We start from the raw sequence: 57671 nt of genomic DNA, 5'->3' as shown, positions 1-57671 counted from the left end.
GGCCGGTGTCGATCAGATCTTCGACGAGCAGCACATGTTTGCCGCGGATATCGGTATCGATATCCTTCTTGATCGTGATCACTCCGGAGGAAGTGGAGCTTGCCCCGTAACTGGAAACTGACATGTAATCAATGCCGACCGGAAGGGTGATTTCGCGCATCAGGTCGGACATGAATACAGCGCCGCCCTTAAGAATACCGATTAGTACAAGCTCTTTGCCTTCATAGTCACGCGATATTTCAGCGCCCAGTTCCTGAACTCTTTGCTGCAGCTGGTCCTTGCTGACCAGAACTTTGGTAATTTGTGTCATGGTTGACGCTCCTTATGGATTAGGATGTGATCAGGAGGATGATCTGTCCTTTTCCTTAAGCATAACATCATGTGCGCCTCCTTCAAAGATCGTTGTGGAGGAAACCAATGTAATCTTCGCCTGCTTCTGCAGTGCCGGAATGGTCAGCGAGCCGCAGTTGCACATGGTTGATTTGATTTTGCTGATACTGAGATCCAGATTATCCTTAAGCCGGCCGGCATAGGGAATGAAGGAATCCACGCCTTCCTCGAACTCCAGCTTGCTCTCTTTGTCGGCATTGCCGAAGTCATAACGCTGCCAGTTGCGGGCGCGGCTCGACCCCTCACCCCAATATTCCTTGACGAAGTTCCCGCCGACCAGCAGCTTGCGTCCGGGGCTTTCATCGAATCTGGCAAAATAGCGGCCCAGCATCACGAAGTCAGCACCCATCGCCAGCGCTAGCACAATATGGTAATCATGGACAATCCCGCCATCGGAACAGATCGGGACATAGATGCCGGTCTGCTCGTAATATTCCTGGCGGGCGGCCGCGACTTCAATGACGGAGGAGGCCTGGCCGCGTCCGATTCCTTTTTGCTCCCGGGTAATACAGATGGAGCCGCCGCCGATGCCGACTTTGATGAAATCCGCCCCGGCTTCCACGAGGTACAGGAAACCTTCCTTGTCGACGACATTGCCCGCCCCAACCTTCACTTTCTCCCCGAAAGTATCCTTAATATAATGGATGGTTTCGGCCTGCCATTCGGAATAACCGTCAGAGGAATCAATGCACAGGACATCCGCCCCGGCTTCCACCAGCGCCGGTACGCGCTCCTTGTAATCCCGGGAGTTGATGCCCGCGCCGACAATAAGCTGTTTGTTGTCATCATGCAGCTCCAGCGGATACTCCTGATGACTGTCATAATCTTTGCGGAACACAAGGTGGACGAGATGGCCGCTGGCATTAACAATCGGCAGGCAGTTCAGCTTATGATCCCAGATCATATCATTGGCTTCGGTTAGGGTGATGCCTTCTTCGGCATAGATCAGTGAAGATAACGGCGTCATAAATTCAGTAATCGGGCACTCCGGCGGCAGACGGTTCTCGCGGTAATCGCGGCTTGTGACAATGCCCATCAGCTTGCCTGTCGGTTCCCCGTTGTCCGTAATGGCAATGGTGGAGTGGCCGCTGCGCGCTTTCAGCGCCAGTACATCCTGCAGTGTATCCTCCGGCTTCAGATTGGAGTCGCTGAGGACGAAGCCGGCTTTGAACTTCTTGACCCGGCGGACCATCTCGACCTGCTGCTCGATCGACTGTGAGCCATAGATGAAGGAGATGCCGCCGCTTTTGGCCAGGGCAATCGCCATGTTATGGTCGGATACGGCCTGCATGACCGCTGAGGTAACAGGCAGATTCATGGTCAGCGCCGGAGTCTCGCCCTTGCGGAATTTGGTTACTGGCGTCCGGAGATCGACATTCCCCGGGATGCACTCTTTGGTGGTCAGACTGGGCACCAGCAGGAACTCACTGAAGGTTCTTGAAGGCTGCTCATAATAATAAGCCATGGCTTGTCACTCCCCTGCTAAAGTTTCATCAATTCTGCGGTTGTTGATTTATACACTTCATACCTTGGATAGAAACCTTACCGGCACCCCGATGTCCGTTTCCAACTGCTTGTAGTGTTCCCCTTTGGCCAGAATTGCCTGCACACCCACAAGCTCAATGCCCATAACGGACATTTGCTCAGCGATGCAGCGGATGGTGGCGCCTGAACTGATCACATCATCCAGCAGCAGCACCCGGTCACCGGCGGAGAATCCGTCAAAATAAATATAATTCTCATTATACGCCGTCTCGCGTTTGATGCTGACCTCGTAATTCTCATACAGCTCCGTGCTGAGGCGCAGGATATTCATCGGCTTCATCAGCTTGTAGGCCGCAAGCATGCCCCAGGTATGCCCGCCCGGTTCAGGCGATACGATGTAATCGAACTCCGGGAATTGTTCCGTAACGGCCTCTGCCAGACTGTCGGTAATCTCGCTGATCAGCTCAGGGGCAATGTAAGTTCCGCGTTCTCCGAAAGGGTACAGCTTAAAGTCATAGGCGGTATCTTTATTCTTGTAGATCCTCACATTCTTGGCTTGGCTGATCGATTCACTTAACCGTGCGTAGGATGCACTCATTGCCCTCACTCCTTCTATTATAGATGCCAAAAACCCCAGGACCAAGAGGCGCAGGACAAGACTGGTACGTCAGGAGGAGAAGCCGGGCATAGCCGTGTTCCCTTCACTGGTTGCTCCAGTGTCTTGTCTGGCCTCTTGTAGCCTGGGGCAATTTACGGTTGCCTGTAGATACGCTCATTCCAAATTAACGAGCTTATACAAGAGATATTTAATTAGATAATATGACATATTAATGACTCGAATGGTTTATGAATGATTGTTTTCGACTAATGTGTTATATAATATTACGCATTTCATTTGTTATATGCTATCATCCGCAATAATGTGTGTCAATATCTTGTTTTAATGTTATGTAAGTTGACGTTCGTGTGATCGAAATGATTTTTAAGCCGGTTTATTTGTGCCGGACCCTCACCGGATTATATTTAATACAGATAACCTGCGGATTCATAAAAAAACTCTAAATAACCCATTCTAAAGCATGGTGCTTTGGCGGATTTTTATTTATAATAATTATTATCTGCAATTCATAAATAGTTCAAAGGTTTTGTAAAAAGCCGTATTTTGATGTGATATACTTAACACAGCGATTTGAGATCTTGTGAAATTGATACTAATACATGCTAACAAGCAGTAACAGTGCCTACACCAATGAATAGAGATTAGGATGGTGAACAAGCGATGCATATTGTCGTCGTTGGCCTGAATTACCGTACGGCTCCCGTAGAGGTGAGAGAACAGTTCGCTTTTGCCGAGAAGGATCTGCCTGCTGCGCTTCATCAGCTGATGCAGACGAAGAGCGTTCTGGAAGGGGTCGTAGTTGCCACCTGTAACCGGACGGAAATTTATGTGGTCGTGGACCGCCTTCATATGTGCGGATATTTCATCCGCAGCTACATGGAGCAGTGGTTCGGTGTAAAAAGTGATGTATTTGCGCAGCATATGTATATATATGAAGACGAGCAGGCGATTGCCCACCTGCTGCGTGTAACCTGTGGCCTGGATTCCATGGTGATCGGCGAGACGCAGATCCTGGGACAGGTACGCAGTGCTTTTTTGACTGCCCAGGCGGAGGGCGTAACCGGGACGTGGTTCAACCGGCTGTTCAAGCAGGCCGTGACACTCGGCAAACGTGCACATAGCGAAACATCTATCGGCGAAAGTGCGGTTTCGGTCAGTTATGCAGCGGTGGAGCTGGGCAAGCGGATCTTCGGGATGTTTACCGGCAAAAGAGTGCTCATTCTCGGCGCCGGCAAAATGAGCGAGCTGACGGTGAAGCATCTGTACAGCAGCGGCGCGGCTGAGGTTATCGTCGCCAACCGGACGTTGTCCCGGGCGGTGGAGCTGGCCGAGAAGTTCTCGGGCAAGCCGAGTACGATTGAGGAAGCGCTGAAGCGTCTGGATGAAGTGGATATTGTGATCAGCTCCACGGGAGCGGACGGTTATGTGCTGACGGCTGCCCAAGTGGCTGAAGGAATGAAGCGCCGGCCGTCACGGCCGCTGTTCATGATCGACATCGCCGTGCCCCGTGATATTGACCCGGCTGCGGCAAGTGTGCCGGATGTCTTCCTCTATGATATCGATGATCTGGAAGGCATTGTGGAGAGCAATCTGGAAATGCGCCGCAGTGAAGCGGCCAAGATTGAAGTGATGATCAGTGAGGCAATGGATGAATTCCAGCTGTGGCTGAAGACGCTCGGTGTCAGACCTGTGATCCGTGCGCTGCAGGACAAGTCGAACGGGATTTATGAAGAAACGATGGACAGTCTGTTCAACAAGCTGCCTGAACTGGATGAGCATCAGCGCAAGGTCATCCGCCGCCTGACCAAAAGTATTGTGAACCAGATGATGCATGATCCGATTAATGTCATCAAGGAGTTGTCCGGCGGGAAGCAGGGGAATGAAGCTCTGGAGTACTTCACCCAGATTTTTGCACTGCAGGAGCAGCTGGACCCGGGTCCGGATGACCGTAGTGCTGTACCGGTTGAGGAGGCGCCTGCTGAAGTATCCTCCGGCGGAAAGTTCGCGGTGCCGGGGGCGGTGTTTGCTCCGGCCGGCCTGCTGGGCGGGTGAGCGACATGCAACTGCTGAACGGAATATATGATGCCGCTCTGCTGCTATATGCCCTGAGCCTGCTGTTTGTTTTCTCGGATTGCCTTCGGCGCAATCCGGGCGGAAAGCGGCTGGGCACAGGGCTTCTTGCTGTTGTGGGCCTGCTGCAGCTTGCGGGGCTGGCGATCCGCTTCTCCCAGGAGGGCGGTCTGCCGATCTTCACACCGTACGACTTCCTGTTCTGGTTCTCCTTCAGTATGGTGGTGATCTCACTTGCCGTTGCGTACACGCGGGGCGGCGAGTTTACGATTCTGCTGCTCAGCATGGCAGGGTTCAGCGTGTTTCTGCTGAACCGGGTATGGCTGACCGCAGAGGATCATGCCTTGCAGAGCTGGAGTGCGGTGCACGGCTGGCTGGCGATGCATGTGATTTTGGCCAATTTGAGCTTTGCCGCACTGACACTGGGGACCGTATTTGCGATAATGTATTTGTTTCTGCATACCAAGCTTAAGAATAAGAAGTGGGATGACCGTGTCCGCAGGCTCCCAAGCCTGGAGACAATGGACAAATATTCGTATACTGCTATCCTTGCCGGTGTGCCGCTGCTGCTGGCCTCGCTCATTCTGGCAGGCTTGTCGATTATTGCGGAAGGGCGGACGCCGCTGTTCCAGGATCTGAAGGTGCTGACTACGCTTATCGGCCTCGGAGTCTACATACTCTATATAGTATTGAAGGTTTCCGGCCGCAGAAGCGGCACTGCGATGGCACGCTGGGCGATCACCGGCTATGGTTTTATCATCCTTAATTTCCTGCTGAATTCATGGTCTGAGTTCCATGGCTGGGGCGGGTAGTAGATCTGGTAAGCCAGGTGCTGGAATGCAGGCGGCTAGTGTGCTGAAGTGTGGAGGCAGCAAGTGTGCTGAAGTGCGGAGGCGACTGGTGTGCTGGAGTACGGAGGCGGTAGTGTGCTGAAGTGCAGAGGCGGCTGGTGTGTTGAAGTGCGGAGGCGGCTGGTGCTGAAGTGCGGAGGCAGCTAGTGTGCTGAAGTGCGGAGGCGGCTGGTGCTGAAGTACGGAGGCGGTAGTGTGCTGAAGTGCAGAGATGGATAGTGTGCTGAAGTGCAGAGGCGGCTGGTGTGCTGAAGTGCAGTGGTGGCTGGTGTGCTGAAGTGCAGAGGCGGTAGTGTGCTGAAGTGCAGAGGCGGCTGGTCTGCTGAAGTGCGGGGGCGGTAGTGTGCTGAAGTGCGGAGGCGACTGAATTGTGCTCGAGAGCACAGGTGTATAAGAAGTAAGGGGTTATGCTGGAATGTACAGGCAAGAAACGGGAAGTTATACGGGCAGGTTGTGGCGGCTAAGGAGCGCAGGCGATTGCCTGAAGTACTATAGTGGCTCATGGAGCGAGTGATTGAACTGAAATGTAATGGTGGCTAATGAAGCGAGTTATTGTACTGAAGTGCTATAGTGGCTATGGAGCGAGTTATTGTACTGAAGTGCTATGGGCCTAATGAGAAAGCTTTTCTAGTGCGCTGTCCTGCTGTCCTGCTGTCCTGCTGTAGTGGCAACCGGGGACTGATTTCTTAGTTGAGCAAGCTGGGGTATTGTGGTGTGGAGTATAGTTAATTTTCGGATGCTGGAGTGAGGCGGGATGAGCAAATATTTGCCCATTATGCTGGATGTTCAGGGCAGACTGGTGGTAATGATCGGCGGCGGAGCTGTGGCTGAACGTAAAGCGGCTCCGCTGCTGGAGGCAGGAGCGGAGCTGGTGATTGTCAGTCCTGCGCTTAGCGGGACGTTGTCCGCAGCGGCTGCGGAGGGGCGGCTGAAATGGGTCAGCCGCCCCTATGCTCCCGGAGATCTCCAGGGAGCTGTCTTGGTCTATGCCGCCAGCAGCGACAGGGCGGTGAATGAAGCGGTGGCCGGGGAGGCCCGGATGCTGGGCCTGCCGGTCAATGTGGCCAGCCACGCCGAGGCGGGCAGCTTCATCACGCCCGGTATCCTCCGGCGGGGGCGGTTGACGGTTGCGGTCTCGACCTCCGGGGCGGGACCGTCCGCTGCTGCGCAGATCACGGCGCAGATCGCCGGGCTGCTGGGCGAGGAATACGAGCCTTATCTGGATTTCCTGTATGAGCTGCGTACCGAAATCAAGCGGCTGGAGCCATCGCCCGAGGTTCGCGCACGGCTGCTCCGGAAGCTGGGGAAGCTGGATGTGTTGAATAAGATGAGACAGGGCACCTTTTTACCATGGACATCAGAGGTTATCGAATCATGGATTGCGTGTAACCGTGAGGAGTAGGCGGAATGATCGGGTGGAGTCGGCCCATCGGGAGGCGTAGATCGAATGAGTGGGTGGAGCAGGTCATCGGGAGGCGTAGATCGATTGATCGGGTGCAGCAGGTCATCAGGAGACGTAGATCGAACAAGCGGATAGAGCAAGCATCAAGTACAACTGCTGCGATTGCGGAGTAAGTTTGCATCTGCTCTGGCTGCTTCAAAACTAATTCATCAATCATTAAGACTGCTTCAAAACTAAGTCTGCAAAGACTTAAGCGGCTGCAGAAATTGACTCAAGCTGCCGACAGGATCGTGCAGCTGAATCTGTTCCAAACAAAGGCGGGTTGATGCTTGATGTCCACATATTGAATAGACGATTAAATGGACGAACGGCCGAACGCCGAATGATTAGAGAAATGGACGAATAAGTAGAATAAGTGGATGTGTTTATGACGTTGAACTGGGCGGATTCGCGGGTATGTGGCTGGAATGACCAAAGCTGACTGTTGTGCGGTAAAATAGAGGGATAAATCCCTTTGATTTGGGCTAAATCCGCCGAAATGAGCGAATTAGAGGGATAAATCCCTCTAATTCGGGCAAAATCGCCCGAAATGAACAAATTAGTGGTATAAATCCCCTTAATTCCAGTAAAAGTAGCTCAGATGAGCAAATGAAGGGTAAAAGTGCCCTTGATTCCGGCGAAATTGGCGCGAATGAGCAAATGAAGGGCAAAAGTGCCCTTAATTCCAGCAATAGTGGAGCGAAGGAGCGAATCAAGGGCAAAAGTGCCCTTGATTCCAGCAATAATAGTGACACAATTGAGCGAATGAGAGGTATCGTGCAGGAAACAGGGCGGGTGCAGGTAACTTGAACAGGGGGAATGGTTCATGCGGAAGATTATTGTGGGCAGCAGACAGAGTGCGCTGGCGCTGACGCAGACAGGGCATGTGATTGCCGATCTGGAGCGGCTTAGCGGGGAGCATGGGTTTGATTTTACTTTTGAGGTGCATAAGATTGTTACCAAAGGCGACCGGATTCTTGATGTCACACTGTCCAAGGTGGGCGGTAAGGGTCTTTTTGTGAAGGAAATTGAGCAGGCCATGCTGGCCAAAGAAATCGATATGGCAGTACATAGTATGAAGGATATGCCTTCCGAATTGCCGGAAGGCTTGATTAATGGTGCAGTACCGAAGCGGGTAGATCCGCGGGATTGCCTGATCTCAAGCAGCGGAGCAGGCCTTGAGGATCTGCCGCAGGGCGCGCGCGTAGGCACAAGCAGCCTGCGGCGCTCCAGCCAGCTGGCCGCGCTCCGGCCGGATCTGGTAATTGAGCCGGTACGCGGCAATATTGACTCGCGGCTGAAGAAGCTGGAGAGCGGCGAATACGACGCGATTCTGCTGGCAGCGGCAGGCTTGTCGCGGATGGGCTGGCAGGACCGGGTAACGGCTTATCTGCCGCCGGAAATCTGCCTGCCCGCTGTAGGCCAGGGAGCTCTCGGCATCGAATGCCGTGAGGACGATGAGGAGCTGCGTAAGCTGCTCGCGCTCTACAATGATGAGCGCACCGCTCTTACGGTGACGGCGGAGCGCACATTCCTCGGCGCGCTGAACGGCGGCTGTCAGGTGCCGATCGGCGCCTACGCTGTGCTGGACACGGAGGAAGCCGTGACAACGGGAACAACCGGGACTATTCATTCCGGCGGGACTTCTGGAGAAGGCGGCCTGTCAATCACTTTAACCGGAATGGTGGGAACACCGGACGGATCGGTAATCCTTAAAGAAACCTGTACGGGGAAGGATCCGGTGCAGCTCGGTGCGGAGGTTGCCCGCAAGCTGATTGCCAGGGGCGCAGAGAAGATTTTGGCGGATGTAAAGGGACAGGATATTTAGGGATAAGGTGATAGGGGGATGACGGAGATGGCGGGGAAGGTTTATCTTGTAGGTGCAGGTCCGGGGGATGCCAAGCTGATTACGGTTAAAGGTCTGGAGTGTATCCAGAAGGCAGATGTGCTGGTCTATGACCGTCTGGCGAGTCCAAGGCTGTTGAAGTGGATGAAGCCGGGCGGGGAGAAAATATACGTAGGCAAGCTGCCGGACCGCCATACGATGAAGCAGGAGGACATTAATCAGCTGCTTGTCGATCTCGCTCTGGAGGGCAAAACGGTAGTGCGTCTGAAGGGCGGAGACCCGGTGATTTTTGGCCGGGTGGGAGAAGAAGCGGAGCTGCTGCGGCGGCATGGCATCTACTACGAGATTGTGCCGGGTATTACCTCGGCTATCAGCGTCCCGGCGTACGCCGGTATTCCGGTAACCCACCGGGAGGCTGCGTCTTCCCTGTCGATCATTACCGGACATGAGAGCCCGGATAAGCTGGATCATTCCATTCATTGGGATAAGGTGACGAATGCCACGGGAACCCTGGTGTTCCTGATGGGCGTCGCCAAAATCGGATATATCAGCGCCCAGCTGATGAAGCACGGGCGTCCGCCGGAAACGCCGGTGGCGCTGGTGCGCTGGGGGACACGTGCCGATCAGGAGACACTGACCGGCACGCTTGCCGACATTGAGGAGAAGGTCAAGGCGGCGGATTTCCAGCCGCCGGCCGTTATCGTTGTCGGCGATGTAGTGCTCCAGCGGGAGCACCTCATGTGGGTTGAGGCGATGCCGCTGTTCGGCAAGCGGATTGTGGTGACGCGGGCCCGCAGCCAGGCCAGCGAACTGGTAGACCGGATCGAGGAGCTTGGAGGCGAACCGTATGAGTTCCCGGTCATTGAGACGGTTATGCAGCGTGATGCGGACAAGCAGGCAGAGATTGCTTCAGCGCTTGGCCGGCTTCCAGAGTACGACTGGGTGTTCTTCACCAGTCCGAACGGCGTGGACTTCTTCATGCGCCATCTGGCGCAGTTGAAGACCGATCTGCGCGGTCTGCACCACGCGCGGATATGCGCGGTGGGACCCGGTACAGCTGCGGCACTTGCCGGGCGCGGGCTGATTGCCGAAGAGCTGCCTGGACGGTTCCAGGCAGAAGGGCTGATTGAAGCCTTCGGCGATCAGCTGCAGCCGGGGCAGAAGGTGCTGCTGCCGCGCGGCGATCTGGCGCGCGAGTGGCTGCCCGGCAAGCTGAAGGAGCTGGAGCTGGAAGTGACTGAAGTGGATACGTATGAGACTGTGGTTACTGGTGAAGATGATATTGAACTGGTGAAGCTGCTCGAAGAGAAACGGATTCATGCGGTCACCTTCACCAGCTCTTCCACGGTGCGCAACTTCATCTCTATCCTGAAACGGATGGGCCTGGAAGATCCGCTGACGCTGCTGGCGGGGGTCAAAATCGCCTGCATAGGTCCGGTAACCGAACAGACTGCTGTGGAGGCCGGGTTGACTCCGGGCTTGCTCCCGGACGAAGCGACGATCGAAGGGCTGGTGCAGGAGCTCTGCCGCTGGAATGAAACAACGAGGCTCAGATAACCTGCGGCCTGGTTTCCGCTATTCCGCTATGCAGTCTGGGCCCTGCAATTTTGAACAATGCATTTCAACTTTGCATTTTGTGTTTTCATATTCGAATAAGGCTTGAGACAGATAGATGTGTTTAAATACTTACTGTACAGGAGGAAACAGCAATGAGCTTTCCAATAACTAGACACCGCCGCTTGCGCGGTACAGCCGGAATCCGCGGAATGGTGCGGGAGACTGTCCTGAACGTGCTGGACTTTATCCAGCCGATATTTGTAACCTACGGTACCGGTGTGAAGAATGAGATTGGCTCCATGCCCGGCGTGTATCACTTCTCGCTGGATACCCTGAAGGCGGAAGTGGATGAGATTGCCTCCCTGGGAATTCCGGCCGTACTGCTGTTCGGCATTCCCGAAACGAAGGACGCCATCGGCTCCTCCGGATTCGCTGAGGACGGCATTGTGCAGGAGGCTACCCGGCTGATTAAGCAGTGGTATCCCGAGCTGCTGGTTGTCGCCGACACCTGTCTGTGTGAATTCACCGACCACGGTCATTGCGGCATGGTACATACCCATACGGTAGACGGCGTAGTTCACGGTGATGTTATCAACGATGCTTCGCTGGAGCTGCTGACCCGCACGGCGGTATCCCAGGCCCGGGCCGGTGCGGATATTATCGCGCCTTCCAATATGATGGACGGGTTCGTGCAGGCGATCCGCAGCGGCCTTGACGAGAATGGTTTTGAGCATGTGCCGATTATGTCCTATTCGGTAAAATACGCATCCGCCTTCTACGGCCCCTTCCGTGAAGCAGCAGATTCTGCACCGCAATTCGGCAACCGCAAGACGTACCAGATGGACCCGGCCAATCTGCGGGAAGCGATCCGCGAAGCCGATTCTGATGTACTGGAAGGCGCTGATATGCTGATGGTTAAGCCCGCGCTGGCTTATCTGGATGTCATCCGGACGATCCGCGACCAGTTCGATCTGCCACTGGTGGCTTACAACGTGAGCGGTGAATATTCAATGGTAAAAGCGGCCGCACAGCAGGGCTGGATCGATGAGCAGGCAGTTGTCCTGGAAATGCTGACCGGCATGAAGCGTGCCGGAGCAGATATTATTATTACGTATTTCGCCAAGGATGCAGCCCGCTGGCTGCGCGGCTAGACTATATTCAGCTGTATAATTCAGCAGAGCAGGAGTGAAGAAGCATGGGCAATGTGCCGCTTACACGCAGGGAAGAGGCTTCCCGCACAGCTTTTGAAGAAGCAAAACAGTATATTCCGGGAGGAGTGAACAGCCCGGTCCGGGCATTCAAATCCGTAGGATTAACCCCGCTTTATGTAGACAGAGGTGAAGGCTCGCGCATCTACGATATCGACGGCAACAGCTTCATCGACTACGTCTGCTCGTGGGGACCGCTGATTATGGGCCATGCCCATCCGGAGGTGGTGAAGGCGCTGCAGGAGACTGCGGTTAAAGGGACAAGCTTCGGCGCACCCACACTGCTGGAGACGGAAATGGCCAAGACCGTGGTGGAACGTGTAGCATCGGTGGACATTGTGCGTATGGTGAACTCGGGAACGGAAGCTACGATGAGCGCCATTCGACTGGCCCGCGGATATACAGGACGCAGCAAAATCCTCAAGTTCGAAGGCTCTTACCACGGCCACGCCGACAGCCTGCTGATCAAAGCCGGTTCCGGGGTTGCCACTTTGGGTCTGCCGGATAGCCCCGGTGTGCCGGAAGGTGTAGCCATCAACACCATAACAGTACCTTACAATGACCTGGAAGGGGTCAAAATCGCGTTCGAACGTTACGGCAATGAGATTGCCGCTGTGATTGTTGAGCCGATTGCCGGGAATATGGGCGTAGTGCCTCCGCTTCCGGGCTTCCTGGAGGGTCTGCGCAAGGTGACGACGGGGTATGGCGCGTTATTGATTTTTGATGAAGTGATGACCGGCTTCCGGGTGGACCGCGGCTGTGCGCAAGGGCTGTTCGGGCTGGACCCTGATCTGACCTGCTTCGGCAAGGTTATCGGCGGCGGTCTCCCGGTAGGTGCTTATGGCGGCAAAAGAGAGATTATGGAGCAGATCGCTCCCTCTGGTCCAATCTACCAGGCAGGTACGCTCAGCGGGAATCCGCTGGCCATGGCGGCTGGTTACAGCACGCTGAAGCTGCTGACACCTGAAGTATATACCCGTCTGGAGGTGCTGGGTGCACGTCTGGAAGAGGGCCTTAAGCGTAACGCGCAGGAAACTGGCATCCCTCTCACGATTAACCGTGTGGGCTCTATGGTCTGCCCGTTCTTCACTGAAGGACCGGTTGTCAACTTCGAGACGGCCAAGACCAGCAACCTGGATCTGTTCAAGCGTTATTTCGGCAAAATGCTTGATCAGGGCATCAGCGTTCCCCCATCCCAGTTTGAAGGCATGTTCGTATCCGCTGTGCACAGCGAGCAGGATATTGATGATACAATTGAGGGCCATTATAATGCCCTGAGGTCGCTATGACAGGCGGGCCGGAGGAGTTGTCCGGCACAAGTATCCCTGGTGGAGCGGATGCAGACGCAGGGAATACTGGCGCGGTTATCAGGAACATCACCGGCGGCGGCAAATCGATCCGGCGCGGAGAGTGGCTTCAGGTCATGCCGGGCCGGGTGATTACGGCTGCGGCCGACAGGCAGGCCGCCATTGACGCCTGGCTGCTCGGCACGGCCGGGATGCCGGAGAAGCTGCACGCGCGGCTGCGCCGCGAAGGCGGCATCCAGTGGAAAGGCGACCGGCTGATGCTGGCCCTGTTCCCTTACCGGGAAGCGGGTATTGAGCCGGTATGGCAGGAGCTTGAAGTACTGTACGAGGATGACTTCTGCCTCGTGGTCCATAAACCGGCCGGCATGGCGGTTCATCCGGATGGCAGCGGAGCAGGCGTAACGCTGGATCATATCGTCGCAGCGCATTACGCCGCTTCCGGCGGAGGAGTAGCCGTCCGCCATATTCACCGGCTGGATAAGGATACAACAGGACCTGTGCTCTATGCGAAGAACGAATACGCCCAGCTTGTGCTGGACGAGGATATGCGCGACAAAACCGTATCCCGCCTCTACGCGGCGATTGTGGAAGGCATTGTGCCGCCTGAACTTACCGTGATCGATGCCCCGATCGGCCGTGACCGCCATCATGCGGCGCGCCGGCGGGTCTCGCCGGGAGGACAGGCGGCGGTCACGCGAATCATAGGGCGGGAAGCGCTGCCTGGCGGAACTGTGCTGAAGGTGCAGCTGGAGACGGGGCGCACGCACCAGATCCGTGTCCACCTCAGTCATGCGGGTCATCCGCTGTACGGGGATGACCTCTACGGCGGACCCGGCTGGCATACGGCCAGTGTCCGTGCGGGCGGCAGCAAGAACGACAAGCTGCCGCTGCGTACGGAGCCGGGTAAGGTGAAGTCGGCGATTACAGCCTGGTTTGAAGAGCAGGAGAAGGCGGGCATTACACCGGGACTTCAGGAGCCAGGCAAGCTGGCTGGTCCGGGCCGGCCGGAGGTTAAGCTTAAGGCCAAGGCAAAGCCGGCAGGTGCAGACCGGCAGGCGCTGCATGGCGAGAAGCTTATTTTTGCCCACCCCTGGACCCGAAGCAGGGTTGAAGTATCCGATCCATGGCCGGAGGATATGCGGAAGCTTCGCGTGCAATTAGGCGGGGAGCCGCTGAATTAGTATAACGGCTAGGAGTATGCGGCATGCTTAATTGCACTTTGTACAACTAAATCGGCTGATTAGTAACCGGTTATCCGTTTAGTTGTATTTCGTGCAATTAAACTGCCGGTTATAGAAGATTTTCACCGATTCGTGCGGATTTAGTTGTACAGAATACAGTTATAAGCGGCAAGCAGCTCTTTTCGCTGTTTTTAGTTGTACATAATACAACTATCACCAAGTTTCCATTTGAAATGGAATTTCATATAGCAGCTGATCGTCATCCGCGAAGCTATGTAAATTAACCAAGCAGCGATTCTCCCATAGGAGGTTGCTGCTTTTTTTGCTTTCTGCAGAAGAGTCTGATAGAAGTGACAGAGATTGGCAGAACGAGGCCAACGCCGCTATTTCTTCTCCAGCTCTTGCTGGTCTGTTACCCAAGCCTATCCGGCTGTAAATATTCCGGCGGAGCGCAGGGTCCCGCTGATACATTTCCGCGTTGCTGTTCGTCTTACTGTAAAGGAGATGAGTCTATGAGACGCAATCGCAGAGTAATCCTGGCAACAGCACTGGGTGCAGCGGTTATTGCCACCGGACTGATACTGGCCGCACAGTTGAACAGCAAATACGGCATTTTGAGTATGGCTGCCCAGTTCCAGGGCTTCAAGGTGACAGTAAACAATGAGTCAGACTTTGATCTGAGCATCCTTGAGACTGGTGTGGTTACGAACGCAGCTGCCGGTGCCTCCACAGATGAACTAGGGAAAACGCTCAGCAGCGGAAAAACAATCAAAATCAGACCCCGTCTTAGCTTAAGCGGCGAAGGGGGCATTTATCTGAAATATACAGATCCAAGGGCGCCGGAGGTAGCTCAAACTGTTGGAATATGCTCCTACACCGAATCTTTATCCGGATATTCCAAGGTTACGATAACGAATAATAAAGTGACTGTGAAAGAGAATTGCAGCTGAAATTGTTGCTGATTTTATGGGGGCGATCTGCTTTTTAGCGCGTTTCACCTCCAGTTATCCCTTCATTTCCCTGTTAAAATTACATATCCCAATTATTTGCAGTTTACTAGTAACATTTGTAACAGACGGATATCCAATATATTGATAAATATAGTATGTAAGCGTATCTCATAACATTAACTGGGGGAATCTTTGTGAAAAAAGTAACAAAACTAATGCTCGTAGCTGGTATCTCGTTGGCACTTGTAGGGGTAGGCAACAGCGGCGCCCTGAACAGTGTAACATCTGCAGCGAGCGCACCACTTAAGGTAGGCCGGGTGGAAGCGGCTGCCCATGGTACCAAATGCTTCACAGTAGCTGTTGCTGTAGTACAGAACGGTGTAATCGTTGCAGCTTCGCTGGATGATTATCAATTCCTGGGTACAGATGTAGCAACTGGCGTTCCTAACTCCGACAAAGACTTTGGCCTGAACGGCTACAAAGACCCTAACGTAGTTCTGGCTTCCAAGAAAGCTAACGCTAAATACTACAGCGAGCATATGGCTGAAGCAGCAGGCTCCACAGTTTCTTATGACAAGAACATTGCTGCCGTTGAGAAATTCGCTACAGGTAAAACAATCAAATCCCTTGAAATGACGCTTAGCAAGAAATCCGCAGAGCAAGTAGTTGATGCTGTAAGCGGTGCTACTCTGGTGGATACCTCCAACTATCTGAAAGCAATTTTGGACGCTGCTAAAGCTGCCAAATAATTGCCCTTTTAATATTTGCTTACGGGACTCCTTCACGGCTGCGGCTGTGCGGGAGTCTTTTTTATGTCCGCTTTACGGGGAGAGGCGAGTGGGACCCCTGCGTTTATGGGTATAACAGTATTAAGATGAAATACATCCTGTAAACCGGAATTCATAACTGGGGGTTGGGCCATGAAATGGCAGGGCAGAAGAGGCAGTTCGAATGTAGAAGACCGCAGAGGAAGCCGAGGCGGAGGCGGCAAGCTGATTGGCGGCGGAATTAGCGGGATTATTATTGTGGTGATCGTTACGCTGCTGAGCGGCGGGAATATCGGTGACATTATGGGCAATCTGACTTCCACAGGCTCCAGCACCAGCTCTAACGCACCATATGAGCAGACAGCGCAGGAGAAGGAATTGTCGGAATTTGTGTCTGTCGTACTCGCAGATACCGAGGATGTCTGGTCCGAGGTCTTCCAGGAGCAGGGGAAAACGTACCAGGATCCTACGCTGGTACTCTATAACGGCAGCGTGGACTCTGCCTGCGGAACCGCCAGTTCGGCAGTCGGGCCGTTCTATTGCCCCGGGGACGCAAAGCTGTATATCGATCTCAGCTTCTACGACGAGCTGCAGCAGCAATTCAATGCGCCGGGCGATTTCGCCATGGCTTATGTAATTGCCCATGAGGTAGGTCATCATGTGCAGACACTACTGGGGGCTTCCGAGCAGCTGAATTCACTGCGCCAGAGCCTGAGCGAGACCGAATTCAACAAAGTTCAGGTCCGCTTTGAGCTGCAGGCCGATTATTATGCCGGGGTATGGGCGAAGCATGCCCAAGGAATGAACCTGCTGGAGGAAGGGGATCTGGAGGAAGCCTTAACCGCGGCGAGCGCGGTGGGGGACGACACGATCCAGAAGCGGGCACAAGGCTATGTGGTGCCTGACAGCTTCACTCACGGCACCTCCGAGCAGCGCAAACGCTGGTTCTACAAAGGGTTCAACTCCGGCACCATTGAAGGCGGAGATACTTTTAATGCCACTGAGCTGTAGAGACTAAGCTGTAGATACTGAACGGTAGAGGCAAGCGTATCCGTCCCAATGTTGGTTTTTACTGGCGAAGACAGGCCCTCTGTCTTCTCAAAAGCTTTAAATGTCAATAAAGCAGCGATTCTCTTGGTCATTGGAGGATCGCTGCTTTGCGTTATTGTTCATTTGTTGCAATACACAGCGCTCCCGTACCTGATCTTCACCGTTCTAAAGTCCGGCTACGGACGAAGGTCATTGCGGTACGAGAGCCGGTTGCGGCCGAGTTTTTTGGATTCAAGCAGAAGCTGGTCGGCGTAGACATAGCCTTTTTCCATAGAAGTCTTCTGGCCGGGGTCTGCCTTGTAATAGTACAGTCCGAAAGAGGCGGAATACGGCACGCGGATCATCTGTTCCTCGAATTCTGCGGCTACGCTGTGTCCGTGAAGGCTGTCCAGGATTGCCTGAATCTGTGACTGGCACTCCTCAAAGGTTCTGTTCCTGAGGAACACGGTGAACTCTTCCCCGCCGCTGCGGAACAGGATGTCTTCCTCCTGCAGAAATCGCTTCAGTGTATCCGCAAAGTCAATAATGATGCGGTCACCGACGGCGTGGTTGAAGGAATCGTTGATTTTTTTGAAACGGTCGATATCCGCCACTACAATTCCGATATATTCCCCGCTCTGGTTCAGCTCCTTCATCATCTTGTCCATGTGGGCCCGGTTATAGGTTCCTGTCAGGAAGTCGCGGTAAGCCATCTGCTCGAACTTGTCGCGTTCATATTTGTGCTGGGCGCTTTGCGATTTGGAATAGAAGGAGAGGCTGACGATGTAATTGAGCAGGAAGAGGGCAATCAGCATTTCCCATTTCTCCATTTGCAGCAGGCGCAGGAGCAGCGCATTGGTCAGGGCTACCTTGCTGAAATCAAGCAGGTTACGGCTCCGGAACAGCAGGTGACGGGCTTCCTTACGTGTCTTGATGTCTCCAGAGAGCGCGAAGGTTATGATCAGGAACGTGGAGGACAGCAATGTGGTGACACAGACGACCAGGAGAAACAGGAGCCAGTATCCGAGCGGAAATCTCTCCGCAAAAGGGTGAAGCACAGTGTACAGATAATACGCGGCCGAGCCGCCCAGTGTGAAGGACCCGATGTTGTAGAAGGTATCGAGAAATTCGCCGGGATCGGCGGTTTTTGTCTTCTTTTTATAGAAAAACACAATGAAGCGGTATACGGTTTCGAACAGAAAGGTGCCTAGCGGTCCGGCGAAAATTCCGAACGAAGAGGTATAGCTGATAGCATAATCGATTGTAGAATTCCCGCTCCGGGTCACGATGCGCAGTTGAAAGTAGAAGCTGGAGAAGAGCGTATAGAGCACCAGCGCCTTGATATATGTATAGTCCAGAACTATAGCATGTTTGGGAATGAAAGCTATAGCAACGGAAGCGGCAAACAGGGAAAGGTCAAATACCCGTGCTTTAGACATGACAGAAGTTTTCCTTTCAGGATTTATACCGATTATAACCGAAAAGACGTTTTTTGATTATAAAGTTATTTTGGAATTTTTATAGATTGAACCATACACCCATGTCCTATATCCGGCAGCGGTCATATAATACTTTGTTAATGTGGAGCCGTCTGCTCTCGTGCAGAAGTGAATCTATAAGCCGGGGAGAGGAAGTTATGAAAATATTGCTGGTTACCTACTGGGGCCTTACCAATATGGGCGGGATCTGGACGTATATGAAACAGCTTGCCGATAAGCTGAGCGAACAGGGACACTCCGTTACACTCATGGGAAGCCATGTGGAGAACAACACCTTGTATTTGCTCGGGCAGAATGCTTCTTTTGATAAAAAAGCTTTCTATACCCTGCTGCTCCCGCACCTCGATATTACCTTATTCCCGCATCTGCATCTGGAGCATGGGATATTCAGCTTTGAGCTGGGGCGTTATGTATTTGAGGGTGGAGCGGCGGTTCTGGGGCTGGAGAATTACGATGTCATTCATGCCCAGGACCCCATTGCCTCCTACGCGCTGCGGCGGATTATGCGCCGTCCGGTTCCTCTTGTCTCCAGTGTGCACGGGGCATTGTCCCGGGAAGCTTATTATGAATACAAAGGGCTTGAGCCTGAACTTACCCGCGAGGAATATGAGCGCCGGCCGATCTGGCGGTATTTCCGGCGGATGGAGGCGCTCGCGGCCCGGTCGGCTGACTTGATTATGGTCTCTTCGAACTGGATTGGTCAGCTGACCCAGGAGCTCGGTGTAAGCAGAGAACGGATTCATACTTTGCCGTATGGAGTGAATCTGGAGCAGTATGCGGCCAGGGCGGCGAAGCCTTCACCGCTTAAGATCGGAGGCGGAACCAAAGTAATCATGTATGCCGGACGCCTCGAATATATCAAAGGTGTGCATGTGCTGATCGAGGCTCTGGGAATGCTGCAGAAGCACCGCTCAGACTGGACCTGTGTAGTGGCCGGCATAGGCAGCCTGCTGGAAGAGCTCAGGGAACAGGCGCGCCAGCTTGGGATTCTGGAGCATATCCGTTTTGCCGGGAAGCTGGATAATATTCCGGCAGCACTAAGCGAGGCTGATATTTATGTACAGCCTTCCCTGCAGGATACTCAGCCGTTCTCGGTCACCGAGGCTCAGCTTGCAGGCATTGCCCCGATTGTTGCCGGCACTTCAGGTATGCCGGAAATGGTCCGCCACGGGGAGACCGGCTGGATCGTTCCGCCCGGTGATGCCGCCCGGCTGGCCGGGCTGCTGGAACAGCTGCTGGATAATGAGGAGCTGAGAGTACGTACCGGCTTCCAGGCAAGGGAGTGGGCGCAGCGCAGCCGTTCACTGGATGTCATGGCGGCCGGAACGCTGAATGTATACCGTAAAGCCATAAGTATGCGGGAGAGCGTACAAAGCCCGGCAGTCCGTTCCACCTTGGGAGCAGAGCCGGCGGCAGGACCCGTTCCCGGAGCCTTCCATCCGGCCGATGTGCTGAATGCGATGTATCCCGGCATTCCGCTTGCGGCGAGCATGCGGGCAAGGCTCCCGCAGGATTATTCCATTCCTGACCCTCTTACGGTACTCACCGATCCGAAATAAATTCCTGTCCGCCGAAGTAGGCGGCAAAGTTGTCATGCCTTCCTGATTGAAGCATATACATGAGTGGAGTAACATTTTGGGCTTATGCTCTGGGCTTGTCTCAGGGATAGATTATGCCAAGAAGGAGGACATTTCCCGTGTTTGACCAGTCACACGGCTTGCGGTTTGATATTTATGAACGCATTCACCTTTCGGAAGAGCTTCCGGGAATAGCTGAGCTGGAGGAAGTCGAGCTGATTCCCGACATCCAGGTAATCCAGCGGGAGGACCGGGCGGAATTGCACGGGCAACTGCTGCTCACCGGACTCTACCGGGGGGAAGATGATCGCACACAGCGTCTGGAGCATGCGATTCCTGTTGAAATCACAGTCCCGCTGACCCGGGTCAGCTCACTTGAAGACATAGGGGTTGAGATCGAGAATTTCGATATTGACCTGCTTACAATGCGAACCGTCAACATAACAGGGGTCCTCTCGCTGCGCGGAATCGGAAACGCGGATGCCCAGCCGGCCTGGCAGCAGGAGGAATATACAGTAGCCTACTCCCCTGAGGCTGAAGCGGATAACCGCGGGCCGGAGAATGATGCGCTATATGAAAATTCGCTCTGGACCTACGGGGAAGGTGTCGCGGAGGTTTCAGTGGAGGATCAGGAATATGCGGATTCCGTGGAAGCCGCGGGTAATCCGCTATTCCTGGAAGGCTCTTTATACACTCAGCCTTCGGCCTTAGTATCCGCTCAGTTGAAGGACAAGGAACCCAAGGTAAGAACGCATAGCCTGGATTCCTCACCCGCAACCTTTCCATCCGGAACAGCGGATTCCGGGCAGAGCTACAGCAAATCTGCGGCTGAGCCGGTCTCCAGTCATTTTCTTCCTTCCCGGGAGAAGACAGAAGAGCCTGCTGCGGTAAATGATTCGTTCAAGGCAGGTACGGAGGAGGCCGGTTTCCAGACGGGGACAGCCGCGTTGAATACTGTGGATCATTGGGGTACTGCCAGTCTTCATGCAGTCAATCAGGCAGAGCCGGTATTCACATCCGCAGCCAGTGATGATGCAGCAGTGCTGGCCGAGAATGAAGAAGTGCCTGAAGAGGTTCAGGCTATAGACAATGAGAGCTTCGTGTCCGAGGAATTCTTACCTCCCCAGGAGGAGAAGCAGGATCTCAAGATTGCGCTGGGCAGCAAAAAAGATCCGGCAATTGCCGAGCAGGAGCCATTGACCTTCTCTTCGCTGCTCAGCTCCAGCCGTGCGCGCAAGGAGCAGGAGATTCTCCATTCCGAGGAGGTAGCCTCCAAAGCGGCGGTTATTCCTGAGGCAGGGAATGATACCGAATGGAAAAGCCGGTTCATCGGCGGCCTTGGCGGTACAGAGCTATTCCGCAAAGTGCGGCTCTGCATCGTCCAGCGGGAAGAAACGCTGGATACGATTGCCGAGAAATATCAGCTCAGTACCAGAGAGCTGTCCATGTATAACCGGCTCTCCGGACAGAATGTAGAAGAAGGCCAGGTTTTGTATATTCCCTAGGATGGACCGGGGAATGCGGGAGGAAGTTGCAGGGGGGCTGTCCCACAAGCCATGACATGGCTGCTTGGGGCAGCCTTATTTTTTTACATAGGGTATATATATCTTGGCCCGGCCTGTTGCGGGTTCATATTCGCTTAGGCAGGGTTAATGGTCACTATCGGCTTATGTACTTGCAGATTCAACCAGCTGTGCGCCGGTATACACTACTTCTTGGGAGGATGGGATATTTATGAAGAAAAGAGTGACGGCAGCTGCGATCGCATTGGGCGTGGCGCTGACTGCTTCAGCCGGCGTCTATGCCGCGGGCAACCTGCAGGAGATTCGGGCATCGCTGAATTACAAGCTCGGGATCATCGTGAACGGTCAGGTCTATGCGATGAAAGACGGCAACGGTAAAACGCTTGCCCCGATCACATACAATGGCACAACGTACCTTCCTGTACGCTCAATCAGTGAAGCGCTGAACACCTCTGTCACTTATGACGCCGCAAACAGCCGGGTCGTCATCGGCGGCTCCGCTTCTCCTGGCACGTCCTCTCCGGAACCGGCCGCGGTACCGGTACAGCGTCCGAAGAGCCTGCCGTCCGACTTCCCGCTTCCGTCCGATGCCAAAGTATTCAATCTGATCGAAGGCTCGGCGACCGGCACGCCGTCCGCGACGTTCAGCTATCTGACGAAGCAGGACCTGGAGACGCTTGGCAATACGTACAAAGAGTATTTTGTGCGCAAAGGCGCCACCGCCAAATCCGAGGAGATCTCCGCGGAAGCCTTCTCGATTATCGATGCCGGAAGCACGTTTTCGGTTACGCTAGACGCCTACCTGGGAACTGGCAGCTATGGAGGCTACAATATCGTCAACGTGATCTGGAGCGGGAAGTAAGCGGTAGATGGGCGGCTCTCTGTGTATTTAACTCTGTTAGCCCTGTGTGTACAACTCCGTTAGACAGTTTTTTGAACCGGGCGGTATAAACTCTGCCCTTTGTGTGTATGCTGGTTGACTAGGAATAGGACTGAATGTATTATTGACATAAGTAATAACTAGCATAAAGACTGGGAACGGGAAGAGTAGGCGGTCAGCCCTTCAGAGAGCGGAATTGTAGTTGCTGTGAATTTCCGCAGGATGCAGCCCCCGAAGTCGCCCCGGAGTCGCCCTTCTGAGCTTGCCTCCATATATATGGAGACCAGGTTAGGATGTGGCCGGACGCAGCCGTTATCTGCATGAGTGTCGCGCTAAGCTTACGGACCTGTAAGGGGTCTGAGGCGGGGGTTTATTTTTTGTTAGCGCGAAACAAAGGTGGTACCGCGAAAGAATGGCCTTTCGTCCTTTGAGACGAAGGGTCTTTTTGTATTTAAATATAAGGATTTATGTGTTTCACTCTATCAATCATCCTTATATTTCTCGCTGAAACGGTACCGTCCTTAGACAGGACGGCAAAGCCGTTTCCACTTGTCAGATTGTTACAGAATACAAAATGCTTCTCATCATTTTCTCTAATGGAGGGTTCACAATGGCTGATAACAACAATACAGCAGCAGAGCTGACGAACCAGCTGGAAGCGGCAGAAGACACCGCTACTGCGAATCACAAGCAAAGCGATATGCCGACTACCTATGATCCGGGGTCGGCGGAGAAGAAATGGTATACTTACTGGATGGAGAACGGCTTCTTCGAAGCAGGCAAGCGGCCGGATGCGGAGCCTTACAGCATCGTAATTCCGCCGCCGAATGTAACAGGAATGCTGCATATCGGACACGCACTGGATTTCACGCTTCAGGATGTGCTGATTCGAACCAAGCGGATGCAGGGTTATGATACCTTGTGGCTGCCGGGTACGGATCATGCAGGCATTGCTACGCAGACCAAGGTAGAGCAGAAGCTGCGCCAGCAGGGAATCTCCCGCCATGATCTGGGACGCGAGAAGTTCCTGGAGCAGGTATGGGCCTGGAAAGACCAGTATGCAGAGACGATTCATGACCAATGGGCCAAGATGGGCCTGTCTCTGGATTACTCCCGCGAACGGTTTACCTTTGATGATGGAATGAAGAAGGCGGTAAGCAAGGTGTTTGTTGAGCTGTACCAGAAGGGCCTGATCTACCGCGGCAAACGCATTATCAACTGGGATCCGGCTGCACGCACGGCTCTGTCGGACATCGAAGTTGAATATAAAGAGGTAAATGGCCATCTGTACCATCTGCGCTATCCGCTTAAGGACGGCAGCGGCTATATTACTGTAGCTACAACCCGGCCGGAAACGATGCTGGGCGATACTGCGGTTGCCGTGCATCCGGAGGATGACCGTTACAAGGATCTTATCGGCAAAACCCTGATCCTGCCGATTACCTTGCGGGAAATTCCGGTTATCGCTGATGATTATGTAGATAAGGAATTCGGCAGCGGCGCGGTGAAGATTACCCCGGCACATGATCCGAATGACTTTGAGATGGGCGTGCGCCATAATCTTCCACAGATTAATGTGATGGATGAAGGCGGAATTATGAATGCGGAAGCAGGCAAATACCAGGGACTGGACCGCAGTGACTGCCGCAAGGCGATCATTGCCGACCTGAAGGAGCAGGGTGTGCTTGTATCCATTGAGGACCACGTACATCAGGTTGGACACAGCGAGCGTTCGGGAGCCGTAGTTGAGCCTTACCTGTCCACCCAGTGGTTCGTGAAGATGCAGCCGCTGGCGGAAGCTGCTATCGCGGCGCAGAAGGATGGAACCGGCGTTAACTTCGTGCCGGACCGCTTCGAGAAGACTTACCTGAACTGGATCGAGAATGTACGCGACTGGTGTATTTCCCGCCAATTGTGGTGGGGCCACCGCATCCCGGCCTGGTACTCCGAATCTACGGGAGAGATCGTTGTTGCGAATGATGAAGAAGAAGCACGCCGGATCAGCGGCCTGACAGACCTGAAGCAGGATGAGGATGTTCTGGATACCTGGTTCAGCTCGAACCTCTGGCCGTTCGCCACACTGGGCTGGCCTGATGAGAACAGCAGCGACTATCAGCGTTACTATCCGAACAATGTGCTGGTTACCGGCTACGATATCATCTACTTCTGGGTAGCCCGCATGATCTTCTCGGCTCTGGAATTCACCGGACAGAAGCCATTCTCCGACGTGCTGATGCATGGTCTCGTACGCGATGCTGAAGGACGCAAAATGTCCAAATCACTCGGCAACGGTATCGATCCGCTGGATGTAATCGAGCAGTATGGCGCAGACGCTATGCGCTATATGATTACTACAGGCAGCACAGCCGGTCAGGATCTGCGGTTCCGGATGGAAAAGGTAGAGCAGGCGCGGAATTTTGCCAACAAGATATGGAATGCCTCACGCTTTGCACTGATGAATCTAGAAGGTGTTTCTTTTGAAGATATTGACATTACAGGTGAGCTCAGCACGGCGGACCACTGGATTCTGCACCGCCTGAACGAAACTTCCCGCGATATTACGCGTCTAATTGACTCGTACGAGTTCGGCGAGACCGGCCGGCTGCTGTACAACTTCATCTGGGATGATCTGTGCGACTGGTATATCGAATTCGCCAAGCTCTCGCTGTACGGAGCGGACGCGGCTGCCAAGGCCAAGACACAATCGGTTCTGGCCTATGTACTGGACCGCACGCTACGCCTGATTCATCCGTTCATGCCGTTCATTACGGAAGAGATCTGGCAGCATCTGCCGCATCAGGGCGACACCATCACACTGGCCGAATGGCCGAAGTATGATTCTGCGCTTGAGAATCCGCAGGCAGTGGCAGAAATGAATCTCCTGATGGATGTTATCCGTGCCGTTCGTAATATCCGTGCGGAAGTGAACGTGCCGATGAGCAAGAAGGTAGAACTGATTATCAAAGCCGGGGGGCAGGAAACCCTGGACATTATTTCCCGCAACGACAATTACATCGGGCGCTTCTGCAACACCTCTTCCTTCGAAGCAGGGCTTGCGCCGCAGACACCGGATAAAGTGATGTCTGCTGTGGTTACAGGCGCCGAGCTGCTTCTGCCGTTATCAGGACTGATCGACATTGAACAGGAAATTGCCCGTCTGGAAAAAGAAGTCCAGACACTGAACAGCGAAGTTGAACGCGTGGAGAAAAAGCTCGGCAATCAGGGCTTTGTCGCCAAGGCGCCAGCTAAAGTCATCGAAGAGGAGCGGGCGAAGCAGGCGGACTATTCCGATAGACGCGAGAAAGTGCTGGCCCGTATCGCAGAGCTGAGAGGATAAGGGACATGGAAGAGATCACACGGAGCGGCAGTGCCGCTCCCTTAAGTTCTTATACAGAAGCAGTAGACTGGATTAACAGCCTGATTCCTTTCGGTATCCGGCCGGGTCTTGAACGGATAGAGCTTCTGATGGAGAAGCTGGGTCATCCGCACCGCAAGCTCAAGTTCATTCACGTAGCGGGGACGAACGGCAAAGGCTCTACCTGTGCCTTTCTGACCCGTGTGCTTATTCAGAGCGGTTACACGGTGGGGACCTTTACTTCTCCTTATATCACGAAATTCACGAACCGTTTCCAGTACAACGGAATCGATATTCCCGAAGAGACTTTGCTGGAACTGGTTAATAAACTGCGTCCGCTGGTTCAAGAGATCGCGGGCGGTGAGCTGGGTTCGCCGACAATGTTCGAGGTGTCGACGGCACTGGCCATTCTCTATTATGGCGAAGTCTGTTATCCGGATGTAGTCGTATGGGAGACTGGTCTTGGGGGAAGGCTGGATGTAACGAACATCGTTACCCCGGTTGTGTCTGTAATCACGAATGTGGGGCATGATCATACCGATGTGCTGGGAGATACACTGGAGCTGATTGCCGGTGAGAAGGCCGGAATTATTAAGCCGGGCGTTCCCGCAGTCAGCTGTGTGAGCCAGCCGGAGGCTATCGCAGTACTGAAGGCTAAAGCGGCGTCTACCCGTTCTACTCTATATTTGGCTGGAGAAGATTTCAGCTATAGTGGCGTAGAGCTCAGGGACGGCTACCAGCATTTCACCTTCCAGGGTCCATTCCGCTCGCTAGAGCTGGATATCGCTATGAAAGGCGAACATCAGCTGGAGAATGCAGCGGGAGCTATGATGGTCCTTGAGGTGCTGCGTCAGTATATGGCCTTCATGCTGGAGGACGAGGATGTGCTGGAGGGATTCCGCGGTACATTCTGGGCCGGAAGGCTGGAGGAAGTAGGCACTTCGCCCAGAATTATTCTGGACGGAGCGCATAATCCGGAAGGTGCAGAGAGCCTGGCCAAGAGTCTTCCGCAGTTTGGGCCATACGGTAAATTAAATTTGCTCATGGGGATGCTGGCAAATAAGCATCACGAGTCGTATCTCAAGCATATACTGCCTATAGTGGATACGCTCATCCTGACCGAACCGGATTTCCGGAAGAAAATGGACGCGGAAGATCTGCAGGCCATCGCAGAAAGTCTGCGGAATAAATATGCCAAGGAAAACTTGGAAATCATAGTAGAACGTAATTGGGGCCAAGCGCTGCATCTGCTGCAGACGATCACAGCGGACGATGACCTTGCGGTCGTGTCCGGAACGCTGTATTTGATTTCTGATGTACGCAGTACGCTTTTACGGCAACCCGATTCTGAAAAAGGCTGGTGACGAACTGTTGGATACTACTGAACGTGTGCATTTTATAGGGATCGGCGGCTACGGTATGAGCGCGATTGCCCGGGTGATGCTGGAGATGGGATATACAGTTACGGGTTCTGACGTAGCTGCCCAAGAGTTAACGGAGAAATTGATTGCCAAAGGTGCCAAGGTCTACATTGGACATACGGCCGAACAGGTCAAAGGCGCAGATCTGGTCGTATATTCTACGGCGCTTGCATCGGATAACGTAGAATGGGTAGAAGCGGAGCGTCTCAAAATACCGATTCTTCACCGTTCGCAGATGCTTGCCCGTCTGCTGAATGAGCGCAAGGGTGTGGCTGTTGCGGGTGCGCACGGCAAGACTACCACCTCGTCGATGATTGCTCTGGTTATGGAAGACTGCGGCGTGGATCCTACGTATATTATTGGCGGGGAGATCATGAACGTCGGTACGAATGCCAAGGCAGGACAAGGGGAATTCGTCGTAGCCGAAGCGGATGAGAGTGATGGCTCATTCCTGCAGTACCATCCTTGGCTGGGGATTGTAACGAATATTGAAGCCGACCATCTGGAGAACTACGGCGGTGATTTCGGCCAGCTGAAGGAAGCTTATGTGCAGTTTATGAACCAGCTGCGTGAGGACGGAACGGCTATTGTGTGCGCGGATGATGAGAATGTGAAATCTCTGCTGCCTCAAGTAAAAGGTACGGTTATCACCTACGGAATTTATTCGGAGACTGCAGATTACACGGCGACCGACATCGTTCTGGGCGACCGCCAGGTGTCGTACACGATGAATCGCGGTACGGAGGTTCTGGGCCGTATTGAGCTTTCCATTCCGGGGCAATACAATCTGTATAATTCAATGGCGGCGGTAATTTCCTGTCTGAAATCCGGCATTGCCTTTGAAGCGATCGCTGCAGCAATTGTGAAATTCCACGGTGCCAAGCGGCGCTTCCAGGTGCTGGGAGAGATCAACGAGATTCTCGTCATTGATGATTATGCGCATCATCCAACGGAGATTCAGGCTACCATTAGTGCTGCCAAGGCTACAGGCAAACGGATTATCGCCGTGTTCCAGCCGCAGCGCTACACGCGTACCTTCTTCCTGCTGGATGCGTTCAGCCGTGCGTTCAGCGAAGCGGACGAAGTGATTATTACCGATATCTACTCGCCTGCCGGAGAGAAGCAGATCGAGGGAGTCACCTCCGCGAAGCTGGTGGAGCTCATTGTGCAGAACAGCAACGCCGGTGCACGGCATCTGCCGACGAAGGAAGCTGTGCTGGCTGACCTGCAGGACCGCATTGCTCCCGGTGATCTGGTGATTACAATGGGTGCGGGTGATATCTGGAAGGTCGGGTATGCACTGGCGGATAATCTGAAGAATCGTTAATAGGGCTTAGGCCATTCTATGCAGATTACACATATCTCTTTACAGTAATAGGATAGCTAGGTATTTTAACAGAAACGGTTTCCGTTCCTTGAATAAGGACAACGAAGCCGTTTCTTCTTTTTATGTCAGGAGGTATCTGGCGGTCTGAGAAATTAGAAGTGAAATTAAACCAACATTTTGCCGATATAGCTTGTGAATGATATTGTCCTTAAAAGAGAAGGTATTCCCGCATATTTGGTGGTGTACTCATGAGCTTTCAGCTTGATATTAATACATTGTTGTACTTGTTCATCTTGGGGAACTTGTTTTCCGGCCTGCTGATTACCTTTTACCGCTACCATTTCGCCAAGGATACCGCCTCGGTCCTTTTTATAACTGCAAAGTGGCTTCAGGTCGTCTTCTGGGGCTCTATTCTGCTATGGGATTATATCCCCCATTGGATCGCCGTACCTCTAAGCAATGCGCTCATTCTGGCTGGAGGAGGTCTGGAAATTTCGGCCCTGCTGATGATGATGGGGATGATGGACCGTAAGGCGAAGCTCTATTATTCGGGGCTGGTTGCGGGCAGTGTTCTGAGCTTTTGTATCATCGCCCTGTTCTTCAACCATGCGAACCTGCGGGTGGCCACGACCTCGCTATGGGTAATGCTGTTTGTGATCTACCCCGGCTACCGTTTGACGGCGGGTAAAGAACGTTCTCCGCTCCAGAAAATAATGGGAAGCGTATTTTATACCATTGCTGCCGTGATGCTGTTGCGGTCCTTTGTCGCGCTGATTCTGGAACCGGAAATGGGACCGCTGACAGCTAATCCTGCACAGTATTTGTATTACCTGGGGATGTTTTTGATGCTGGTCGGGGGAATTGCGGCTTTCATCCTGCTCTCCAATGAGCATTCATATGAGAAGCTGAAGCGCATAGCCACTTATGACAGCCTTACCGGAATCCTTGGCCGCAGGGCTTTTCTGATAGAGGCTGAGCTGAAGCTGGCGATGGCGGCAAGAAAGCGGGAATACTGCTCAATGCTGCTCTTGGATCTGGACCATTTCAAAATAGTGAATGATACATATGGACATGACAAAGGCGATGTAGTACTTCAGGATTTCGCGCTTACCATTGAGAGCCGGCTGGGAATCGGTGACTTGTTCGGCCGGGTTGGCGGCGAAGAATTCGCCATTATGCTCTATGGGCAGGATGCGGAGAACAGCAGCCGCAAGGCGGAAGAACTGCGCCAAGCCGTTAAGGAGGCTTCGGGAGACAGTCTTGCCGGCGGGTACACCGTAAGCATCGGAATGATTACAGTGCTTCCGGATCAGCAGACCGCCTTGAATACCCTGTACAAGCTTAGTGACAGAGCCCTGTATCAGGCGAAGCAGGACGGACGGGACCGTGTGGTCAGAGCCGGGTAAAAGAACGGGATTATACACATCATACATATGACATCGATGAGCAAGGGGGTGGACGCTATGGCTGCCAGTCTGGATTTCAAGACACTGCTGGCGTGTCTCTTTTTTGGTAATTTCTTTACGGTTATGCTCACTCTGGCTTACCGGTCGCGTTATCCGAAAGATGGTACATCCCTGCTGTTCCTGACCGCCAAAATTCTGCAGCTGGTGATTATGATCCTTCTGCTGTTAAGGGAATATCGTGAATTTAAGGTTGTCCTTCCCTGCATTATTCTCTTGAATCTGGCCGGTGGAACCGCAGAAATCTTCGCACTGCTCAAGATGCTGGAGGTCTATTCCGAACGGATAAAGCGGATTTATTATACACTAACCGGATGTGCCGCACTTGCTCTGCTCCTCCTGTATCTGCTGTCTCCGGACGTACCGCGGCTAATTGCAGCTGCCTCGCTTGCCGGGGCACTGCTGCTGATCTATCCTGCGTATATGTTATGCTGGAAAGTGAAAAAAACACCGCTTCAGGAAATTATGGGCTTGCTCTACGGTATTGTTATCCTCTCGATGTTCTGCAATGCAAGCAGACTGGTATATCCTCCGCCTGAGGGCTCACCTATTGGTGAGTGGATGCAAGTCTTTTTCTATATAGGAATATATCTGCTGATGTTTCTCGGAACCGCCGGCTTCATGCTGCTCTCCAGGGAGCAGTCCTATGCGGAACTTGAGCGTGCAGCCACATACGATGAGCTCACCGGCATTCTTAACCGCAGAGCCTTCGTGCTGCGTGCCCGGCCCCTGATTGCTGCGGCTGCCAAGGAGATGGCGCCCTTCTCTTTCCTGCTGCTGGATGTGGACCATTTCAAACAGGTGAATGATACCTATGGCCATGACACGGGTGACAAGGTGCTGCGCGACTTTGCCCGCAGAATTGAGCGCCAGCTTGGCAACGGGGACCTGTTCGGACGGTTCGGCGGGGAAGAATTCGCTGTGCTGCTGCACCGGGCGGATGAGGAAGCGAGTGAGGAAGTGGCTGAGCGTCTGCGCCGGTCCGTGCTGGACGCCACCATTGATGGGATAACGCTCTCTTATACAGTGAGCATCGGTCTGATTACGATCGTCTCGGGCGAGCGCGTCCCGCTCAATACTTTGTACAAGCTGAGCGATACCGCCCTGTACCAGGCGAAGCAGCGCGGACGCAATTGTGTGGTCCGAAGCCACGGCTATACAGCGAGGGAGCTTGAAGTACATTCCTGAGTGTACTGACCATAAGTCTAAACTGCAATTTAAATTAAATCACAAAATTAGGAACAACAGCGCTTCTCCTTTTACTGGAGCAGCGCTGTTTTTGTATCCGGGCTTCGTAAAATGACAGTTTTTTGAAATTATTTTTGCATTAGCCAAGAAACGACAAAACTCCGCAGAACTTTGGGGTAATATATGCTAGATACCTGGCACTGCCAGACACAGACAGATAAATGGAGAGTAGGAGAAGAAGCCATGAGGGAAAAATTGCTGTTCATATCTGCAGAGAATCCATTTCCGCAGGATAGCGGTGGCAAGCTGAGAACGGGCAATATTCTGAATATTTTACTCGCCAAATACGATGTGGATCTCTTAACGTATTCAGGTTCCAAAGACACGGAGGCCATACCGTCGCTTACCGTGCATGAGGTGAAGCGCACAATGAATTACCGCAGGGCGATGCTTCGCTCCTTGTACAAATGGCGCAATTGCTCTTATATGAGCCATGTAGATGTGGATATGAAGGAGAAGATTACAGAGCTCTGCGGACAGCATGCATACAGCCATGTCTTTATTTCGCACAGTCTGCTCGGCTGCTGCATTGACATTGTGCGCCGTTCCCTCCCTGGCACTGTTATAATCACGGACGCGCATAACTTCGAGAGCGGATTGTCTGCACAGCTTGCCCGCAGGAAGAGGGGGATCGCCAAACTCTTTTATTCCCTTAATGCGGTATGGACGCGCAGAGATGAGCTTAAGCTGATGGACAAGACCAATCTGCTGCTTACAACATCCGAACAGGACGGGCTGAGCTTCAAGGCACTTTCCTTTAAAAATTCCTTTAAGGTCCAGGTGATTCCTAACTTCATACGTATGGGCGATTATCGGACAAATACGCTTTTTCCGAAAGAGCCGTGGATTATTCTCCCGGGCAATATGAACTACTTCCCGAACATTAATGCAGCTACCTATTTCTACCGTCAGATCTATCCGCTCATCAAAGCCAAGGTTCCGGGCATCAAATGGTATATCGTCGGCCGGGATGTGCATCCGGAGGTTGCCGCTCTGGCGGACAAGGACCCTTCCATCATCATCACCGGATATGTCGACAGTGTGGCGGACTATATACGAAAGGCGCAGGTTGTGATCGCTCCTCTGCAGGAGGGCAGCGGAACACGCCTGAAGATACTGGAGGCCTGGGCGCTCAAGACTCCTGTCGTTTCAAGCACCAAAGGAGCAGAAGGGCTGCTGTATGAGCATTCCGCGAATATTATGATTGCCGATGATCCGGTTACGTTTGCCGAAAGCGTGACTCAATTACTTCAGGATCACGAAAAGGGAGTAGTGCTTGCGGACCGTGCCTACCAGACCCTGCTGGCTAACTATGAGGCGGAAAGTGTCCGGGAAAAGCTGCTAAGTCTTGTCTAATTGTAAGGGGAATACAAAAAAATATTATTTCATCCCATAAATCGACAATCTTTTTCCGGGAACTGCGTTACTATTGATCTACATCTAAAGATTCATAAATGAAGGCTGGATGTAATCCGGCCTATTTTTCTTTGTATACAATAATAACCATTTACATAGAACCAAGGAGCTATAGCCATGAGAGAGAAAATGCTGTTCCTATCAGCCCAGAGTCGTTATCCCGAAGATTTAGAAGGAGAAATAAGAACAGAGAATTTTCTTGATATTCTGCTGGAGCGGTTTGATATTGATCTGCTCGAGTATTGTCATTGCCGCCGGGAGCCTGCGGTAGAGTCTGGACCTGCGCTTACAGTGCACCAGGTGAAGAGGTCTTCTGCTTCACAGAGATCCCTGCTGCACCCGCTGAACAAGCTGCGCTCACATTCTCCGCTGATCGGTACTGACAAGTCTTTGCGGGCGGAAGTCACAGAGATGTGCCGCTTGAATACATACAGTCATGTGTTTATTTCGTATTATATGCTGAGTAATTGCCTGGATATTGTAGCCTCAATGCTTCCGGAGGCCGTCATCATTACAGATGCGCACCGTTTCGGGAGCAGAATGCTGGAGAATAGGGCGGCCGGCAAACGCGGAATTAGCAAAAGCTATCATAAGCTGAATGCCGCACTGATCCGCCGGGAAGAGCGCCGATTAATGAACAAGACCAGTCTGCTGCTGACCGCTACAGAATGGGATGCCCTTTCTTTTAAGGCGTTATCCTTTGCGGATGCAGGCAAGGTGCATGTAGTTCCGCCTTACATTGACCTGAAGGAGCCTGCTTATGCCTCCGGTGAGACCGTAATCAAGGAGAAATCCATAGTCCTTCATTGGAATATGAATACCGGCCAGGGCAAGAATGTGGCTTTATTGTTCTTAAAGAAGATATACCCGCTGGTCAAAGCGGAGGTGCCGGATTTCCGTTGCTATATGATCAGCGATAAAGTACATCCGGAGGTTGCCGCTTTGGCCCGCAATGATGCTTCTATTGAAATTGTCAGGGAATTTGAACATACAGCCGATTACATCCGGCGGGCCAGCGCCGTGGTAGCTTCTTTGCGCGAAGGCTGCGGGGGGCAGATTAAGATCCTGGAAGCCTGGGCGCTGCGGACGCCGGTCGTCTGCAGCTTGAGAGGTTCGGAGGAATTAATCTGTGAGACGGGACGGGATATTCTGCTCGCAGGCACGAGCGCAGTCTTTGCCGGCCAGCTGGTGAAGCTGCTGACAACGCCTGAGCTGGGCTCCATTATTGCGGATCAGGCTTACCGGACACTGCTCAAGCATTACGCGGCGGAAGGGGTCAGGGAGAAAGTACTTAGTTTGGTGTAAATATATTAAAATAGCATATCCATCTCACATCTATCATATATTTCAGTATAGAACTGAAGATAGCGAGGTGGGAGCATTGAATAGCGGAAGAATGACATTCCGGTTTGATGGGGAGACGGCAGAACGTAAGGCGGAAATGGCAGACCGCCGTATAGGAAGAGAACCAGTTATAACCCTGGAGGTTGAGGACAGGGAACAGCGTGAGGAGATTAGAACGGCCCCGCATCTCCGTGCAGATGAATATATAGTTGATCTGGAGCGGGTGGAAATCCCCCGTGCAGCTGAAGTATCTTATATGAAATCCTCTGGTCCGCGCCGCCGTAACTGGGATGATTCAGATGGAGAGTATGATACTGGACAGTATTCATATCTCCCAGACTCAAGTACGCGCACAATTCCAGTTTATGCGGAGGTTTACAGGGACGATGATAATGCACCACCAGGTGAGCACTACCCGCTGTTTGAGGATGAGCGGGGCGCTGAGCAGGAACGGTTCGGGCAGTTCAGCACGCACGGGAATCTGTATGGGGGCTCCTACCATACCCGTCGCCCTTCTTATTGGTGGAAGTTCGCTTTATCAGTAGCAGGGGCATTAGGCACGGGAATCCTGCTCGGCTATGCAGCGCTGTCCTTCATCAGCGGCGGAGGGACGGGCACCGGGAATGGAAGCGGCAGTTCCGCTGTTCAGACGGGGATCGTTCAGAGCCAGAATGACACTGGCGGGGGAGCGGAAGCAGATATCACAGGCATGCCGGTTGAAGGAACCGGTGAAGCGGTGGCAGCGCATATTCCGGTACAGATTGCGGCGCAGAGCTATTATCTGCTCCAATACGGCGTATTCAGCACACCGGCTGGTGCTGCGCAGGCTCAGCAGGAGCTGCTTGCCGCAGGGCTTGCCGCAGGTCTGGACCCAGCAGACGGCAACCGGGTGTATGCAGGGATGTCGCCTGAGCGCGAGCAGGCCAAGCTGCTCAGCAGCGGTCTGAAGAATCAGGGCATCGAGCTGTACGTAAGGGAAGTGGCCTTGCCCGCTGTGGATCAGGTCAGCTATAACGGAACGGCGGAAGCGGTGGACAGCTATTTTGCAGTCAGCAGCCAGTTGTTGAGTGAGCTGAGCGGCCTGTCTGCTTCGCTGCTGAGCGGTACGGCCAGCGGTACAGACAGCTCAGCGGTAAGTGATCTTCATATGCAGTGGACCGAAACCGTCAAGCAGCTCGAGTCCGGGCTGTCTCCGGAGGGGAAGAGTATTGCCACCGGGCTGGAGAAATCCATGAGCCGGGGAATATCCGCACTGAACGAGTACGGCAAGAATAAGGCAGAGGGCCTGCTCTGGGAAGTGCAGGAGGCTATGATGAGCTTTTTGACCGGCCAGAAAAGTCTGCTGTCTGCGATAAGCTGAACGTTCACCCCATTGTATAAGATGTTGCCCATCCCCCGTACCGGCGGTTTGCCGGACGGGGGATTGCTGTGTTTCTCGCGAGTATAGCTACTGCATGATAAATCAGTTGCCTATTGTGCCGGAGTCGGATAATGTTAGTGGACCACACCCGGCGGAGACTGGTGAAACCGGGCTTTATGCGGCACGGCTGTGGTAAACATTCCCTGAACGGATTTTGCGTTTGTATTGAACTCCGTTTCACCGTATAATAATTAGGGTGTCAAAAAATGGCGAGGGAAGACCAAAATGAAGAAGAAAAATGTAGGAACACTGCTGTTATTTCTAATTCTGGGCTGGCTGGCCGGAGCATGGATTGCCAAGCTGCTGGAACCTGTAAAAGCTCTGTCTTTTCTTACAACCTCGACTGTACTCAAGTGGTCGCCGCAAGCTGATTTGGACATCATAACCTATGACATCACTATCCATTTGAAATTGTGCCTGCTCAGTCTTGCCGGAATGATAACAGCTGTATGGCTGTACCGCAGACTGTAGCGTTCGCTGCCGGCATCTAGAAGGGACGTTTATTACAGTGGAGCATGACAACACGCGACACATTATTCTTGCTTCGGGTTCGCCGCGGCGGCGTGAACTGTTAGCCTCGCTTGGCCTGCCTTTCGAGGTTCTGGTCAGTGATGCTGATGAGAGTACGCCGCCGGAATGGACGCCTGAGACCATCGTGCGTAATCTGGCTGTGCGCAAAGCGGAGGCAGTACTCCCTGCAGCCGGAGACCGGGATGCTGTTATTGTCGGCAGCGACACGATTGTCGTGCTTGACGACAAGGTGCTCGGCAAGCCGGTGGACGAGCAGGACAGCGCTAAGATGCTGGCCATGCTGCAGGGAAGGACACATCAGGTATATACCGGGGTGGCCTGTATCGGTCTCGCAGAGGGTCGGACCCTGGTGGATCACAGGGTAACCTCTGTAACTATGAGAGCAATGAGCGAAGATGAAATCTGCGCCTACATAGCGACCGGGGAGCCTGCCGACAAAGCCGGCTCTTATGCAATACAAGGGCTTGGTGCCACCCTGGTGGACGAAATTGAAGGCTGTTATTTTAACGTGGTCGGTCTGCCGTTGTCGCTGCTAAGCGGCATGTTGTCCGGGTTCGGCATTTCTGTACTGAACCGGCAAGGATAGCAGGAAGAAAGAGGGTTAGGGATGGAGTCGCAAACATTTATGCTGCGTGACCTCCCCCATGAAGAACGACCACGAGAGCGCATGATGCATTATGGGGCGGAATCATTAAGTCAGGCGGAGCTGCTGGCTATTCTGCTGCGCACAGGTGCGCAGAGTGAATCGGCTATTCATATCGCCCAGCGGTTGCTGGGGATTACAGGCGGCCTCCGCGGGCTGGCGGACCTGAGCATTGAAGAACTGACAACAATCAAAGGCATTGGCCCTGCCAAGGCCGTGCAACTGAAAGCAGGCATAGAGCTGGGAAGACGCATGGCGAACTCCCGGCTTACAGAACCGGTTATCATCCGCAGTCCCCAGGACGCGGCGGAGATTCTGACCGAGCAGCTGCGTTATTTGCAGAAGGAGCATTTTATCTGCTTGTTTCTGAATACGAAGAATCATGTTATTGCGCAGGAAACATTGTCCATGGGCAGCCTTAACGCCTCCATTGTGCATCCCCGCGAGGTGTTCCGGGCAGCCATGAAATGCAGCAGCGCAGCTATTATATGCGCACATAATCATCCGAGCGGTGATCCGACACCGAGTCCTGAAGACATCTCCTTGACCTCAAGGCTGATGCAAGCAGGTGAAATCGTCGGCATCGACGTGCTGGATCACCTGGTCATTGGTGACAGCAGCTTTGTAAGTTTGAAAGAAAAAGGTTATATGTAATACAATTGTCTAGATCCACAAGGAAAAGGAGCATACAAGATGTTAGGTGGTTTTACGAAAGATTTAGGAATTGACTTGGGGACAGCGAATACGCTTGTCTACGTGCGCGGTAAAGGGATTGTTGTAAGAGAGCCTTCCGTGGTAGCCATTAACACTGATACTAAGACGATTGAAGCTGTAGGGGAGTCCGCCAAAAAAATGATCGGACGCACACCGGGCAACATTCGTGCCATTCGTCCGATGAAGGACGGGGTCATTGCCGATTTTGATACTACGGCAACAATGATCAAATATTTTATCCGCCAGGCACAGAAGCAGCGCTCGATGTTCCAGCGCCACCCGAATGTCATGGTCTGTGTTCCATCCGGAATTACGGCTGTTGAACAACGCGCCGTTGAAGATGCAACGAAGCAGGCGGGAGCGCGTGAGGCCTATATCATTGAAGAGCCTTTTGCCGCTGCCATCGGAGCAGATCTCCCGGTATGGGAACCTACAGGAAGCATGGTTGTGGATATCGGCGGCGGAACTACCGAAGTGGCGGTCATCTCACTCGGCGGTATCGTAACAAGCCGTTCTGTGCGCGTAGCCGGCGATGAAGCGGATGAGTCCATCATCCAATATATCAAACGCCAGTATAATCTCATGATCGGGGAACGCACTTCGGAGCAGCTGAAGATGGATGTAGGTTCTGCTCTGCCGCTCGAGAAAGCCGAAACTATGGAAATCCGCGGCCGCGATCTCGTAACGGGACTTCCTAAGACGCTGACTATTACCTCTGATGAGATCTGTGAAGCTTTGTCGGATACAGTGAATGCTATTGTTGAAGCTGTAAAAGTAACGCTGGAGAAATGTCCGCCTGAGCTTGCTGCCGACATTATGGACCGCGGTATTGTGCTTACAGGCGGCGGTGCACTTTTGCGTAACCTGGACAAGCTGCTGGCGCGTGAGACCGGAATGCCGGTTATCGTTGCCGAGAATCCGCTGGACTGTGTAGCTATTGGTACAGGCAAGGCACTCGAGAATATTCATTTGTTCAAGAGCCGCAGCAGTTCGAGTCTTCGTTCCAAACGCTAGGACAATTCTGACCTGTGAACGTCAACCCCTGATGTGGGAGAAATTCGGTTGTTAGAGGGTGTTGAAACTGTTTAAGCTGTTTAATAATAAACGTTTATTTATATTGCTGATTACACTGGTTATGTTTATCGTGGTGATGGGCTTCAGCCTGGGACAAAGGAAAGCCTTGTCCTGGCCGGAGAACTTCCTCAGAGATACGACCGGTTTCGTGCAGAATTTGTTCTACAAGCCCGCTGGATACGTAGCGGGCTTGTTCCAAGATATCGGGAACCTGCATGATCTGGCTGAAGAGAATAAGCAGCTCAAAATCCTGGCAGCGCAATACGCCCGGGATAAGGCGCAGTATAACTTCATTAAAGCCCGGAATGAGCAATATAAAATAGATCTTCAATTCACTGAAGCTCAAAAGAATCTGTATAACTATGAGTATCATATCGCTAATGTAGTCAGCCTGACGACAGAGCCAAGCAACAACATGCTGGTCATTGATCTCGGGGCTAAGGACGGTATTAAGCTGAATATGTCCGTAACTTCCGTCGAAGGGCTCGTTGGGGTGATAAGCAATGTGAGCAATTTCACCTCCACCGTCAAGCTGATGACGATGATGGACATCAATGATCCCAACTCCCAGCCGGCGATTGCGGCAACGGTGTTCAACAAGGAAGGCGAAACCTTTGGGATGATTGAGAAATACGACCAGCAGACCGGTATGCTGATGATGAACAAAATTCCGGCAGGAAATCCGGTTGCCAAGGATGACCTGATCATCTCTTCCGGCATCGGCGGACTGTATCCGCTCGGGATGACCATCGGTACGGTTCAAGAGGTGAAGACTGGGGAGTTTGGTTTAACCTCCACTGCAATCATCAAGCCGGCGGCAGGATTCCAGGACTGGAAGGAACTCTTCGTTGTCTTTACGGAGGAGCGTGCGGAATAGTGAGGATGCGCAGATCCGTTCTAATTCTATTGTTGTTCCTCTTATTTATCCTTGAAGACACTATTCTCCCCTGGCTGATTCCGAATGCCTGGGAGATGCGGATTATCCCTGATCTCGTGTTCATCGTAATCCTGTTTGTGACGGTATACCATCACCGTCATACGGCACTTATTCTTGGTTTATCCTTCGGAATGCTGCATGATGTGGTGTTCTATGGCCGCATTCTTGGGGCACATTCTTTTGCAATGGGCTTATCCGCATATCTGATTGGTCTGATATTCCAGATTCCGCGTGCACCTCTGCCGCTGATGATGACGGTGGTGCTGCTGGGCAGCCTGCTGGAGGACAGCATGCTTTTTGCCATTTACAGTGTCTTTAATCTGAGTAAAGAGCCCTATAACTGGGCGCTCCTGCACCATATGCTGCCTACTATGCTGTTTCATTTTGCCATCGGCTTGCTTCTCTACATCCCGCTCCGGCGCCAGCTGGAGCTACTGAAGAAAGAGACCCGCAAAGAAGAAGCTGCTTAAGCCGCTGCTGCATTTTCTTATCCTATAAAGAAGGAATTTGCCCGGCCCGGCACGAATGAATGAGGATGGGGGGACAGGCATATGACAGTTAAATCCAAGCATGTAAGGATTAAGGGCATCAAGGATGGCCTGGTATTCCTGCTAGACGACAAGTGTCCCTTTGAAGATCTCTTAAGCGAGCTTCGCTACAAGCTGGAGCACAGCCATCAAAATATTCTGACCGGACCGATTGTGCATGTGGACATCAAGCTGGGCAACCGTTCTGTTACCGAAGAAGATAAAGAGGCAGTTCTAGATATCCTCAAAAGCCAGGGGAACTTATTAATCCGTTCCGTTGAAGCCTTGGAGGACCCTGAAGAGAAGGATACGGAAGCATTATTTATGATGAGCGGAATGCTCCGTTCCGGCCAGGTGCTGCATCATGAGGGCAACCTGCTGTTTCTCGGCGATGTGAATCCGGGAGGAACCATCACCTGCTCGGGGGATATCTATATTCTTGGAGCGCTTAAAGGGATGGCACACGCCGGAATCAACGGCAATCAGGAAGCAATTATTGCGGCTTCGCTGCTGGCTCCTACCCAGCTCCGGATTGCTGATATTATCAGCAGGCCGCCGGATGAATGGGGAACCCGGGAGAGCAGCATGGAATTTGCCTATTTATCAGGCGGTGCTATGCAAATCGACAAAATTCATAATATAGTCAAATTACGTCAGGATTTAAATGTGTTTAAAGGGGTGTAGCCTCCATGGGAGAAGCGATTGTCGTAACCTCGGGCAAAGGCGGAGTTGGCAAAACAACCACAACAGCCAACATTGGGACCGCGCTTGCATTGCAGGGCAAAAAAGTATGTCTGGTCGATACTGACATTGGACTGCGGAATCTGGATGTAGTCATGGGGCTGGAGAACCGGATCATTTACGATCTTGTGGATGTGGCGGAAGGCCGCTGCCGTCTGAATCAGGCGCTGGTCAAAGACAAGCGTTTTGAAGAGCTGTATATGCTGCCTGCAGCCCAGACCAAAGACAAAACCTCAGTCACACCGGAGCAGGTCAAGGATATTATTCTTGAACTCAAGAAGGAATACGAATATATTCTGATCGATTGTCCGGCCGGAATTGAACACGGCTTCCGCAATGCCATTGCAGGGGCCGACAAAGCTATTGTGGTCACTACTCCGGAGCATGCTGCGGTGCGGGATGCGGACCGGATCATCGGTCTGCTGGAGCAGTCACATGTGGAATCGCCGAAGCTGGTGGTCAACCGTATCCGTCCGGGAATGGTGAGATCCGGCGATATGCTGGATATCGAGGATATTCTTCAGGTGCTTAATATTGATCTGATCGGGATTGTGCCTGATGATGAGCTGGTCATCAAGGCAGCGAACAGCGGTGAACCTACCGTGATGAATCCGAATTCTTCAGCAGCAATTGCTTACCGCAATATTGCCCGGCGTATTCTTGGCGATGCGGTACCGTTGATGCAGCTGGACCAGAAACCGGGTGCTTTTAAGAAGTTCAAGAAATTTTTTGGAATGGGCTGAACCCTGGCCAGGCACTTGTTTATAGCGATCTTTCGTCTTGACCCGCCTGCTGAGAAATCCTTGGCGGGTTTTTTTGTGCGAATATACGGAGTAAGGCCGGTACCTCCACTTCCGCTTGGTAGTTATCTCCCGCAGGGCTTGTTCTAAAGCAGCTTCCGCTACTCATAAAATGGAAGTAAAACAAGCCCGTCCGGAGGGATCAATATGGAATACGAGAGAGATATCAAAAATCGCCGTAAGAAACGTATACAGAGCTTATTAGAGGATCAGACCGAAGCCGGATCAGCGCCTGCGCTTTTCACGCTGCCTGACAACACTATCCCATTCAGGGAATGGGGGGCGGGTCCCCGAAATGAATTCACTGCTTCAACGGAACCTGATCCTGAGGTAATGTGGAAGAAGCAGCGCAGCAGCTGGGAGGACGAAGGCGGGGATGGGCCGCGATTTGGCGCAGGTTTCATGCGGAGGACGATAGCCAGCCTGCTGGTCTTCGGAGCGGTGTGGGGAATCTTCGCAGTGAGTGAGCCGTGGGCCGTGAAGTCGCAGTATTTCATTACTGGCGCACTCAGTAATGATATGGATTTCGCCGCAGTGCAGGTGTGGTATGAGGAGCATTTCAATGGAGCCCCTTCGTTCATTCCGATCTTCGGAGATAAAGAGGTGCCGGCAGAGAAAGTGACAGCCGTTCATGAACTGAGCGCCCCCTTGGAGGGAAGCATTGCGCGTCCCTTTGCCGCGTCCCTTAAGGGGGTCGAAGTGATACCGGCAGATGATTCAGGCTCGAGTGTCACAGTGGAAAGTGTAGATACGGGCCGCGTATTGTCCGTGTCCAAAGAAGCACAGGGAGGCATCCGGATCACCGTCCGCCATACCGGAAATATAACGGCGGAATACGGCCATTTGAGCGGGACGCGGCTCGCGGTGGATGACTGGGTACAGAGCGGAGATGCAGTAGGCTGGATTCAGGGGACAGAGGATGCACAGATTCCGATGCTTTTTTTTGCGATTATGAAAGACAAGTCTTATATTGATCCTGCTGAAGTGGTATCGTTTGATTAGGATCTTCGGTATTGAGCTGTCACTGCATCCGCTCTTCGTGCTGATTCTGTTTTTCTCCGTGCTCACCGGACAGTTCCTTGAAATTATTACTCTGTTTTCGATTGTATTTATCCATGAACTCGGACATGTATGTGCGGCACTATTGACCGGGGTTACCGTCAAGTCCGTGCAACTGCTGCCGTTCGGGGGAGTAGCGGTCATTGAGGATCATGGACGGCTGACAGCCGGACGTGAAATGGGGATTGCCCTTGCCGGACCGCTTCAGAACGGGATTATGATCCTGATGGCGCTGGCCCTCAAGCAAGCGGAGTATGGCAGCAGCAGCGCTTATCTGGATTATTTCATCGGCGCCAATGCTATGATCGCGCTGTTCAATCTGCTGCCGGTGCTTCCGCTCGATGGAGGCAAAATCCTGCAGGCAGCTCTAAGCCTGCTGCTTCCGTATTATTACACCCTGCTGTGGATCGGCAGAGTCAGTATTGCGGCCAGTCTGCTTGTTGTGGTGTTCGCCCTGCTTCCGCTGGGAACCGGCGGCGGACTCCGTCTTAACCTGCTGATGATTGGTGCCTTTCTGCTATATTCCAACGTAACGGACCAGCGTAACCTGCCTTACCGGTTTGTTGCCTTTTTGATGAACAGGGAACAGATCTATGAGCGGTATCTGCAGTCGGAGAGCGCTGCCCGGCCAATAGTTGCGTTCTCTGCGAAACCTTTGGATGATATATTGCGTCTATTTAAACGTAACCATTATCATTTTATCTATGTAATGAACGATGACAGGGATATAGTGGCTGTTCTCCCTGAGCAGCGTCTGATTTCTTCTTATTTCGGAATATAAAGCTAGAATGATTCAAACCAGAGGTGAAGCCATGAAACAAATGATCGTTCACTGCACACAGCATATTACTCGTATGGCACTTCTGGAGAACGGGAGGCTGGTGGAATATGCGGCTGAACGCGATCAGCAGCAAGGCCTGGTCGGGAGTTATTATAAAGGTCGGGTTATGAATGTGCTGCCGGGTATGCAGGCGGCTTTTGTAGATATCGGACAGAAAAAGAATGCCTTTCTATATGTAGACGATGTACTGCATCCCCATTTGGAGAAGCAGCCGGAGGTGAAGCCCTCTATTGAGACGCTGCTGCAGCCCGGTCAGGAGATCGTCGTCCAGGTGAGAAAAGAGCCGCGTGGCGGCAAGGGGGCGCGGGTGACTACCCACTATACCTTGCCCGGACGCTGGATGGTGTATATGCCTTTTGCCGAGTATGTCGGGGTTTCCAAAAAAATCAGCCGTGAATCCGAGCGAAGCCGGCTTAAAGGAATCGGCGAACGGTTGCGTCAGGGTGAAGAAGGAATCATTATGCGTACAGTCTCCGAGGACGAGCCTGTGGAGGCTGTTGAAGGGGATCTGGCCTTTTTGCGGGCCCAGTGGGAAGTAATTACCCGGCGGGCTAAGGAAGCGGACGCGCCGGCGTTGCTGCACTGTGATCTGAGCATCGTTCAGCGGTTTATCCGGGATGCCTTCAACCCGCAGCGTGATGAGCTGATGATTGATTCGGCCAAGGCGGTTAAAGAGGCGGAAGCATTCCTTACAGATATGGCTCCCGAAGGGTACAAGCCTGTAGGATTCTATCGTGGACAAGAGTCCATCTTCTCGGCATATGGGGTGGGGGAGCAGCTTCATAAGAGCTTCAGCCGCAAAATCATCCTTGAAGGAGGGGCTACGCTCATTTGGGATGAGACAGAGGCGCTCACTGTTATTGATGTGAATACGGCTCAGTACACCGGCGGGACGAATCTTGAGGATACTGTGACACGGACCAATCTGCTGGCGGCGGAAGAGATCGGGCGGCTTGTCCGTCTGCGGGATACGGGCGGCATTATTATCGTTGATTTCATTGACATGGAGCGGGAGGAGCACCGGAAGCAGGTCATCGCGAAGCTGGAGAGCATCATCAGCCGTGACCGCACCAAGACGCATATTCTCGGCTGGACCCATCTGGGCCTGCTGGAAATGACCCGCAAGAAGGCGAGGCATGATTCGGCCGGATTTGCTCCGGTGATCTGTCAATGCTGCGGCGGGACCGGCAAAGTAGGGACATGGCTGGAGTAGGGCAGTTTTTTTCACGCTAAGAGGGTACCGTCTGTTAAAAGGATGATAAAGCCGCTTTCTACTTGACTTGGGCTAATTAGTATGATAATATCTTCAAGTATGTGTTTGGTTGTTAAATTCCTGCACATGCTGTAACCGCTCCGATCGGGTATATCAAGTGCAATTCCTCCGGGGGTTGCCACCTAGACTAGGCGAGTCTGAGACATGAGGAGGTGCAAGTACAATGTATGCAATTATCGAAACTGGCGGTAAACAATACAAAGTCCAAGAGGGCGACGTGTTGTTCATTGAGAAGCTGGAAGCTGAAGACGGCGCAAGCGTAACGTTTGACCGTGTCTTGGCTGTTTCTAACGAAGGTGGTTTGACTGCAGGAACTCCGCTGGTAAGCGGCGCGTCTGTAACAGCCAAAGTCGAGAAACATGGTAAAGGTCATAAGGTTGTAGTTTACAAATACAAACCTAAGAAGAACTACCACAAGAAACAAGGCCATCGTCAACCGTACACCAAAGTAACTATCGAGAAGATTCAGGCGTAAGAAGGTGCGTTAATGATTAACGTGCGGATTACACGGGCTTCTGCTCAAGGTGTCATTGTCGGTTTTGCCGTCAAAGGGCATGCGGAATACGCAAGGAATGGTAAAGACATCGTCTGCGCGGGCGTTTCGACCGTTACGGTTGGAACTGTGAATGCGATTGAAAGCCTGACCGGTGTAGTCCTGGATACTTCGATGAAGGATGGATTTCTGAGTGGAACCCTGGTTCCCGTGAATGATCCTGAAGTCTCCGCCAAGGTGCAGCTTTTGCTGGAATCCATGGTGCTGATGCTCAAAGATATCGCTAAATCTTACAGAAAATTTGTTCAGATACAGGAAGTCATTATTTGAAGAAGGAGGTTGACAACATGTTGAAATTGGATCTTCAATTATTCGCATCGAAAAAAGGTGTAGGTTCCACAAAGAACGGACGTGATTCCCACTCTAAACGTCTTGGCGTGAAACGTGCTGACGGTCAAGCAGTAACCGGCGGCAACATCTTGGTTCGTCAACGCGGAACAAAAATCCACCCGGGCACTAACGTGGGTATCGGTAAGGATGATACACTGTTCGCACTTGTGGACGGCGTAGTGAAGTTCGAACGTTGGGGTCGCGATCGCAAAAAAGTGAGCGTGTATCCGGTTGATGTCGCTCCGGTAGCAGCGGCACTGGAAGCGTAAGCTTTCGGAACCTATTTAGATGAGAAGCCTCCGGCATGAGTGCCGGGGGCTTTTTTTGAAAATATTCGCACCTATAGAATTCAAGTCAAACACCCGGCAGGAATGCTGGTGATTGCAGGGAAAGCCTGTGTTATACTGGGAAATGAAAAATATCGAGCAAGATAAGCAACCGCTACATTGGAATGAATTTTGCGAACCGAGGGACGGGGAGAAAGAATGAAATCCTGGAAAATTATTGTCTGGGCAGTCATGTTATCCGCAGTGCTTCCTTTAGGTCTCGTGTATTGGCAACCCTCCCTTTTCACATGCCTGCTGCTCGGTGTATGGGTAGCGGCAGTGCTTGCATTCAGCTTTCTTTACAACCGGCGTCATTATGAAGAGGAACTGCGTATACAGGAGAAGACTCTGCAGCAGGCGGCAAACCGGACACTGAATCACCATCGTCATGATTGGATGAACGATTTGCAGGTGCTTTACGGATATATCCAGCTGGGCAAGCCTGATAAATCCGTGTTATGTGTGGAAAGAATAAAGGAGCGTATCGCGCTGGACAGCCGTATCGCCAAACTGGGGGTTCCTTCACTGGTGTTCTACCTGCAATCCTTCCGTACCTACAGAAGCAGCCTGGAGCTGGAAATAGAGGTGGAAGAAGGGCTACAGCTGGAGGACAAGCTCAGTCTCGAAACAGGCGATGAGCTGACATCTGTGATTATGCAGACCGTTAGGGCGTACCAGTACAGCGGACTTGCACCGCAAGGAGAAGCGCGGAAGCTTCGGCTCGGATTTTCACAGGAGGGAAGAGACATTCTTATCTCTTTCGAAGGTGAGGGAGATCATGGAAATCCCGAACTGCTGCAGGGGCAAATTTATAATATAGTACAAGGAAAAATCATGAAGGCGGAGCAGTTTCAGCCGAGCACAAGCTATGTAGAACTGCGTTTACCGCTGGAGATGTAAGGAAGGTGAACATTAATGTTCGTAGATAAAGCTAAGATTTATGTTAAGGGCGGCGACGGCGGAGATGGTCTTGTGGCGTTTCGCCGTGAAAAGTATGTACCGGAGGGCGGTCCTGCCGGCGGAGATGGCGGCCGCGGCGGAGATGTGATTTTCCGTGTAGATGAAGGCTTGCGTACACTGATGGATTTCCGTTATCAGCGCCATTTCAAGGCCGATAAGGGAATTAAGGGACGCAATAAGAGCCAGCACGGGGCAAACGCTGATCACATGATCGTGCGCATTCCTCCGGGAACTGTGCTGATTGATGATGATTCCCAGGAGATCATTGCCGATATGACCCGTCATGGACAACAGGTCGTTGTGGCCCGCGGCGGCCGTGGCGGCCGGGGGAATACCCGGTTTGCGACTGCAAACAACACTGCGCCGGAGCTTGCCGAGAACGGCGAAGAAGGCCAGGAGCGTTATATCGTAATGGAACTGAAGGTAATGGCAGACGTAGGTCTGGTAGGATTCCCGAGTGTGGGTAAATCTACATTGCTGTCGGTAGTATCTGCTGCCCAGCCGAAGATTGGTGCCTATCACTTCACAACAATTACACCAAACCTTGGTGTCGTTGACGTTGGGGATGGCCGCAGCTTTGTTATGGCGGATCTGCCGGGCCTGATTGAAGGTGCGAGTGAAGGTGTGGGGCTTGGACATGAGTTCCTGCGCCACGTTGAACGTACACGTATCATCATTCATGTCGTGGATATGTCCGGCTCTGAAGGCCGTGATCCCTTCGAGGATTGGGTGATGATTAATGACGAGCTGAGGCAATACAACGCTGCCCTGATTGACCGTCCGCAGATCGTTGCGGCGAACAAGATGGATATGCCTGATTCCGAAGAGAATCTTGCGGCCTTCCGCGAGCGTGTGGCGGAGCTTCGTCCGGATCTTGAAATCATGCCGATCTCCTCGCTTACCCGTCAGGGAGTGCAGGAACTGCTCTACCGGGCAACAGACGTACTGGATAGTATTCCTGTCGCACCGGTCGTTGAAGAAGTGGCTGAAACTACTGAGCGCAAGGTGTACAAGCTGGAAGCGGAAGAAGATAATTCCTTCACCATTACCCGCGACAATGAAGCATTTGTAGTCACTAGTCCGCGTATTGAGCGGATGCTGAAGCGGATGCAGCTGAGTACACATGATGCTATCCTCAAGCTGGCCCGTACCTTGCGTCACATGGGTGTGGATGCCGAACTGCGCAAGCGCGGTGCTGTAGAAGGCACTATTGTGCGCATTGCTGATTTCGAATTCGAGTTTGTTGAGAACAGCAGCTACTATTAATATCTGCACTTGCTGCTGAATGCTGTCATGCAGCTTTGAATATGCCGGCTGTGTTTCCCGTGAGGGGACACAGCCGGCTTTTTTAATAGACAGGGGAATAAAAGAACGGCTTTGTATAAAGTATGCTTTAAATATTTGGCTAAATTTACTACAATCATATGTGGGCTGAAGAATAGGGATAGGTTATGGGCGGACCGATTTATCTGTAACCGAATCCAAATAAGGAAATCCCCGTATATAATTAAGGGCAATAAGCACTAATTTCCAGCTGAACCAACCGATAATATAAATACAAACCTGTCATGAAAGAGGGAATAGGCAGATGGCAATTATTGAAGTAGTCAAATATGACGGGCCTGCAGGCGTCTTCGCCTGGAAATATCCTAATCAGGAGCTGGGCACATGGACACAGCTGATTGTGAATGAATCACAAGAGGCGATTCTGTTCAAAGGCGGTGAGGCACTCGATTCCTTCACAGCGGGACGTCACACGCTCAGCACGGCGAACATCCCGATTCTGTCGAATGTAGTGAATCTGCCCTTCGGCGGCAAATCACCATTTACAGCGGAAGTGTGGTTCGTGAACAAGATGAACTCTATGAACGTCAAGTGGGGGACAAGTTCGCCGCTGCAGCTGCAGGATCCCAAATACCAAATCATGATCTCTGTCCGTGCCTTCGGCCAATTCGGAGTCAAGATTGAGGACCCCCGCAAATTCCTGCTGAAGCTGGTGGGGACGCTGCCTTTATTTGATCAGGACACTATGGTGAGTTATTTCCGCGGGCTGCTGATGTCCAATATTAATGAATTGATCTCTTCTTATCTGGTACACAAAAAAATCAGCATTCTGGAGATCAATGCCTATGTCGTAGAAATTTCGAAGCATATACAAGGCCGTCTGGCGTCGTCCTTTCTGGATAGCGGGATCGAGCTGAATAATTTCTTTATTGATTCCATTAACATTCCTGATAATGATCCTGCCATACTCCGCTTGAAAGAGGCTTTAGCCAAAAAAGCAGAGATGGACATCATCGGCTTCACCTATCAGCAGGAACGCAGCTTCGATACCATGGAGGAAGCCGCAGGGAATCCGGGTAATTTAGGCGCCGGGATGATGAATACCGGCCTGGGGCTTGGTATGGGCTTTGGCCTTGCCGGACCTGCGACTGATATGATGAACAGGATGACACGCGGCATGTCACTGGACGGCGGAACAGCGGCGGGACCGGGAACCAATTCCAAATCCTGTGCAGGCTGTGGAACGCTTAACCCGGCAGATGCGCGGTTCTGTACCGGCTGCGGTCAGAGCCTGCAGCCGGTGCCGGCAGCAGCTAGCAGTACTTGCCGCAACTGCGGCAAGCCGGTAATTCCCGGCGCCAAATTCTGCCCGCACTGCGGGGAGAGCCTGATCATGAAATGCACGGGTTGCGGGCATGAACTGCAGCCCGGCCAGAAATTCTGTGCGGAATGCGGAACAAGGGCGGCTAATGGGTGAGCCGGATGAATAAACAAAGGTCTTACACGGGGCTTATCACTGTCATTTATGCTGCTGTTCTGGCGGTCACTGTTTTCTCCTTCTTCATGCTTGGATTTTCTGAGTCGCTGGTGCGTTTCATAGTGACCCTGCTTGCCGTATGCATTGCTGAGACTGCCGTATATGGTTATTGCGTATTTTGGCTGCGTTCCGCTCCTGATGTCAGCAGGACTTCACCGCTACTCCTGAGCGGTGCTTGGATTATTGCCCTATATGTATTCGTGGTAATTGCGTTAGCTGTGCTGCTTGACTGGATTCTGGAACTGAGCCCGCTCTGGTATGCGGGAGTGCAGCTAGTTGTGTTGGTTACTGCTGTGGCTGTTCTGGAAGCGATAGGGTTATATGGCCGGAATGCAGCGTCTCAGGAACAGAGGGATGCCGATGCCTCAAGGAATCTGCGGCGTTACCGGCAGGAGCTGCGTGAGATTAGAGAGCTTGCGGGGAGCTGGAAGCATCCGGAATCCATTCGTTTGACTGAACTGGTGGATTCCTTGGGGGAAAAGTTCCAGTACAGTGATCCGGTTTCGAATCCGGAATTGGCCGCAACCGAGGATATGATAAGCCAGCAGATTTCTCTGCTTCATGACCACGTTGCCTTATTGCTTGTACTGAAGGAGCCGCCAGCCGGCTGGGAAGCGGAAACACAGGAATTGACGGATAGTATTGCCGGCACGCTCCAGCGGCGCAACCGGGAGCTGGCGGCACTTAAATAGGAGGAAGATTACGGAATGGGTATCATGAATGAGCTAGAGGGACTGCTGCCGGGCCGGGAAGGCCAGCCGTCTGACGGTCTGCCCAAATATGAGCGGACAACATTTGACTATGTAACTATTGGAGTGGGCTACCTTGTGATGCCGCTCGGGCTTGTGCTTGCTTTGATCCGCTTCTTTGGAACACATTACAAAAATTACCGCAAACCCGTCAACTACAGCCTGCTGTATCATGTTTTTGTAGGGGGATTTGTGCAGATGATGGGCTTTATCCTTTATTCTATATATAGTGACGACGGGATCGATGTCATGACGCTAATTATAATGTTATTCCTCTTTGCGCTTGTTCTGCTCCTGCCCGCGTCAGCTTTTGCCAAAAGGGCGGCCAAAGCCAGATTCCGTTTCTCCCAGCTCGCCAATCAATATGTGCAGCTAATCACTGCCGGCAGAGTACGTTATATTGGAAATCTGGCTGACCGTACCGGGCAAAGTGAGGCGGATGTGAATCGGGATCTGATCTACCTCAAGAAGTATGGGGTGCTGGACTCCGGGCTGCTCTTCAGTGAGGGAGCGGATACTGAGCCTGATGCTCCGGTTAATCAGGCGGATTCATCGCCATTTTCTTCCCCGGGCGGACAAACGGTATATCAGCCGCCAAGACCGCAGCAGCAGCCGAAGTCTATACGCTGCCCTGGCTGTGGTGCGCAGAATACCGTCTCCCCTCTGCAGTCCAAGAGCTGTGACTACTGCGGTACGACCGTCTCTTACAGTTAGGTGAAGGCTGTTCCTCCTGATTAACGGGCGGAATAGCCTTTTTTGAAAATTCAAGGTCACATGCTGACAGAGGAAAAAGTGTTGCAATTTAAGTCTTCAATCCCGTATAATGTCCACTATGTACATACAAAAGTCTTTGGGGTGAGGACGTTCGTGAAAGAACGCTATTATTTGGTCCGGGAGGACATATTGCCCGATGCTGTACTGAAGACCATGCAGGTCAAGCAGCTGCTGGAAGCAGGAGATGCCAAAACGGTACACGAGGGCGTGGAGCAGGTTGGGCTTAGCCGCAGCGCTTTTTATAAATACAAAGACGGAATTCATTTGATTCATCAGCTGGAACGTGAGCGTATAGTAACCATCTCGATAGATCTGGAGCACGAATCAGGTATGCTCTCTAAAGTGCTGGGTTCTGTAGCTGTCCACGGGGCCAACGTGCTGACGATTCACCAGAGTATACCGCTGCAGGGGCGGGCCAACGTGGTGATCTCTGTGGAAATTTCTCATTTAAATGAAGAATTAGGCGATTTACTGGATAGTCTAAAGGCAATCTCGGGTGTGAAGCGGGCGTTAATTATCGGCCAGGGTTAATATTGCTTCATAAAACTTAAGCCTATGCTTACGAAGTGAGTTTTGCTTGAAGTGAATACAAGGAGCAGATGCTCGCAAAACTTTTAGGAGGAGACAAATGAAGCCGGTTAAAGTGGGATTGCTGGGTTTGGGTACAGTAGGTACGGGTGTAGTCCGTATCGTTGAAGGGAATCAGGAGGATTTGAGCAGCCAGGTAGGCTCGCCGATCCTGATTGAACGTATTGCCGTGAAGAATACGGAGAAGCCGCGGGAAATTGAAGTCGATCCATCCAAGATCACCGATGACCCGTGGGAGGTTATCCGGGACCCGGAAATTGATGTCATTGTCGAGGTCATGGGCGGCATTGCGGGAACGAAAGAGTACATTCTTGAGGCGCTGGAGCGCGGCAAACATATCGTTACAGCCAATAAGGACCTGATGGCCCTGCATGGCTCGGAGATTCTGGCCAAGGCTCAGGAGAAGCAATGTGATGTGTTCTACGAGGCCAGTGTGGCTGGAGGCATTCCGATTATCCGTACACTGATTGAAGGATTCTCCTCTGACAAGATTATGAAGATTATGGGTATCGTTAACGGGACAACCAACTACATACTTAGCAAAATGAGCCAGGAAGGCGCGTCTTATCTGGATGTGCTGAAGGAAGCGCAGGAACTCGGGTATGCTGAATCTGATCCAACCTCCGACGTGGAGGGTCTGGATGCTGCCCGCAAGATGGCGATCTTGGGCACCCTTGGCTTCCGGACCAACGTTGAACTCAGCGATGTTAGTGTGAGCGGGATTTCCGGCGTGAGCAAAGAGGATATTGCTTTTGCCAAACGGCTGGGTTATGAGATGAAGCTGCTCGGCATTGCCGAACGCCAGGATGAAGAATTCAGCATCAGTGTGCAGCCTACGATGATCCGTGCGAGCCATCCGATTGCATCCGTGAACGGAGTATATAATGCCGTATATGTGTATGGGCAAGCTGTAGGGGAAACGATGTTTTATGGTGCCGGAGCAGGCGCAATGCCTACCGCAACCTCAATTGTGGCAGATCTTGTGGCTGTAATTAAGAATCTGAAGCTGGGTGTGAATGGGCTTAAGCAGATTGTCCCCTATAAGCAGAAGAAGCTGAAGAGCGATGAAGATATCTTCTACAAGAACTTCCTCCTCCTGCACGTAGATGACAAAGCGGGTGTGCTGGCGAAGATTACTCAAGTGTTTGCCGAATATGATGTCAGTCTGGATTCCGTAGTGCAGCAGGCCAATACTAATAATCCGGATGCAGAAATCATTATTGTAACGCACAATGCCAGCAAGGCGAGTATGAATAAAGTAATGCGGCATTTAGAGCAATTGAACGTCATTCACCGTATCAAAAGCCATTATCGTGTAGAAGGCTGAGTACCGCATTCCGAGATTCATCGGCTGCGTGCAAATATAACGAAGGAGATTTCCCACGCCATGAGTATTTACGGAAGGTCTAGAGTAAAAGTCCCTGCCAGCACCGCCAATCTCGGTCCGGGCTTCGATACACTGGGCATGGCACTGTCACTGTATGCCTGGATTGAGATGGAAGAGGCGGCAGAAACGGTATTTCACCTGTATGGTGATGAGATGAAGGGTATCGCCCGTGACAAAAGCAATCTGCTCTACAAGGTAGCCCAGATGGTGTTTGCAGAAGCTGGGGTTTCGGTCCCCGAGCTATCCATCTCGATGTATTCAGAAATTCCGCTCACCCGGGGTCTCGGCAGCAGTGCTTCCGCGATTGTTGGCGCATTGGCCGCAGCTAATGCTATGATTGGTTCACCGCTTGAGTCTGCGAAGCTGTTTGATATGGCCACAGCGCTTGAGAAGCATCCAGATAATGTTGGAGCCTCCATCTTCGGGGGGATTATTACAGCAGCATGGGATGGGCAGCATGCCGATTATATCCGGATAGAGCCTCCACAGGCGCTGGAAGTGCTTGTGGTTATTCCTGAATTTGAGCTGGAGACAGTCAAAGCAAGAGGGCTGCTGCCTGCCGAAGTTACAATGGGCGATGCTGTCCATAATATCAGCCGTACCTCACTGCTAACTGCAGCACTCTCCGCCGGCCGGCTCGATATGATTGGCAGAGCGATGCAGGACCGCCTGCATCAGCCGTACCGTGCTCCCATGGTGCCTGGGATGGAGAAGCTGCTTGCCGAGGCGCCGGGACGTGGTGCTCTGGGGATTGCTCTAAGCGGCGCAGGCCCTACATTGTTATGTATGGTGGACCGTAGCAGCGATAAGAAGCAGGAACTTGAGCATTTCCTGACAGCGACGATGCAGGAGAATGGGATTCCTTCCCGGACTGTATGGCTGTCGCCATGTACTTCAGGTGTTACCACGGAGCTGCTTGAAAGAAACGGGATGCAAAACGGATCATTTTTGGATATGATAAAAGGAGAATTACAGTCATGAAATCAATAGCGGTATTGCCTCAGGGCTCGGTGTCGCATGAAGCGCTGCTGCATTTATTTGGGGGTAACCCGGTAAATATTGAGCATCATAAGCTGATATCCGATGTCTTTCTGTCTACGGCGAACGGAGTTACGGATTACAGTGTGATTCCGATTGAGAATACGATTGAAGGCTCGGTCAGCCTGCATATTGACTGGCTCATTAACGAGGTGAATCTGCCGATGCAGGCGGAGTGGATTTTTCCGTCGGTGCAGAATCTGATCGGTAATCCGCAGGAATTCACGGATGGGAGCGGGCATAAGGATTATACGAAGATTGTCAAAATCCTGTCCCATCCGGTTGCTATGGCACAATGTCTGCAGTTCATCCGCAAAGCCGCACCTTGGGCGGAGCTGGAATCTGTAGGCAGCACTTCCGAAGCCGTTGAGATTGTAAAGGATAATCCCGGCAAGGGCTGGGCCGCTATCGGTACGTCACTGGGGGCAGCTACGCACGGGCTGGAGATCGTGGAGCGGCAGGTTACAGACCATAACAACAATTACACGCGTTTTGTACTTGTTGGCCAGGAGAAGCTGGAGCTGCCGCTAGAGAGCAGCGGGGACAAGACGAGTATTCTTGTGACGCTGCCTGAGGATTTTCCGGGTGCGCTGCATCAGGTGCTGGCTGCATTTTCCTGGCGGAAGCTGAATCTGTCGCGGATTGAATCACGACCGACCAAGAAGAAACTGGGTACTTATTATTTCTATATTGATGTGCTGGAACCGATAGAGTCTGTGCTGCTTCCGGGGGCGATCGAAGAGATCAAGGCCTTGGGCTGTCAGGTACGGATTCTGGGGTCCTATCCCACATACACCTATGAGGAAGAGAAAGCGGAGGTGCAGTAAGTTCATGGCTGAACAATGGATCTATCTGGATGGACAACATGTAACGAAGGACAATGCTAAGGTATCAGTATTTGATCACGGCTTTTTATATGGAGACGGTATTTTCGAAGGAATCCGTATTTATAACGGCAACATCTTCAAATGCAAAGAGCATCTGGACAGGCTGTATGATTCGGCCAAATCGATTATGCTGGAGATTCCGCTGACGTATGATGAGATGCTGGAGGCTATGGCTGAGACTATCCGTCTTAATGAGATGCGTAACGGGTATATCCGACTTATTGTTTCGCGCGGTCCCGGTAACCTGGGGCTTGATCCGCGCCGCTGTCCCAAAGCCAGTGTCATTATTATTGTAGAGCAGCTGGCGATCTACCCGGAACAGGCTTATCTGAACGGACTCCGTGCCGTGTCGGTATCCCAGCGCCGTAATATCCCGGATGCGCTGAATCCGAAGATCAAATCGCTGAACTATCTCAACAACATTCTGGTGAAAATCCAGTCTAATCTGGCGGAAGCCGATGAAGCGATCATGATGAATGCGCAAGGATATGTAACCGAGGGATCGGGCGACAACATCTTCATTATCAAAAGAGGAGTAGTCTACACGCCTCCCTGCTATTTGGGCGCGCTTGAAGGAATTACCCGTCTGGCGATTATCGAGCTATGTGAGAAACTGGGCTTGCCGCTGAAGGAAGAGCCGTTCACCATGCATGATGTATATATTGCCGATGAAGTTTTCTTCACCGGTACCGCAGCCGAAGTTATTGCGGCCCGTGAAATCGATGGCCGGATTATCGGTTCCGGTCACGCCGGTCCGATTACCCTGCAGCTGCTTGAAGAATTCCGCAATGTTGTGGATAAAGACGGTTACAAGGTGTGGGAATAGTTCCTTAATAGTTATTCCGCAAACCAATGAATGAATATAGCAGCAATCCTCCCATAGAGCTATGGGAGGATTTTTTTTGTATTAGGGATGTCATTCGCCCATGGGCTGCATAAGATGTAGTAACGAAGGAGGCGGCTGTACCGCATATACCATGCTGAAGTGCAGTAATCCCTGAACCGGGGGGCAACGTCGATCAACAGATACTTATTAGGAGGTAAATGCTGCGTGAAAATACACATTGTTAAGCAAGGCGATTCGCTGTTTGCGTTATCGCAGAAGTATGGAGTGCCGCTGCAAAAAATAATTGAGGCCAATCCGCAAATCACGAATCCAGATGTACTCGCTGTCGGAGATAAGGTCAAAATACCGGCAGCCCCGATACCTGTGCCAGATAACAGTGAGGTCTACTACAAGCATACCGTCAAGCAAGGCGATACCTTGTGGAAGCTCTCCAAAGCATGGGGCATTACGCTGAAGGACATGATTGATGCCAATCCGCAGCTTAAGAATCCCAATGTTCTGATGACAGGGGAAGTAGTGAATATCCCTAAGAAAGCTAATACTGCTTCTCCTATTCAGGCTCAGTCTGTCTCTCCGGCAAAAGCTAATACTACTCCCATTCAGGCACAATCCACAGCACCAGCAGTCGTAGACAAAACAGCTATTGGCGGAAAAACCTATACCGGGCCCATAGAAAAGCCGGCTCCTGTCGTGTCCCCTGCCGCAGAAGCTGTCCCGGTTCCCATTGCTGCTCCTGTACCGGCGCCTAATCCTGCACCCAATAAAGCACCCGAAGTGATGCCGATTCAGGAAATCGTTCATGAGAAACAAAGCTTATTTGTACAAATCTCAGTTCCGGCACAAGAAGCCATCACATATGAGATGCCCAAAGAAGCACATAAAACTGAGGTTCAGCCAGCGGCATGGAACGATGGTAAAGTCTCTCCATGCGACAAGAGCGAAGGTTATCCTGGTCTGAATGAGAACCCGTATTTCATGAATTGTCCGCCGGTGTATCCTGTGTATGAGCCCATGGGAATGATGGATATAAACGCTGCGCCTAACTACATTCAGCCTGCAGCTTTCATGCCGGATTGCCCGCCGTACTATGCTTATCCTGCAGGAGATTATCCCGGAGCCTGGTACCCGAACGCTGCGCCAGACTATAACAATGCGGCAATGTCCGCAGTGAGCCCGGTGAACGATAACGCATCTTTTGTATCTCCGCAGTATAGCGGCCAGCCGGTCAATCTCCCTTGGCCTTCCTGCGGATGCGGCGGAATGTCTATTCAGCCTTATCCGTATGAGCAAGCAATGCAGCCTATGTACAATACGTATCCGGTGTATGGTATGCCGCAGCCGGGAATGGTATCCCCTTATTCAGCAGAAATGAATTCAATGCCTAGTGCGCTGTCACCGGTGTACGATCAGCCAATGGTATCGAATATTCCGGCTTATCCGTCCTACCCCGGTATGGAGAACTTTGCCCATAACCGTGTACCTGAAATCCAGGTTCCAGAGCCTGCAGTGCAGGAAGCAGCGGAGACTCCTGAAGCAGGACGCGCTGAAACGCCGTCAGTGAAGAATGCAAAGGGCGGGGCTTCCAAAGCGGCGGCAAAAGTGAAAACTTCCAGCCAGACAACCACCGCCAAAGCTAAGACTTCTTCCAAAACAGGTTCAAACTCAAACGGACGTTCAAGTACAGCCAAAAAGAATAAGAATCCATGGATTTCTAACTAAGTCTGAAACTATAGTTTATGGAGTGCATGCAGGTCACGCATAGGGTGCGGGCTTGCTGCACTTTTTTGGAATTTTACAGGTACAGAGACTTGTATAGTATAACTATGGAGTTCTATAGAACCATTTTTAAAATGGTAAATATTGAGGGTTGTTTTTAGTAATAAATGCATGGTATATTATAAATCCAGTCGCGAGGCGGAAGCCTTTTCACAAGATTGGACATGTTACTCTGACGAGTATGTAAACAGCTTCTGAAAAATAAGTGTTGCATTCAGATGAGAAACATGATATATTATAAAAGTTGCTGGTGACGCGGTAAGCGCCGCTGACAACGAGCTTGATCTTTGAAAACTGAACAACGAGTGAGTATCGGAAATC

At 52.3% G+C, this 57671-nt stretch carries 50 protein-coding genes, 1 pseudogene, 1 riboswitch and 2 other annotated features (1 of these 54 running past the window's edge); of the genes and pseudogenes, 47 read left to right on the top strand and 4 right to left on the bottom strand.

Features of this window, described 5'->3' with window-relative positions; genetic code table 11:
• The 3 genes in view from hpt to GC101_RS17540 are tightly spaced (at most 57 nt apart) and all read right to left on the bottom strand, a layout consistent with a single transcriptional unit that may run on beyond the window.
• On the bottom strand, nt 1-310 hold the 5' portion of the coding sequence (gene hpt, locus GC101_RS17550) for a hypoxanthine phosphoribosyltransferase (protein ID WP_171718289.1). 218 nt of this gene lie to the left of the window's left edge; 310 of the gene's 528 nt are visible here — the first part of the coding sequence; its start codon is at nt 308-310; its stop codon lies off the left edge, out of view.
• 30 nt (nt 311-340) lie between these two features.
• A complete protein-coding gene (locus GC101_RS17545; protein WP_039308082.1) occupies nt 341-1855 on the bottom strand; it encodes an IMP dehydrogenase in 1515 nt (504 codons plus the stop codon).
• A 57-nt stretch (nt 1856-1912) separates the two neighbouring features.
• On the bottom strand, nt 1913-2473 hold the full coding sequence (locus GC101_RS17540; RefSeq protein ID WP_171718288.1) for a phosphoribosyltransferase: 561 nt from the start codon (nt 2471-2473) through the stop codon (nt 1913-1915).
• Nucleotides 2474-2591: 118 nt separating this feature from the next.
• Nucleotides 2592-2694: riboswitch (purine riboswitch) on the bottom strand.
• Between the two features lie 460 nt (nt 2695-3154).
• On the opposite strand from GC101_RS17540, the gene hemA reads away from it, so the two are divergent.
• From hemA to ypfJ, 11 genes and pseudogenes are all read left to right on the top strand, one after another.
• A complete protein-coding gene (gene hemA / locus GC101_RS17535) occupies nt 3155-4546 on the top strand; it encodes a glutamyl-tRNA reductase (protein WP_171718287.1) in 1392 nt (463 codons plus the stop codon).
• 5 nt (nt 4547-4551) lie between these two features.
• On the top strand, nt 4552-5376 hold the full coding sequence (ccsA, locus tag GC101_RS17530) for a cytochrome c biogenesis protein CcsA (RefSeq protein ID WP_039308088.1): 825 nt from the start codon (nt 4552-4554) through the stop codon (nt 5374-5376).
• Nucleotides 5377-6169: 793 nt separating this feature from the next.
• The gene (locus GC101_RS17525; RefSeq protein ID WP_171718286.1) at nt 6170-6817 is read left to right on the top strand and encodes a precorrin-2 dehydrogenase/sirohydrochlorin ferrochelatase family protein; all 648 of its coding nucleotides are present in this window, start codon (nt 6170-6172) and stop codon (nt 6815-6817) included.
• An 865-nt stretch (nt 6818-7682) separates the two neighbouring features.
• Entirely contained in the window at nt 7683-8684 is a 1002-nt protein-coding gene (gene hemC / locus GC101_RS17520) for a hydroxymethylbilane synthase (protein ID WP_171718285.1), read from the top strand.
• Between the two features lie 27 nt (nt 8685-8711).
• Nucleotides 8712-10259, top strand: a complete 1548-nt coding sequence (cobA, locus tag GC101_RS17515) for a uroporphyrinogen-III C-methyltransferase (protein ID WP_171718284.1) — start codon at nt 8712-8714, stop codon at nt 10257-10259.
• Nucleotides 10260-10411: 152 nt separating this feature from the next.
• Entirely contained in the window at nt 10412-11410 is a 999-nt protein-coding gene (gene hemB, locus GC101_RS17510; RefSeq protein ID WP_171718283.1) for a porphobilinogen synthase, read from the top strand.
• A 44-nt stretch (nt 11411-11454) separates the two neighbouring features.
• Entirely contained in the window at nt 11455-12756 is a 1302-nt protein-coding gene (hemL, locus tag GC101_RS17505) for a glutamate-1-semialdehyde 2,1-aminomutase (RefSeq protein ID WP_171718282.1), read from the top strand.
• A gap of 134 nt (nt 12757-12890) precedes the next feature.
• Nucleotides 12891-13604: pseudogene (locus GC101_RS17500) on the top strand (RluA family pseudouridine synthase); the annotation flags it as partial.
• An 863-nt stretch (nt 13605-14467) separates the two neighbouring features.
• Nucleotides 14468-14905: a hypothetical protein gene (locus GC101_RS17495; protein WP_171718281.1), complete on the top strand. Its 438-nt coding sequence runs from the start codon at nt 14468-14470 to the stop codon at nt 14903-14905.
• Nucleotides 14906-15099: 194 nt separating this feature from the next.
• Nucleotides 15100-15654 (top strand): hypothetical protein, encoded by a 555-nt coding sequence (locus GC101_RS17490; RefSeq protein ID WP_042217062.1) that lies wholly within the window; start codon nt 15100-15102, stop codon nt 15652-15654.
• Nucleotides 15655-15825: 171 nt separating this feature from the next.
• Nucleotides 15826-16683 carry a KPN_02809 family neutral zinc metallopeptidase gene (gene ypfJ / locus GC101_RS17485; protein ID WP_171718280.1) on the top strand — a complete coding sequence of 286 codons (858 nt, stop codon included), beginning with the start codon at nt 15826-15828 and terminating at the stop codon, nt 16681-16683.
• A 215-nt stretch (nt 16684-16898) separates the two neighbouring features.
• On the opposite strand, the gene GC101_RS17480 is transcribed toward ypfJ, so the two are convergent.
• On the bottom strand, nt 16899-18140 hold the full coding sequence (locus GC101_RS17480) for a GGDEF domain-containing protein (RefSeq protein WP_171718279.1): 1242 nt from the start codon (nt 18138-18140) through the stop codon (nt 16899-16901).
• 197 nt (nt 18141-18337) lie between these two features.
• Here GC101_RS17480 and GC101_RS17475 point away from each other — a divergent pair, with 197 nt between their 5' ends.
• The 36 genes from GC101_RS17475 to GC101_RS35795 all read left to right on the top strand — a co-directional run bounded on the left by GC101_RS17475 (nt 18338) and on the right by GC101_RS35795 (nt 57293).
• Complete coding sequence (locus GC101_RS17475; RefSeq protein ID WP_171718278.1) at nt 18338-19759, top strand: glycosyltransferase family 4 protein; 1422 nt, start codon at nt 18338-18340, stop codon at nt 19757-19759.
• A gap of 137 nt (nt 19760-19896) precedes the next feature.
• A complete protein-coding gene (locus tag GC101_RS17470; protein WP_171718277.1) occupies nt 19897-21282 on the top strand; it encodes a LysM peptidoglycan-binding domain-containing protein in 1386 nt (461 codons plus the stop codon).
• A gap of 229 nt (nt 21283-21511) precedes the next feature.
• On the top strand, nt 21512-22162 hold the full coding sequence (locus tag GC101_RS17465; protein WP_171718276.1) for a stalk domain-containing protein: 651 nt from the start codon (nt 21512-21514) through the stop codon (nt 22160-22162).
• A 163-nt stretch (nt 22163-22325) separates the two neighbouring features.
• Nucleotides 22326-22611: a binding site (T-box leader), on the top strand.
• A 269-nt stretch (nt 22612-22880) separates the two neighbouring features.
• A complete protein-coding gene (locus tag GC101_RS17460; RefSeq protein ID WP_171718308.1) occupies nt 22881-25517 on the top strand; it encodes a valine--tRNA ligase in 2637 nt (878 codons plus the stop codon).
• A gap of 5 nt (nt 25518-25522) precedes the next feature.
• Nucleotides 25523-26899, top strand: coding sequence for a bifunctional folylpolyglutamate synthase/dihydrofolate synthase (locus tag GC101_RS17455; RefSeq protein ID WP_171718275.1), 1377 nt, complete (start codon nt 25523-25525; stop codon nt 26897-26899).
• Nucleotides 26900-26906: 7 nt separating this feature from the next.
• The gene (gene murC, locus GC101_RS17450) at nt 26907-28283 is read left to right on the top strand and encodes a UDP-N-acetylmuramate--L-alanine ligase (RefSeq protein ID WP_171718274.1); all 1377 of its coding nucleotides are present in this window, start codon (nt 26907-26909) and stop codon (nt 28281-28283) included.
• Nucleotides 28284-28531: 248 nt separating this feature from the next.
• Nucleotides 28532-29689, top strand: a complete 1158-nt coding sequence (locus GC101_RS17445) for a GGDEF domain-containing protein (RefSeq protein WP_171718273.1) — start codon at nt 28532-28534, stop codon at nt 29687-29689.
• A gap of 57 nt (nt 29690-29746) precedes the next feature.
• Nucleotides 29747-30934: a GGDEF domain-containing protein gene (locus GC101_RS17440; RefSeq protein WP_171718272.1), complete on the top strand. Its 1188-nt coding sequence runs from the start codon at nt 29747-29749 to the stop codon at nt 30932-30934.
• 243 nt (nt 30935-31177) lie between these two features.
• Complete coding sequence (locus GC101_RS17435; RefSeq protein WP_171718271.1) at nt 31178-32350, top strand: glycosyltransferase family 4 protein; 1173 nt, start codon at nt 31178-31180, stop codon at nt 32348-32350.
• 177 nt (nt 32351-32527) lie between these two features.
• On the top strand, nt 32528-33715 hold the full coding sequence (locus tag GC101_RS17430) for a glycosyltransferase (RefSeq protein ID WP_171718270.1): 1188 nt from the start codon (nt 32528-32530) through the stop codon (nt 33713-33715).
• Between the two features lie 76 nt (nt 33716-33791).
• Complete coding sequence (locus GC101_RS17425; protein ID WP_171718269.1) at nt 33792-35114, top strand: hypothetical protein; 1323 nt, start codon at nt 33792-33794, stop codon at nt 35112-35114.
• Between the two features lie 285 nt (nt 35115-35399).
• A complete protein-coding gene (locus GC101_RS17420; RefSeq protein WP_039300531.1) occupies nt 35400-35645 on the top strand; it encodes a DUF4321 domain-containing protein in 246 nt (81 codons plus the stop codon).
• Between the two features lie 37 nt (nt 35646-35682).
• A complete protein-coding gene (locus tag GC101_RS17415; protein ID WP_171718268.1) occupies nt 35683-36291 on the top strand; it encodes a Maf family protein in 609 nt (202 codons plus the stop codon).
• Nucleotides 36292-36312: 21 nt separating this feature from the next.
• A complete protein-coding gene (radC, locus tag GC101_RS17410; RefSeq protein ID WP_039300526.1) occupies nt 36313-37002 on the top strand; it encodes a RadC family protein in 690 nt (229 codons plus the stop codon).
• A 39-nt stretch (nt 37003-37041) separates the two neighbouring features.
• The gene (locus GC101_RS17405) at nt 37042-38076 is read left to right on the top strand and encodes a rod shape-determining protein (protein WP_039300524.1); all 1035 of its coding nucleotides are present in this window, start codon (nt 37042-37044) and stop codon (nt 38074-38076) included.
• Between the two features lie 58 nt (nt 38077-38134).
• A complete protein-coding gene (mreC, locus tag GC101_RS17400; RefSeq protein ID WP_171718267.1) occupies nt 38135-39013 on the top strand; it encodes a rod shape-determining protein MreC in 879 nt (292 codons plus the stop codon).
• Nucleotides 39013-39543, top strand: a complete 531-nt coding sequence (mreD, locus tag GC101_RS17395; RefSeq protein ID WP_171718266.1) for a rod shape-determining protein MreD — start codon at nt 39013-39015, stop codon at nt 39541-39543. The genes mreC and mreD overlap by 1 nt, the downstream gene beginning before the upstream one ends.
• Nucleotides 39544-39624: 81 nt before the next feature.
• Nucleotides 39625-40284, top strand: coding sequence for a septum site-determining protein MinC (minC, locus tag GC101_RS17390; protein ID WP_171718265.1), 660 nt, complete (start codon nt 39625-39627; stop codon nt 40282-40284).
• Between the two features lie 5 nt (nt 40285-40289).
• Nucleotides 40290-41084, top strand: coding sequence for a septum site-determining protein MinD (minD, locus tag GC101_RS17385; RefSeq protein WP_042139584.1), 795 nt, complete (start codon nt 40290-40292; stop codon nt 41082-41084).
• Between the two features lie 204 nt (nt 41085-41288).
• The gene (locus GC101_RS17380; protein WP_171718264.1) at nt 41289-42143 is read left to right on the top strand and encodes a M23 family metallopeptidase; all 855 of its coding nucleotides are present in this window, start codon (nt 41289-41291) and stop codon (nt 42141-42143) included.
• On the top strand, nt 42136-42981 hold the full coding sequence (locus tag GC101_RS17375) for a M50 family metallopeptidase (RefSeq protein WP_171718263.1): 846 nt from the start codon (nt 42136-42138) through the stop codon (nt 42979-42981). Before GC101_RS17380 ends, GC101_RS17375 begins: the two co-directional genes overlap by 8 nt.
• A 31-nt stretch (nt 42982-43012) precedes the next feature.
• Nucleotides 43013-44254 carry an Rne/Rng family ribonuclease gene (locus tag GC101_RS17370; RefSeq protein WP_171718262.1) on the top strand — a complete coding sequence of 414 codons (1242 nt, stop codon included), beginning with the start codon at nt 43013-43015 and terminating at the stop codon, nt 44252-44254.
• A 123-nt stretch (nt 44255-44377) separates the two neighbouring features.
• Nucleotides 44378-44463: a sequence feature (ribosomal protein L21 leader region), on the top strand.
• A 14-nt stretch (nt 44464-44477) separates the two neighbouring features.
• Entirely contained in the window at nt 44478-44789 is a 312-nt protein-coding gene (gene rplU, locus GC101_RS17365; protein WP_036698983.1) for a 50S ribosomal protein L21, read from the top strand.
• A gap of 12 nt (nt 44790-44801) precedes the next feature.
• Nucleotides 44802-45137, top strand: coding sequence for a ribosomal-processing cysteine protease Prp (locus tag GC101_RS17360; RefSeq protein WP_042139581.1), 336 nt, complete (start codon nt 44802-44804; stop codon nt 45135-45137).
• A gap of 17 nt (nt 45138-45154) precedes the next feature.
• On the top strand, nt 45155-45466 hold the full coding sequence (gene rpmA, locus GC101_RS17355; RefSeq protein WP_020429282.1) for a 50S ribosomal protein L27: 312 nt from the start codon (nt 45155-45157) through the stop codon (nt 45464-45466).
• Nucleotides 45467-45682: 216 nt separating this feature from the next.
• Entirely contained in the window at nt 45683-46423 is a 741-nt protein-coding gene (locus GC101_RS17350; protein WP_171718261.1) for a Spo0B domain-containing protein, read from the top strand.
• Nucleotides 46424-46438: 15 nt separating this feature from the next.
• Nucleotides 46439-47749 carry a GTPase ObgE gene (gene obgE / locus GC101_RS17345; RefSeq protein ID WP_171718260.1) on the top strand — a complete coding sequence of 437 codons (1311 nt, stop codon included), beginning with the start codon at nt 46439-46441 and terminating at the stop codon, nt 47747-47749.
• A gap of 322 nt (nt 47750-48071) precedes the next feature.
• A complete protein-coding gene (locus GC101_RS17340) occupies nt 48072-49244 on the top strand; it encodes an SPFH domain-containing protein (RefSeq protein WP_171718259.1) in 1173 nt (390 codons plus the stop codon).
• Nucleotides 49245-49249: 5 nt separating this feature from the next.
• Entirely contained in the window at nt 49250-49996 is a 747-nt protein-coding gene (locus tag GC101_RS17335) for a hypothetical protein (RefSeq protein ID WP_171718258.1), read from the top strand.
• A gap of 15 nt (nt 49997-50011) precedes the next feature.
• Nucleotides 50012-50767 carry a hypothetical protein gene (locus GC101_RS17330; RefSeq protein WP_171718257.1) on the top strand — a complete coding sequence of 252 codons (756 nt, stop codon included), beginning with the start codon at nt 50012-50014 and terminating at the stop codon, nt 50765-50767.
• Nucleotides 50768-50920: 153 nt separating this feature from the next.
• A complete protein-coding gene (locus GC101_RS17325) occupies nt 50921-51358 on the top strand; it encodes an ACT domain-containing protein (protein WP_039300484.1) in 438 nt (145 codons plus the stop codon).
• A 97-nt stretch (nt 51359-51455) separates the two neighbouring features.
• Nucleotides 51456-52742: a homoserine dehydrogenase gene (locus GC101_RS17320; protein ID WP_171718256.1), complete on the top strand. Its 1287-nt coding sequence runs from the start codon at nt 51456-51458 to the stop codon at nt 52740-52742.
• A gap of 60 nt (nt 52743-52802) precedes the next feature.
• The gene (gene thrB, locus GC101_RS17315; RefSeq protein ID WP_171718255.1) at nt 52803-53783 is read left to right on the top strand and encodes a homoserine kinase; all 981 of its coding nucleotides are present in this window, start codon (nt 52803-52805) and stop codon (nt 53781-53783) included.
• Nucleotides 53780-54667 (top strand): prephenate dehydratase, encoded by an 888-nt coding sequence (gene pheA / locus GC101_RS17310; RefSeq protein WP_042217035.1) that lies wholly within the window; start codon nt 53780-53782, stop codon nt 54665-54667. The genes thrB and pheA overlap by 4 nt, the downstream gene beginning before the upstream one ends.
• Before the next feature lie 4 nt (nt 54668-54671).
• The gene (ilvE, locus tag GC101_RS17305) at nt 54672-55553 is read left to right on the top strand and encodes a branched-chain-amino-acid transaminase (RefSeq protein WP_039300474.1); all 882 of its coding nucleotides are present in this window, start codon (nt 54672-54674) and stop codon (nt 55551-55553) included.
• Between the two features lie 225 nt (nt 55554-55778).
• Nucleotides 55779-57293, top strand: a complete 1515-nt coding sequence (locus tag GC101_RS35795; RefSeq protein WP_343049734.1) for a LysM peptidoglycan-binding domain-containing protein — start codon at nt 55779-55781, stop codon at nt 57291-57293.
• The last annotated feature ends 378 nt before the right edge of the window (nt 57294-57671 follow it).

It is taken from the genome of Paenibacillus phytohabitans (assembly GCF_013141775.1).
Lineage (GTDB): Bacteria > Bacillota > Bacilli > Paenibacillales > Paenibacillaceae > Paenibacillus_AQ > Paenibacillus_AQ phytohabitans.
Note: the sequence above shows the minus strand (reverse complement) of the source record. Positions and strands in the feature narration are given on the sequence as shown.

Bases quoted from the DNA above. Each gene is read 5' to 3' on its own strand.
- GC101_RS17545 (WP_039308082.1), bottom strand. From the start codon at position 1,855: ATGGCTTATTATTATGAGCAGCCTTCAAGAACCTTCAGTGAGTTCCTG.
- GC101_RS17540 (WP_171718288.1), bottom strand. From the start codon at position 2,473: ATGAGTGCATCCTACGCACGGTTAAGTGAATCGATCAGCCAAGCCAAG.
- hemA (WP_171718287.1), top strand. From the start codon at position 3,155: ATGCATATTGTCGTCGTTGGCCTGAATTACCGTACGGCTCCCGTAGAG.
- ccsA (WP_039308088.1), top strand. From the start codon at position 4,552: ATGCAACTGCTGAACGGAATATATGATGCCGCTCTGCTGCTATATGCC.
- GC101_RS17525 (WP_171718286.1), top strand. From the start codon at position 6,170: ATGAGCAAATATTTGCCCATTATGCTGGATGTTCAGGGCAGACTGGTG.
- hemC (WP_171718285.1), top strand. From the start codon at position 7,683: ATGCGGAAGATTATTGTGGGCAGCAGACAGAGTGCGCTGGCGCTGACG.
- cobA (WP_171718284.1), top strand. From the start codon at position 8,712: ATGGCGGGGAAGGTTTATCTTGTAGGTGCAGGTCCGGGGGATGCCAAG.
- hemB (WP_171718283.1), top strand. From the start codon at position 10,412: ATGAGCTTTCCAATAACTAGACACCGCCGCTTGCGCGGTACAGCCGGA.
- hemL (WP_171718282.1), top strand. From the start codon at position 11,455: ATGGGCAATGTGCCGCTTACACGCAGGGAAGAGGCTTCCCGCACAGCT.
- GC101_RS17495 (WP_171718281.1), top strand. From the start codon at position 14,468: ATGAGACGCAATCGCAGAGTAATCCTGGCAACAGCACTGGGTGCAGCG.
- ypfJ (WP_171718280.1), top strand. From the start codon at position 15,826: ATGAAATGGCAGGGCAGAAGAGGCAGTTCGAATGTAGAAGACCGCAGA.
- GC101_RS17480 (WP_171718279.1), bottom strand. From the start codon at position 18,140: ATGTCTAAAGCACGGGTATTTGACCTTTCCCTGTTTGCCGCTTCCGTT.
- GC101_RS17475 (WP_171718278.1), top strand. From the start codon at position 18,338: ATGAAAATATTGCTGGTTACCTACTGGGGCCTTACCAATATGGGCGGG.
- GC101_RS17465 (WP_171718276.1), top strand. From the start codon at position 21,512: ATGAAGAAAAGAGTGACGGCAGCTGCGATCGCATTGGGCGTGGCGCTG.
- GC101_RS17460 (WP_171718308.1), top strand. From the start codon at position 22,881: ATGCCGACTACCTATGATCCGGGGTCGGCGGAGAAGAAATGGTATACT.
- GC101_RS17455 (WP_171718275.1), top strand. From the start codon at position 25,523: ATGGAAGAGATCACACGGAGCGGCAGTGCCGCTCCCTTAAGTTCTTAT.
- GC101_RS17445 (WP_171718273.1), top strand. From the start codon at position 28,532: ATGAGCTTTCAGCTTGATATTAATACATTGTTGTACTTGTTCATCTTG.
- GC101_RS17440 (WP_171718272.1), top strand. From the start codon at position 29,747: ATGGCTGCCAGTCTGGATTTCAAGACACTGCTGGCGTGTCTCTTTTTT.
- GC101_RS17435 (WP_171718271.1), top strand. From the start codon at position 31,178: ATGAGGGAAAAATTGCTGTTCATATCTGCAGAGAATCCATTTCCGCAG.
- GC101_RS17430 (WP_171718270.1), top strand. From the start codon at position 32,528: ATGAGAGAGAAAATGCTGTTCCTATCAGCCCAGAGTCGTTATCCCGAA.
- GC101_RS17420 (WP_039300531.1), top strand. From the start codon at position 35,400: ATGAAGAAGAAAAATGTAGGAACACTGCTGTTATTTCTAATTCTGGGC.
- radC (WP_039300526.1), top strand. From the start codon at position 36,313: ATGGAGTCGCAAACATTTATGCTGCGTGACCTCCCCCATGAAGAACGA.
- GC101_RS17405 (WP_039300524.1), top strand. From the start codon at position 37,042: ATGTTAGGTGGTTTTACGAAAGATTTAGGAATTGACTTGGGGACAGCG.
- minC (WP_171718265.1), top strand. From the start codon at position 39,625: ATGACAGTTAAATCCAAGCATGTAAGGATTAAGGGCATCAAGGATGGC.
- minD (WP_042139584.1), top strand. From the start codon at position 40,290: ATGGGAGAAGCGATTGTCGTAACCTCGGGCAAAGGCGGAGTTGGCAAA.
- GC101_RS17380 (WP_171718264.1), top strand. From the start codon at position 41,289: ATGGAATACGAGAGAGATATCAAAAATCGCCGTAAGAAACGTATACAG.
- GC101_RS17370 (WP_171718262.1), top strand. From the start codon at position 43,013: ATGAAACAAATGATCGTTCACTGCACACAGCATATTACTCGTATGGCA.
- rplU (WP_036698983.1), top strand. From the start codon at position 44,478: ATGTATGCAATTATCGAAACTGGCGGTAAACAATACAAAGTCCAAGAG.
- GC101_RS17360 (WP_042139581.1), top strand. From the start codon at position 44,802: ATGATTAACGTGCGGATTACACGGGCTTCTGCTCAAGGTGTCATTGTC.
- rpmA (WP_020429282.1), top strand. From the start codon at position 45,155: ATGTTGAAATTGGATCTTCAATTATTCGCATCGAAAAAAGGTGTAGGT.
- GC101_RS17350 (WP_171718261.1), top strand. From the start codon at position 45,683: ATGAAATCCTGGAAAATTATTGTCTGGGCAGTCATGTTATCCGCAGTG.
- obgE (WP_171718260.1), top strand. From the start codon at position 46,439: ATGTTCGTAGATAAAGCTAAGATTTATGTTAAGGGCGGCGACGGCGGA.
- GC101_RS17340 (WP_171718259.1), top strand. From the start codon at position 48,072: ATGGCAATTATTGAAGTAGTCAAATATGACGGGCCTGCAGGCGTCTTC.
- GC101_RS17335 (WP_171718258.1), top strand. From the start codon at position 49,250: ATGAATAAACAAAGGTCTTACACGGGGCTTATCACTGTCATTTATGCT.
- GC101_RS17330 (WP_171718257.1), top strand. From the start codon at position 50,012: ATGGGTATCATGAATGAGCTAGAGGGACTGCTGCCGGGCCGGGAAGGC.
- GC101_RS17320 (WP_171718256.1), top strand. From the start codon at position 51,456: ATGAAGCCGGTTAAAGTGGGATTGCTGGGTTTGGGTACAGTAGGTACG.
- thrB (WP_171718255.1), top strand. From the start codon at position 52,803: ATGAGTATTTACGGAAGGTCTAGAGTAAAAGTCCCTGCCAGCACCGCC.
- pheA (WP_042217035.1), top strand. From the start codon at position 53,780: ATGAAATCAATAGCGGTATTGCCTCAGGGCTCGGTGTCGCATGAAGCG.
- ilvE (WP_039300474.1), top strand. From the start codon at position 54,672: ATGGCTGAACAATGGATCTATCTGGATGGACAACATGTAACGAAGGAC.